The sequence below is a fragment of the Paraburkholderia sejongensis genome (assembly GCF_020880815.1).
Classification (GTDB): Bacteria; Pseudomonadota; Gammaproteobacteria; order Burkholderiales; family Burkholderiaceae; genus Paraburkholderia; species Paraburkholderia sejongensis.
Window position 1 is genome coordinate 54188 of record NZ_JAJITD010000004.1, and the last position, 57543, is coordinate 111730.

A 57543-nucleotide genomic window follows, 5' to 3' on the forward strand; every position below is an offset into this window, starting at 1 on the left:
CGTAGTCGCTTTCGTCGGAAGCGAGCCAGACGGCAGCCTTGCCGATATCGTCCACATCCCCTACGCGTCCATACGGAATCAACTGTAGAAGCTTGTCGAGCGCCGCTTGCGAATCCCACGCATCCTTGTTGATCGGCGTGCGGATCGCGCCCGGCGCAATCGAGTTGACGCGAATGCCCTCCGGCGCCACCTCCTGCGCGAGCGATTTCATCATCATCTGGATACCGCCTTTCGATGCGGCGTAATTGACGTGACCGGCCCACGGAATGACTTCGTGTACCGAACTCATGCAAATGATCTTGCCGAGCGCTTTGGACACGGTACTCGGCCCGCGCCGGCGGAATTCCCTGACGGCCGCCTGGCAGGTCAGAAACTGACCGGTCAGGTTGGTGGACAGCACGAACTGCCAATCGTCGAGCGTCATGTCGGCGATCGCCGCATCCTTTTGCAACCCCGCATTCGCGACGACGATATCGATGCCGCCGAAACGCGCGCGGCACGCGGCGAACAGCTTGTCGACCTGGGCGGGATCCGAGACATCGGCCTGAATCGCGAATGCGGAGCCGCCGGCCTGTTCGATTTCGGCGGCGAGTTGTTCATCCGGTTCCGCGTGCGAATGGTAGTTGAGCGCGACCGCGGCGCCGGCATTCGCGAGGGCCTTGGCGACGCCGTAGCCGATTCCCGAACTCGCGCCGGTAATCAGCGCGACCTGATTGGCGAGTAACTTTTCCATAGACGGCTCCGGCGTGATCGAGCGGAAATGAACGCGGCAACAAGGTGGAATAACAAAGCCGCCGCCAGCCCGCGCATCGCAACGCTCGGGTCCAGCAGCGGCCATCAGGCATTCAGTCGAGCCCGTTAGGCAGGCATCGGCTATATCACGCCGGCAATCAGCAGCACGATCACCACGATCAGCACAACGCCAAGTCCGCCGGTCGGGCCGTAGCCCCAGGCGCGGCTGTGAGGCCACGTCGGCAAGGCACCGATGAGCAGCAGAATCAGCACGATCAGAAGAATGGTTCCTAGCATGTTGTGACCTCCGTGTGGTTGATAGGACCTGCTTTTACAGATTGGCCGCGCAGAGCCGCGGGGTTACTCCTGAAAAGCAAACCATGTGCCTAGCAGAAGAAGATGCTAGCCGGAAGTCGAGCGGCACCCGTTTCGTCCGGAAGCCCCGGGCCGGGTGCCGCATTTCCAATTGCGGACACGTCGCGCGTCCTATAGATAAGTCCCGTGAATGCGCCCTTCGAAGATTGCGGTATTGATTTCGAAATCGTCGACGTGGGCCGTGCTGCCGCCGTCGACTGTGACGACGACAGAGCGGCCGCCGCGCAGCAGTTTCATCTGCTCGACGGTGAGCGTTTTTTCGTGGGGTGCGTCGCCGGCCCGATGCGGCAGATCCTTGATGATGACAGCGGCTTTCATGGCAATACTCCTTGAGATGAATGGGCGCGCACACGCTGGCGCCCGCTCCGATTTCTGCAAGGGCTATGCCAATCGATCCGAAGGTGGTGCGATTTTTAGCGCGCACGCTGACGCGCAAAGCCAGTCAAGGGGGTGGGAGAAGAGCGAAGGCAAGCACGCGCGCGGAGCGCGCGGGATGTCGGATCGAAGTGTCGGCACGCGTCCCACCAATCGGTGGCGAATGGTTGGATTGGCGCAGCGGCCAGCGCAACTATTAGCGCCTCTGCCGCTTGCGCGCCAGACCCACATCGGCAATCCGCTGATGCGCGGCCGCAAAGCCGGGCGGATATTCGACGACCCGCGTCGCGGGCGGCACCAGCGGCGCGCCGATGCTCGAACGCGCGCCGACGCGGGCGCCGCCGACGATCGCGGCCATTGCCTCGCGATCGAGTTCGACGCTGGCGGTCAGATCCTTGATGATGAGCTTGGCCATGACGGCTCCACGAAAACGCTCAGGCGGCCGATCCTGCGATGGAATCGGCCGCCGCGCTGGCACGTTGTTCGGTATGAAGTTCGGTGTGCTGAGGTCTCGACGCACTATAAGTATAGGAAATGCGGGCCCGGCCGGTGTGGCGGCGACGTTGCAGCGGCAGTGGGGCAACCCCGTTCCCATGCTGCTGCGCACGCTTACACCGCGGCGTAATTGCTGCCTTGCAGGTAAGGGGAGACGTCGAGCTTGAGCGGCAGCACGACATTGGCGCCGATCGAGCCGATGTTGTTGAGTGCCGCGACGTTCACGTATTGCTGCTGGACCAGATTCTGGTTCACCGTGACGTTGATGTTGGCGATGCCGGCGAGACTGCCGAGTCCGCCCGACGGCATCGGCACGTTGCTGCCGGTACCACCGGTGATCGCGGACATGCTTCGGCGGTCTAGTTCCCGGGCGGCGGCCAGATCGCGAATCATGAGGGATGACATGGCGTTGCTCCTGAAATGCATTGCGGGCGAACAGATGCGGAACGCGGCGAAGCGAGCTGCGCGAGCAGGTGCTTCGCCGCGCGACGCGTTACTGGTTGGCGCTGTTGCTCGAGACCAGGTACGGGCTCATATTCGTAATGGCGCCGCCGGCCAGCGCAACGTTGTTGCCGTTGGCGTTCTGGAAGTTCAACTCGTTGTTGATCACTTGCGTCGCGGTGAGGGTCTTGCTGTTGTTCGGCGCCGAGAACGGGCTGAAGTTGTAGTACAGGCTCGGGCCGAAGCCGCCGCGCACCGTGCGCATTGCCTTGCTGTCGAGTTGTTCGGTGACGGAAAGGTCTTTGATCATCAGCGTTTTCATGGTCAGTCTCCGGAAAGAAATATTCGCAGTGTTGCGAGTGGTTTTGAGCAACTTGTTTGCTCGGGTATCACTAATGCACAGGCTGTGCCAATGTTATTCAAGTATCCTGAAGAAAATGGCGAAAGCCCGTCGTATAAGGGCTCCGCGGCCGGTGCGGTAACCCGGCACGAGCAGACGATGCGCGCGCGAACGCTCGCAGCGGTGGCGGCGCTCCGACACCTGACCGATTGCTGTTGGCCGATCCACGACACCGCGCCCGCACTCCCGCGATTGCTCGCGCGCGTGATGCCTGGTTTGCCTGGTTTACGAAAGCGCAGACCGGGAGCTAGTATCGAAAGGGCACATGTAACTGGTTACGACAGGTTTTCTATCGACCCGCGTGGCTTCGGTCGCATGCGACACGGCCCAGCGGCAACGGCGGTGCTTCGCACAAATGGCTAGCCTTGCGCGTGTGATTCACGACTTCCAGAGCGGCGAGCTGTCGCGCGACGAATTCGTCGCGCAGCTCGACGGCGCGTTGACGTCCGGCGAGGCCGGCCCGACGCAACTGCTGGATACGCTCGGCGCCGCGCACCAACAAACGCCGTTACCCGAGGATCTCTATCTGGAAGTACGTAGGCGCATCGAGTTGCTGCGCATGTCGAACGTCGCGGCCGGCGGCGACGAAACCGGGTTGCAGACCACGGTCGAGCTGCCTTCGGTAGGCTCGTCGAGCGTCGGCAGCGCGGGCGCCGCGAGTACTTCGCCGCCGCCGTCGGGCGCCGGGCAGGACACGATCAAAGGCATCGGCGACACGCTGAATAACCGCTTCGTGCTCGAAGAGTGTCTCGGCGTCGGCGGAATGGGCACCGTCTATAAAGCACTCGATCTGCGCAAGCTCGAAGCTTCGGATCGCAAACCGTACGTCGCCATCAAGGTACTGAACGTCCAGTTCCGCGGCAATCCGAATTCGCTGGTCGCATTGCAGCGCGAGGCGCGCAAGGCGCAGGTGCTCGCGCATCGGAACATCATCACCGTGTACGACTTCGACCGCGACGGTCCGATCGTCTATCTGACGATGGAGTACCTGAGCGGCAAGCCGCTGAGCCAGCTGCTGCGCACGCCCGGCTATCAGGGTATGCCGGTACGCGCCGCGCTGCCGATCGTGCGCGGGATGTGCGCGGCGCTCGCGTATGCACACGAACGCGGTTTCGTGCATTGCGACTTCAAACCCGCCAACGTGTTTCTGACCACTAACGCCGAAGTGAAGGTGATCGACTTCGGCATTGCGCGGGTATTCCAGCGGCCGGAAGAAGAAAGCGACGCGACCGTGTTCGATCCGGGTAGCCTCGGCGCGTTGACGCCCGCGTATGCGAGCCCGGAGATGATCGAGCATCGCGAACCCGATCCGCGCGACGATATCTACGCGCTCGGCTGCATCACTTATGAGCTGTTGACCGGTCATCACCCGTTCGACCGGCTGTCCGCGACCCAGGCGCGCAACGCGGATTTCAAGCCGCAGCGGCCGGCCAATCTCGACGCGAGACAATGGCGTGCGCTGCGCTCCGCGTTGTCGTTCGATCGCGCGACGCGGATGCCGAGCGTCGCGCGCTTTATCGCTGAATTCGACAATGAGGCGCGCGCGGAAAAGTCCGGCACGCTCGCGAAGGCCGGGCTCGCGAGTTTCGCGCTCGTGTGCGCGGCGGCGGTCGGCGTGTTCGCATTTCGTGCGGGACCGGGGCGGCAAGCCGCGCCGGCGAACGTGGCGGCGACGCGATCCGACCAGGTGGATCGCGCGGGCGGCGCGTCGGCGCTGGCGGCGAATTCGAATGCCAATCCAACTGCCAATCCAAACGGCGGCGGTACGAGCGTAGCGAACGAGCCGGCCAGCTCGATCGCTGCGCCGCCGACCACCTCCGCCGCTGCATCGATTGCCGCGGCGTCCGCGGCGCCATCTGTGACGGCTTCGGCACCGGCTGCGCCGAAGCCCGCGCTGACGCTCGCCGCGGTCGCGCCGGCGCTCGCGCAGGTACCCTGTTCGGCGTTGTCGCCGGCGCTGCACGATCACGCGCTGACGTTGCGCGGTTTCGTCTCGCAGCGTTATGGCGTTACGCATCTGAAAGACACATTGGCCGCGGTGCCGGGTGTCGAGACCGTATCGCTCGACGTGCAGCCGCTAGCCGACGACAAATGCGACATCGTCAAAGTACTGGCGCCGTACTGGGTGCACAACTGGCAGGCGGGTCGAATTGCGTCGCTGCATGTGCGGCCGTCGAGCGGGCTGCTGAGCGAAGGCGATGCACTGGTGGTCGATCTGAGCACACCGGGCTTCGACTCGTACGTGACCGTCGACTATTTCCAGCTCGACGGCAGCGTCGTGCACGTGGTGCCGAGCCCGCGCATGAAAGACAATCAGGCGCCGCCGAACTACTCGGCGACGATCGGCAGTGGCGGCGACTGGACGGTCGCCAAACCGTTCGGCGCCGAAATGCTGGTGCTGTTAATTACGCCGGTGCAGTTATTCGACGCGATGCGCCCGGAAAGCGAGCCGCGCGCCGACTATCTGCACGCACTGGATGCGCGGCTCGCGCAGATCGGCGGCAAGTATGGAGCGGCGCATATCGTCGCGGATTTCGCGCCGATCACGACGAAACCGCGCGCGCGTTGATCCGCTCGCAAGTCGCCGGTGACCGGTTCGATGAAGAAGCGCGGCTCAGTGCAGATCTCTCGCCACGCGAAAACCATCCTGCGATTGCCGCACGCTCGCGCTGTACTTGAAGCGCGTTGCGCTGAGCATGTAGTCGCCGCCTTCGCGCCACGAGCCGCCGCGAATCACGCGCACTTCGCAGCCGGGGCTGTCCCATGCGTGTCCATCGACGGGCGCGCCCTGGTAGGAGTTGTGCCAGCAGTCGGCGGTCCATTCCCACACGCCGCCGTTCATGTCGTGCAGGCCGAGCGGATTCGCGCTGAACGTGCCAACGCTTTCCGGTCCTTCCTTGTGCCACGGATCGCCGCAATCCTTGCAATTGGCCGTGCCTTTACGCATCTGGTCGCCCCACCAGTACGCGGTCGTGGTGCCGCCGCGGTCCGCGTATTCCCACTCGGCCTCGGTGGGCAGGCGGTACGGTTTGCCGGTGGTTTTGGCAAGCCATTTGACGTACTGCTGCGCGTCGTCCCAGCTCAGATCGCGCGCGGGCGCGGCCTTGTTGGTGTTGCTTTCGGGCGTGAGCTTCGGGCACGCATTGGCGGCGACGCAGACATTCCATTGCTCGACCGTCACCGGAAATTTGCCGATCGCGAACGCGGTGCCGATGCTCACGCGATGCACGGGCCTCTCCGAAGGATCGTCAGTATTGCTGCCCATCGCGAACGAGCCGGCGGGCACCGCGATCAGGATCGGACAGGTCGGGCAGTCGCGAATATCGCCGGGCCCGGGTGGATGCGCGACGGTCTTCTGCGCGAGCGGTGCCGGAGCGCTGGCTGTCGCGGCGGCAGGCGGCGGTGCGGGCGCGGCGGCCGACGGACGGGCCGAAGCCGGGGCGGCGGGGGCGGCGGGGGCGTTGGCCGGCGCGGCCGGGCGAGCGGCCTGCGCCGGTGCCGGCGGCGGGGTCTGCGTCTGCGGAGCATGCGTGGCTGGTGCCGCGGGCGGTGCGTTTGCAGCCGGATTGGAAGCGGCGGCCGCCCGCAACCGATCGATCCGCGCATGCGCGAGCGGCGCGAAGCGGCCATTCGGATACGCTTTCAGATAGGCCTCGTAATCGCCCGGGTAGTTGCTGTCCTTGATCGACTCCCAGAACGTGATTTCGTATTGTTCGCTGCTGTCTTTCGGCAAAATGCCGCGACCGTGCAGTGTCAGCGGTTGATGCGCGCTCGTCGCGTCGCGCGGTGTGTCGGCGGTGCTCGCGACCGAAATGGCAGAACCCCGCGCGGCAAGCCACGGCTGCTGAGCGTCGCCGGTCGCGTCGCGAACGTCGCTGGCGACGCGCTCGAACAACGCGCTCAGCGGCTCGGCAGACGCGCGCGCATCGTTCAGCGCATGCAGCCATGCAGCGGTATAGACGCCGTGCCGCGCGCCGTCCGCCGCGAAACCGCCGGCCGTCGTCGCATACGCAATCACGGTATTGGCGCGCAAAGCCGCGCTATCGATCCGCGCGGCGGCCGGCGTAAATGGATTGTCCAGACACGTGTCGAGAATCACGAGATCGAAGCGCTTGTCGCGGCGCGATTCCATTGCCCGCAAAACCGCGTTCAGATCGACACCGCTTTCGAGCCGGGATCCGGGTGCCGAGTCGATGACGGCTCGCGTACTGGATTGCGCCGGCATCAGCAGCGTTCGCGGGCCGATCTGCATTCCGTGTCCGGCGAAATAGAACAGCCCGATATCGGCCGTTTGCAAACGACGCTGAAATTCACCGAGAGCCGCGCGCATTTGCGGCGGCGTCGCATTCATGCGGACGATCACGTCGAAACCGCGCGCGCGGAGCGCGTCGCGCATCGCCAGCGCATCGCGCGGCGCATTGGTGCGGACCGGTGCCGCAGCAGTGGTGGAGTCGCCGTACTCGCCATTGCCGATCACGAGCGCGACGTGGCGCGACTGCGTGTCGGCGTGTAATGAAGCAAATGGCGAGAAACGTTGCGTCGCGTCCGGTGCCAATGCGGAAGTACTCGTCAGCCTGTCCGCAGCGGCCCCGGCATTGCCCGACTGCATCGCGATTGCACCAGCCACGCATATCAGCAGGAATCGTCGCCACATCTTCGTATCCTTGTTCGTATGCTGTTCGCAGCGGACACAATTCAGGCATTCGAGGACCACGCTGCCCGCGCAATGCGCCGGCTGCCGCAAGCGAAATGTCGATGCCGTGACCGGCCATCCACCCGCAACCTTTCATTAACGATAGCACGCGCCCGGCGGCATAACTGTGCGGGAGTCCTTAACGCGTCATACGGTTAACGAGCATTGCATATCTTTTTGGCAAGTTACGTCCTAAGCTGATTCACAAAGTCCGCCATACGGTCGTTTATAACCAGGCGACGGTGCGCCGAGCGACACGCGCGAGCCGCTGCCCGAACACCCGGAAGGCCATCGACAGCCGGGCCCAGCCATGCCTCCTCAACGGGAGAATGCGCTATGCGAAGAACCCGAGTTCCTCTCCTTTTCGGCAACCTGAATACCACGCCGGCCCGCACTGTGCGCTGGCGCGCGGCGCTATGCGCAACCGTCCTGGCGCTATGCGCCGGCCTCGGCTTTGGCGCCACCGGAACCGCGCGCGCGGAACAGACCGCGTCGCCGCCGGGCGCCGAGGAGTACATCATCTGGCCGTCCGACGGCGCGGTGATTCACGGCGGCAAGCTGTGGGTACGGATGGGACTGCGCAACATGGGCGTGTGTCCGAAAGGCGTCGCCGTACCGAATACCGGCCACCATCATCTGCTGATCGACACCGATCTGCCGGCGCTCGATCAGGAGATTCCGTCGGACCGCCAGCATCTGCATTTCGGCGCCGGCGAAACCGACGCGCGTATCGAATTGCCGCCCGGCAAGCACACGCTGCAGTTGATTCTCGGCGATCACAATCACGTGCCGCACGTGCCGCCGGTGTATTCGAAGAAGATCACGATCACCGTGGTGAAAGACTAGCCGCAACGGAGAAAGCTCATGAACAGGATCATTGCGGCTGCGTTGGTCGTCGCGGCGGCCTGCGCGGCAGCGGCGTTGCCCGGGCCCGCATGGGCCGGCGCGCCATCGCCTGCCGGCGCTTATGCGTATATTGGCTATCCGAACGACGGCCAGGTGGTCGCCGCCAATAAACCGTTCCGGGTCTGGTTCGGGCTGCGCTTCATGGGCGTCGCGCCGAAAGGGGTGAAGTACCCGAACACAGGTCACCACCATCTGCTGATAGATACCGACTTGCCGCCGCTCGATCAGGAAATTCCATCGGACCGACATCATCTGCATTTCGGCGCGGGTGAAACCGAAACGATGATCCAGTTGCCGCCGGGCAAGCACACGCTGCAATTGCTGATGGGCGACGACATGCATGTGCCGCACACGCCGCCGGTGTACTCGAAAAAGATCACGGTGATTGCGCGTTGAACGGCTGTTGCCGCGAAGCCGACAATGCGGGATGCAGTGTTGGACGCAAGCCACCAATCAATCACTGTTATCCGCGTAAAGCCGGCCAGTAGAAAATCAACGTCATTGCTGGAAGTCCCTCCGCATAAGGTGCTCAGGACAGGATAGGAAAAACGGCGCACAACTGGCATAGCCCATGCATCGGTAGCGTCCGAGCAGACAAGTTGCTCGAACCCCAACGCAATCCGATGCGCTTTCCTTTTCCCGGAGATTTGCCATGAACACGCTGATGATCAAGGACCTGTCCAACGCCGAACAACTCGACAGCAAGGCGATGAGCGCCGTGCGCGGCGGTAACGCTTACTGCTATCCGATGCCGTCGTTCTCGTACACCTATGCGCCCGTATGCGCGCCCAACAACAGCAAGACCCTCACCGCGACGCAGATGATCAACACGGCAATGAACATCCAGAGCGCGAACGGCAACGACTCGGCACTGACCTACGGCACGACGACCAACATTAATCCGGCCATCTATTCGAGCAACAACATCGATCAGCACTAAGCGTCGCCGCGCCCGCGCGAGTCGACCGCTCGCGCGGGCCGGCCCCGCACCCGGCGGACCATAAAAAAGAGCTTCCGTTCAATCGTCCTGTCCACGCACCCCTCGCGCTTTCGCGCTTTCACGTTTCGGCCGACCCCCGCCCCGACTCCAGCGCCGCTTCAACACCGAAGTCGCGCGGCCGCGGCTCGGCCCGAAGCGGCGCTTTACCCGCGCAGCGGTTGAGTGCAATCGGAGAACATCGTGTCAGCGTTGCCTGATTCATCGCCCGCTTCATCGCCCGCATCGTCGCCCCTGCCGCGCGTGTTGCACGCGTTGCGCGCTGCCTGCGCGGTGACGGTCTGCGCGCTTTCGCTGGGTGCTTGCATCGACCTCAACATGCCCGCGTACCGGCGGCCGGACACGCCGGCCAAGACCGCCTGGACGGATCACAAGGGCGCCCCGGTCAACGCGGCGCAAACGATCGAGGCCGACTGGTGGAAAGGCTTTCAGGATCCCTATCTGAACACGTTGATCGACAAGGCGATTGCCGGCAACTTCGACATTCAGGTGCTGGCCGCGCGGATCGACGTCGCGCGCACACAGATCAGCGAGGCGCAGGCCGGCAAATTGCCGACCGTGAACCTCGGTGCGGGCATCGACTACACCGCGACGACCGGCCAGCCGTTTTCGAAGACGTACAACCTCGCCGCGCAGGTGAATTGGGACATCGATATCTGGGGCAAGGTCGAGAAAGGCGTGCAGGCGCAAAAGGCGGAATTCCACGCGAGCGAGGCCGACTGGCGCGCCGGTTATCTGGAACTGGTCGCGAACGTGTCGAGTACCTATTTCCAGATCCTGCAATTCGACGATCAGATCGCGCAGCAGCAAAAGACGCTCGCGACCAATCAGCAGATCCTGGCGATCTACCAGGGCCAGGCGCGCAACGGCGTGGCGCCGCAAACCCAGGTGCTGCGCCAGCAGGCCGAAATCAACCGGCTGACTCACGACCTGTTCGAACTGCGCCGCTCGCGCGCGGTCGCGAATAACGCGCTGTGCACGCTGCTCGGCGTGCCGGCCGGCGAATTCGAAGTCCCGCAAGGGCATTTGCAGGAGCGGGTGAAATTGCCCGACGTGCCGGACGGCCTGCCCGCGCAATTGCTGTCGCGGCGCCCCGATCTGGTGGCCGCCGAGTTCCGCGTGCTGGAGGCATACGACCTTGTCGGCCAGGCGAAGCTCGCGCAATTGCCGAGTATCGGCCTGACCGCGCAAGGCGGCACCGCGAGTGTCGCGCTTAATCAGTTGCTGAAATCGTTCACGTTCGGGCTGATGCCGAGCATCAACTTCCCATTGTTCGATCCGAATGTGCGCGCGCATATCAAGGTGACGCAGGCGCAGACCAAAGTCGCCGAACAGCAATACCGGGTGGCGGTGATGGGCGCGTTCGAGGAAGTCGAAAACGCACTCGTCAATCTGAGCGCGCATAAGGCGCAGCGGCTCGAATTGCAGCAGCAGGTGGCGCGGCTGCAGATCGTCGCCGCGCAGATCCAGTCGCAATTGCGGCTCGGCGTGGTGTCGCAGCTGGAGGTGTTCGAGGACGAGCGCACTTTGCTCGGCGCGCAGCAGCAGTTGCTCGAAAACCACCAGTTGATTCTGTCCGACACGGTACTGCTTTATAAGGCGCTCGGCGGCGGCTGGCCGAGTGTCGACGTGCAGGCGCAGGCGAACGAAAAGTAACGGAGCATTGAGCTAATCCGCGAGTTGGCGCGCGGCGCGGGTATTTCGGCTGTTGACGACTTATCCGCGTATTTTTCAACCGACGATATCCAAATTGACTCTCGCCATGCGTGACTTACAATCGTTTAGGGGTCAGCGTTCGCGCGGCTCTTTACAACCACGTCGTTGCGCCGTAGTTCTTCGTGCCGTTTCCGCCGCGCTCTCGCCGTGTCGGGTAAACGATTAGTGATCCAGAGAAAATGGCCGCCGGCGAAGCCCCGATTGCAGAGATGCGCGCGACAGAGGACGCTGCGTTCGACGTGGTGTTGACGCCGCGTGTGTCCGCGCAGCGCCCCGCGCTCGACGCGATCCGGATCGTCGACAGTCTGTTCGCGATCGGCCGCAGCGAAGCCCCGTTCAATGACTATCCGCCCCAATGGACCGCCGCTCTGTCGCGCCGGCATGCGCGCGTGTTCGTCGAGCATGGCGCGGTGTACGTCGCCGATCTCGGCAGCAAGAACGGCACGTCGGTCAATGGCGTCGCGGTACGTCAAACGCCGGCACGTGTCCGCTCGGGCGACGAACTGTGTTTCGGCGGCGACCTATGCTATCGGGTTGCGCTGGAGCCGCGCGCGCGGATCGTCGCGAATGCCGGTACGCCCGCCGCGCCGCATCTGCTGCTGGTGCCGCAGCGCGACGACCTCGGTTTGCAACCGCTCGACGTGCTCGCGTTGCCGTTTCTGGTCAGCAAAACCGACGACGTGTTCGCGCGCTATAAAGACCGTTATCCGCACCAGGTCAATTACATTTCGCGCCGGCACGCGCATCTGTTTCTGAAAGGCGGCGAACTGTACGTCGAAGATCTCGGCAGCACCAACGGCACGTTCGTGAACGGCAGGCGGCTCGACGAATCGGCGCAGGCACTCGCCGACGGCGACGTCGTTGCATTTGGCGGCGATCACTTCGTCTACAGGGTGTCGCTACAAAACTCGTCCGACGTCGAACCCACCGTGACCCAACTCGCCCTCAATGCCGCCGCCGAGCACGCCGCCGATGCGGACAAAACCACGTTCGTCGGCACCGCGCATTCGTTCCTCGAGATCTTTTGCGTCGATCCGGCGGTGCAGCGCGAGGACGAAGTGAACGAAGCCGCGCAACCGGCCTCAGCGCGCGCGAAGCGCGACGGAGCCGGCGGCGGGTCGGCGAATGGCACGGCGCGCGGCGCGGGCGCGGGCGCGAATCAAGCGAATCAGGCGAATCAGGCGAATCAGGCGAATTACGCGAACGGCAACGGTACTGGCGCGGCGCACGGCAAAAGCGGTGCGGGCGGCGCGCGCGGGGCAGCGGGTAAAAACGCCGCGACCCGCCAGCCGCGCCGCTGGCGTCTTTTAGCCGGCGAATTGCACAAGGCACTCGCGGACGGCGAACGTATCAACGTGCGCCGCGCGGCGGCCGGCGGCGTCGTCGCGGTCGCGATCGCGGTGGCGATCGGCGCCGGTTTATATCTGCACGGCGCGTCGGAGCGCGAATTGCGCAACCTGCTGGCAAGCGGCGATTACAGCAGCGCGGTCACGGCCGCGCGCGCTTATTTCGCCAGTCATCCGGCCGACACGAAAATCCGCGCGCTGGCGAGCGAAGCACTGTTGAAGGGGAAACTTCCCGGATGGCTCAATGCGCTGGAAAAAGCGCAGTTCGATCAGGCCGACGCACTGCTGCAAGACATGAAGTCGTTGAGCGCCGACAACGTGGATGCCGGCGCGCTGGTCGGCGAATTGCAATGGGTCGGCGATCTCGAACGCTTCGTTGCGGCGCGCGGCGGCGTCGACGCGCCGATCCGCATGTATCAGGACGAGTCGACGATCAGCAATCTGCTGCAACGCTGGGACGACGACCCGCGCACGCATCAGCGCGCGCTCGATCGCATCGCCGGCTATGTGCCGGTGTTCGCGGAGCCGTACGCGCAGGCGCTCAGTCATCTGCGCAAGCTCGAAAGCGACGATTCGGTGTACGTCGCCGCGATCGAGCGGCTCAATGGTGTGATCCGCAGCGAACTCGCGCACGACAAACCGGATGCTCTGCCGCAAATACTCGACGACTATGCGCAGCGTTATCCGCGGCTCGCGGGACTCGACCGGGTGCGTGAGGATTTGCGCCAGTACACCGCGCTGCTAAACGCGGCGCTCGCCCGCCAGCTCACGTCGCTACTGACGATGATGAAAACCGCGCGTTTCAGCACACCGCCGTTTCAGGCGCAGTACCGGCAACTGGCGGCCACGCGCCTGCCGTCGGCGGCGCTCGTCGAACGGGAGAATGCGGTGGACGCCGAATGGCAGCGCGGCGACATGCAGCACGCGCTGGGCGATTTGCAGTCGATGCCGGCGAGTCCGTGGTCGGATGTCGTGGCTGCGCAGGCCGCGCACAAGAAGACGCTCGCGGATCAATACGCCGAATTGCAGAAAACCCGCGGCGGCAAAGATTACGACCAGCGGCTGCTGTCGTTCTACGCGAGTCTCGACCCGCAGGCCGACGCATGGTTCGTGCAGTCGATCCAGAAAGACGTCGCCGCGCTGCACGACAAGGCGCTCACCCGCGCGCAGGATCTGCTGGTGCGCGCGCAGAATCTGTGGAAAGCGTATCGCGCAGCCGGGCCGATCGGCGGCACGCAGCGGCTCGAAGCGGGCCTGTCGGCGGGCTTTCGCAATCAGGCGCGCCTGCTGTCGGACGCGCAAGCGGCGGCGCACCAGGGAATGCGCATCTACACGCAACTGAAGGCCGATCATCCGGCCGACTTCGACCGCCTGCTCGCGGATATCGACGCCGAAGCGGATCTACAGCGCCGCTCGCTGACCGAGTTGCGGATGGTATTGGACCCCGGGCTGCTGAAAGCGAAGCTCGCGCTGATTGGAGGCGATCAGAGTGAAACGCGACCCGCACCCTAGGCCGTTGTCGGAGGCGCTCGAAGATCACAGCGTCGAAGGCATCGCGATTCTGACCTCGGAGCCGGTGCGCATTGCGCGCGCGTTGATCTGGGCGATGGTCGCGCTGGTGGTCGCGGGCTTGCTGTGGTCGTTCGTCGGCCGCGCGGACGTGATCGTCAGCGCACCCGGTACGTTGGCGCCGGATTCGGAGGTACGGCGCATTTATGCGCCGATCGACGGCGAACTCGCGGACGTGTATATCGCCGAAGGACAGCCGGTGTCGAAAGGCGACGTGCTCGCGCGGCTCAATGCGCGCGGCGCGATCGAAGCGGCCAGCAATGCGTTGCAGGCGCAGTTGAAACTCGAAGACGCCGAGCGCGAATGGAAACAGTTTCCGCAGAAAAAGGCATTGCTGGAGCGTAAGGCCGCGGCGCTGAAGGCCCAGCTCGAAGTCGAGGAGAAGCTGCACCAGAACCGCGTGTCGGAAGGCACGACGAAGCTGGCCGAAGGGCAGAAAGCGGAACTGGACGAAGCGCGCAGCTCGCTCGACAACGCACGGCGCACGCGCGAAGCCGCGCATCAGGAACTCGAACGCTATTCGCAGCTATTCGCGCAGCCGGGCGGCGGCGGGATCGCCGAATTGCAGGTCGAACAGAAACGCACGGCCGCGCTCGAAGCGGATAACGCGTACCGGGTCGCGCAATCGAAACTCGCGGAACTGGATTTTCGCCTGAGCCACGAATATGCGCAGGCCAATGCGCAACTGGCGACCAGCGGTCAGCAAAGTACCGACCTCCAATTGCAGTACGACTCCGCGGTGCGCGACGCGAATGTCGCGGAAGACAAGCTGCGCGTGCAGCTGCAAAGCGCGCGTCTGGAAGCCGACGCGGCCGCGCGCGTGCGTTTCGAGAACATCGACAAGGACAATTTCCTGCTGATTCTCGCGCCGGTCTCGGGCGTGATTACCGATGTAACGTCGACCCAGCGCGGCGACAAGATTCAGGCGAATGCACCGCTCGGCGGGATTGCACCGAAAGACGCGAAGCCAATTCTGAAGATCGAGATCGCCGAACACGACCGCGCGTTCCTGCATGAAGGCCAGGCGGTCAAGATGAAGTTCAACGCGTTTCCATACCAGCGTTATGGGCTGATCAGCGGCACGCTCGCGTCGATCTCGCCGGCGACCAAGCCGTCGGTGCTCGACAAGCAACCGGTCTACGAAGGCCGCGTAATGCTGGACAAAGACTATTACCAGGTAGGCGGCACGCGTTATCCATTGCGTTACGGCATGACGGCCAGTGCGGAAATCGTGGTGCGCGAGCGGCGCCTGATCGATCTCGGTCTCGATCCGTTCAGGCAGGTGGCCGGTTAAGCGCGATAGATCGACAACACTCAAGCAAAGGAGCGAATCAAATGACCGCGATTGTGCGAATCGATGACGAAGTTGTGGACGTCGCCGAGTTCATTCGTCTTCTGAAACTGACCGGCCAGTTCGAAAGCCTGATTGAGCAGATCGTGCGCGACAAGCTGACCGTGCATGCGGCGAAAAAGCAGGGCGTGACGGTGAGCGCCGACGAAATCCAGAATCGCGCCGATCAGTTCCGGCGCGTGCGCGGACTGCATCGCGCGGCGGATATGAATCATTATCTGGACGCGCTGCACGTGAGTCTCGACGAGTTCGAGGTGTTCATTACCGATGGTCTGTATCAGGAGAAGATGCTCGATGAAATCGGCAACGATGCGGCGATCCGCGATTACTTCGCGCTCAATTCGCCGAAATTCGATGCGATCGAGGTGAGCCATATCGTGCTCGACAGCGACGGCAAGGCGAAGGAAATGATCTCGTATCTGCGCGACGATCCGGACGCGTTCGCCGAGATGGCGCGCGAGCATTCGATTGCCGATACGCGCGAATCCGGCGGCGTGATCGGCAAGGTATTGCGTGGCTCGCTGAAGCCCGATATCGAGGCGAAGATTTTCAATGCGGCGGTCGGCGATCTGCTGGGGCCGTTTCCGTCCGAGGATCGCTCGTGCTTTGAGATCTTCGCGGTGACCGCGAAATATCCGGCGACGCTCGACGCGGACGTCGCGACCGAGATTCGCCGTTTGCTGCGCGAAGGCTGGCTGATGGCCCGCGCGCAGGAACACGTGATCGAAGCGCGCTGACGCGCTCGCCCGAACCAGGCCTGCCCGACTCATGGACGCTCCCCAGACCGCGCCTTCCGCACCGTCCACCGCCGAGTTTCTCGCGACGGTGGAAATCCTGTCGCCGTTCTCTCGCGACGAGATCGAGCGGCTGGCCGAATCCGCGCAGCAGCGTTTCTATACGTTCGGCGAGACGGTGTGCTCGGCCGGTGACGTGGCCGACGGTCTGTACGTGATCCGCTCCGGCTCGGTGCGAATCTTCATCGAAGAGCACGGCAAGGAAACCAGCATGGGGGTGCGCAAGTCGGGCGAGATCTTTGCCGACATCGCGATGTTGCGCACGTATGTCCATGAAGCGTCGGTGCGTGCGTCGGCGAAAACTGAATTGCTGTTTATTCCGCGCGCCGCGCTCGAACCGGTGATGGCCGGCAATCCCGCCGCGCTGACGTTCGTCGCCAGTTATGTCGCGATCAATTCGGCGGGCGGCTTCGTCGCGCAGCTGTTCGATCTGCGCGGCAAGCTGAACAAGGCGGAACTCGAAGAGTACGTGCGCAGCGTCGGCGCAAAGCGCGTCGCCGCCGGCAAGGAGATTCTCAAGCAGGATGGCCGCGACGATCGCCGGCTCTACGTGGTGCGGCAAGGCCAGGTGCGGATCGTGCGGCACGAGGAAGGGCGCGACTACACGCTCGCGACGCTCGGCGAAGGCGAGATCTTCGGCGAAAAGGCTTGCCTGATGCGCCAGGAGCAGATGGCCTCGGCGGTGGCGACGACCGACACGCGCCTATTGGTGATTCCCGAGCGCACCGTTCATTTCGTTCTCGAACGCAATCCGAAACTGCGCGAAGTACTGGACGAGCGAATTCGCTACGGTGACCGCGAATTGCAGCGGCAAAAGCGCGTCGAACAGCGGCGCAAGCTGCCGTTGATGCTCGACTTGCACAGCAAGCCGGAACTCGGCGAAAAGATCATCAAGCGGTTCGCGCTGGTCGAGCAGGCCGAGGAAATGGACTGCGGCGCCGCGTGTCTGGCGATGATCTGCCGCCACTACGGGGTTCCGATGACGCTCGGCAAGCTGCGCGAACTGGCGAACGTGACCACGCAAGGCGCGACGCTCGACAGCCTCGCGCGCGCGGGCGAGTCGCTCGGCTTCACGACGCGCGGCGTGCAATGCACGTTCGATTCGCTGCGCGGCTTCGATCTGCCGCTCATCGTCCATTGGGAGGGCTACCACTATGTCGTGGTGTATGGGTTGTCGAAAGACTATGTGTGGCTCGCCGATCCGGCGCTCGGTTTCAGAAAGCTGAGCGTCGAGGATTTCGAGCGGGGCTGGAGCGGCACCTGTCTGCTGTTTACCGGCGGCGCCCAGCTATTGCAGATTTCGGCGTCGCGCTCGCCGTGGATTCGTTTTATCGGTTATCTGAAGCCGTATCGCAAGATACTCGGCTACCTGTTTCTCGCGACTTTCGTGATTCAGGTACTCGGCGTGATTCCGCCGCTGATTATCCAGAACATCCTCGACGGCGTGATCGTGCATCAGAACGTCAGTCTGCTGCATCTGCTGATAGGCGGTCTGATCATCTCGAACCTGTTCTCGCAACTGATGTCGACGATTCGCGCGTACCTCGCGAACTTCATGGTGCGCAACATGGACTTCGCGATGATGTCGCAGTTCTTCAAACATACGTTGTCGCTGCCGTTCTCGTTCTTCGCGAAGCGCAAGACCGGCGACATTTTCGCGCGCTTTCAGGAGAATCAGACGATCCGCGCGTTCCTGACCGAATCGACGGTGACCACCGCGCTGAATCTGCTGATGGTATTCATCTACTTCACGATCATGTTCGTCTACAACGTGAAGATGACGCTGGTGCTGATCGCATTCGTGGTGCCGATCATGGCGCTGACCGTGATCGCGACGCCGCGCATCAAGGGTTATGCGCGCGAGGTGTTCACCGCGTCGACCGACGCGAAGTCGTTTCTGATGGAAGCGTTGGCCGGCGTGGAAACCGTCAAGGGGATGGGGATCGAGCGGCCGGTGCGGTTGCGCTGGGAGAAGAAATACGCGAAAGCGCTCGAACTGCAGTATCGCGCGCACGCGTTCAATATTCTGGTCAGCTTCGGCAGCCAGTTGCTCAACGCCGCGACCACGATTGCGATTCTGTGGGTCGGCGCGAATCTGGTGCTCGCGCGCGAATTGACGATCGGCCAGTTGATCGCGTTCAATGCGTTCATGGGCAGCGTGTTGTCGCCGCTGATGGGGCTGGTCGGCTTGTGGAGCATGCTGAACGACGCGGGCGTCGCGATGGAACGGCTCGGCGACGTGCTCGATATCGAGCCGGAGCAGCGGCCGCAGGATTTGCCGTCGCGCGTGATGCTGCCGGAACTGCAAGGCGAGATCAGTTTGCAGGGCGTGTATTTCCGCTACGGCGAGGACGACTCCGCGTATGTGCTGGAGAACATCAGCTTCGAGATCAAGCCGGGAGAGCTGGTCGCGATCGTCGGGCGCAGCGGTTCGGGCAAGACCACGCTCGCGAAGCTGCTGGTGGGGTTTTATCAGCCGAGCGAAGGCAAGATGACGATCGACGGCTACGACGTCGGCGTGGTCGACAAGGCCTATTTCCGCGCGCAGATCGGCTATGTGATGCAGAGCAATCTGCTGTTCTCGGGCACGATTGCCGAGAACATCGCGAGCGGCGACGACGCGCCCGAACGAAGACGCATCGAGGAAGTCGCGAAGATGGCCGACGCGCACGGCTTTATCAGCAAGATGCCGCTCGGCTACGAGCAGATCGTCGGCGAGCGCGGGATCGGTCTGTCGGGCGGCCAGATCCAGCGGCTGTGCATTGCGCGCGCGCTGTACCACGATCCGCGCCTGCTGGTATTCGACGAAGCAACTTCGGCACTCGATTCGCAGTCGGAGAGCAATATTCTCGGCAATATGCACGACATCCTGAAGGGCCGCACCGCGGTGATCATCGCGCACCGGCTCAGTACGATCATGCGGGCGGACAAGATTCTGGTGCTGTACGAAGGCGCGATCGTCGAACAGGGTCGCCATGAAGAACTGATCCAGCGCGGCGGCATGTATTACCAGCTGGTGCAGAAACAGTTGAGCGCATCATGATGAAGATACTCGACCAGACGGAAGAGACAAGTCCCGCGATTTCCTACGCGGGGCTGATCGAGCGGATCGAGATTCTGCGTTCGACGCTGCGCTGGTCGTCGCGGCTCGAACGCGCCGATATCGACAAGCTGCTCAGGCAGGCCACGTCGTTGCGCGACGAGGTGATGCAGCTGTCGCACAAGGAGCGCTTCGTGCAGGCAGCGAGCGCGGCCGAGCCGCAGGACGCGGCCGGTCAATCGCGCGGCGCGCGCCGCAAGGCGCTGCTCGATCGCAGTTTTATTTTCGAGGGGACCTTCGGCGACAACCTGCGTCTGCTCGAATCGCTTGAAATCGCCGAGAAAGCAGCGCCCACCGATTTGCCGGTATTGATCGACGGCGAAAGCGGCACCGGCAAGGAATTGATGGCCAAGGTGATTCATGCGAACGGCGCGCGTTCGGACAAGCCGTTTATTTCGGTGAACTGCGGCGCGATTCCGGACAATCTGCTGGAATCCGAACTGTTCGGCCATCGCAAAGGCGCGTTCACCGGCGCGTCGAACGATCGCAAAGGCAAGTTCGAAAGCGCGCATACCGGCACGATCTTTCTCGACGAAATCGGCGAATTGCCGCTCGCGGGCCAGGTGAAACTGCTGCGGGTACTCGAATCGCACGAGATTCAGCGGGTCGGCTCGGATGAAATGATCGCGGTCGATACGCGGATCGTCGCGGCGACCAATCGCAATCTGCGTCAGCTGAGCGAAGAGGGGAAATTCCGCGAAGACCTGTTTTACCGGCTCAGTGTGATTCACGTTACGCTGCCGCCGCTGCGCGAGCGCCGCGACGAAATTCCGCTGCTGATCGCATGGTTCGGCGACGAGGCGGCCGGTACGCTGAAGCGCCGGCCGGTCAGACTGACGCCGCGCTTGCGCGATTTTCTGCTTGCCTACGCGTATCCGGGCAATATCCGCGAATTGCGTAACGTGATGTATCGGATCTCGTGTCTTGCCGGCGAGATGGCCGACGTCGAGCATTTGCCGCTCGATATCCGGCCGAATGCTGCGGGCGTGGCCGGGGTGGCAGGCGCCAATGTACCGGCGAGCGGAGAGCAGCCTATCAGTGTCGCGAATCTGATGTCGCTCAGCGACGCGAAGCGGGCCGCGAGCGACGACGCGGAGAAAGCATTCCTCGAGCGCGGCTTGCGCGAGGTGAGCGGGACGGTCGCCGAACTCGCGCGACGCATCGATATGAACCGTTCGCACTTGCAGATGCTGTTGAAAAAGCACGGGCTGCATTCGAAGGATTTCCGCAACCGCAACGGCCAGCCGGCGAAATACGGCGCGAACGAGCGGGACGAGGACGACGCCGAAGGCTGAACGCGGTCCAACGCGGATAAGCGGAGACGCGGGGAGCGCGGCGCGGAATATGGCAAGCGGCAAGCGGCAAGCGCGTCAACAATCTCTCATGGCGCGGGATTCAGCAAGGTTTTCTCCGACGCATTCGGGTCCTGAGCTTCGACCACCACCGCGGTGATGTTGTCGCGCCCGCCGCGCGCGAGCGCCAGTTCGACGAGTTCGCCGCACGCGTTCTCGCGCTGCGGGGAGGTCAGCACGCCGGCGATCTCGTCGTCGCTCAACTCGTTGCTCAGTCCGTCGCTGCACAGCAGGAACACGTCACCGTCGGCGACTTCGATCGCGTTGTCGTCGAGTTCGAGCACATCGGTCGCGCCGACCGCGCGCGTGATCATATGCTGCGCCGGATGATGGCGCGCTTCTTCTTCGGTGATCACGCCGAGCGAACGCAGTTCTTCGACCTGGCTATGGTCGCGCGTCAGTTGCCGCAATTGCCCCGCGCGATACAGATAGATGCGGCTGTCGCCGGCCCACAGATAGCCGCAGAAGCGATCGCACGCGAGCAGCACGACCACGGTGCTGCCGATCCGTTGCACCTGGCGGCGCGCGGCTTCGTCGCGCAACTGGCGGTTCGCGCGTTGCAGCCGCGTGCGCGCATCGGCGACCAGCGCCCGGATGCTGCGCGGCGTGCCGAGCTGGCTCAATGCGTCGATGACCGCGCGGCTCGCGACGTCGCCGACCGCGTGCCCGCCCATCCCGTCGGCGACCGCCCAGCGGCCGGCTTCGGGTTGATCGAGGCACGCGTCTTCGTTGATCTCGCGAACGTGTCCGGTGTCCGAACGCGCGCACGAAGTCCAGCGAAATTGGCTCGCGCAAGTCACAACGTCTACACCGAATCGTTGCGGGTGCGTGCGTCGGGCGACACCGTGAGGTTCGAATTCGCGCCGAAGTTGCGCACGTCGACCGACTGGAACTGGTTGATCATCTGGTTCGCGTAGAAGTTGTTGGACACTTCGTACAGGTTGACGACCGGACCGATGCTCGGCGTTTGCGGCACGTAGGGCTGGATCCAGCCATATACCCACGGCGCGCCGCCGCCGCCGCGAATCGCGGCCATCGCCTTGCGATCGAGCGCGAGGTTCAGCGAGAGGTCGTTGATAGAAATGCAGGACATGTCGTTCTCCGGTTGGCCGCGTAGACAACGCAACGCGCGCGGTTCAATGGACTCTGGCGGAGATGGTGCAAAGCGCGTGCCAATCGGGGGGCGGAACGGCGCGCGCGCCGCGGCGCGTTGTGCGGCGGGCCTCGCGTGGATCGGCCGCGAGCAGGGCCGGCGCGAGTGGTCGGTCCGCAACCAACATATCCGCGTTCGAACAGGTGTGCGGGCCAACAGATCGTCCGGGCCGCGCGGCGTCGCTGCGCGGGTCGCCCGGGCGGCCGCACAGCCGGATTGAACTATAGTTTCTGTCGCAAAGCCCGTTCAACGCGCGGGGATGGATTGCCGAACATCCGGCGCGTTGGTGTGAGATCCGTCGATCAGCACCGGAGCAAACTTGGCCAAGCCCGATTTTCCCGCCAGCGCGCGCCATGCCGCGCATGCGCTCGCCGCGCAAGCGAGCCCGTGCGACGAACTCGCGATCCGCGCGCAACCCGCCGCGACCGGCTTCCCGTGCCGGCGCCAACGTCTCGCGCTCGCCGCGACGATCCTCGGTTCGAGCATGGCGTTCATCGACGGCTCGGTCGTCAATGTCGCGTTGCCGTCGATCCAGAGCGAACTCGGCGCGAGCGTCGCGGCGCTGCAATGGGTCGTCAACGCGTATTTGCTGTTGCTCGGCTCGCTGGTGCTGGTCGGCGGTTCGCTCGGCGACGTGCTTGGCCGCCGCACGGTGTTCATCGCGGGCATCGCGCTCTTCACGCTGGCGTCGGCCGCCTGCGGCCTCGCGCCGAACGCGGCGGCGCTGATCGCCGCGCGCGCGGTGCAGGGGATCGGCGCCGCCCTGCTGGTGCCGAGCAGCCTCGCGATCATCGGCGCGGTGTTCGACGATGCCGCGCGCGGCCGCGCCATCGGGACCTGGGCGGGCGTCGGTGCGATCACGTCGGCGCTCGGGCCGGTGGCGGGCGGCTGGCTCGTCGATGTCTGGTCGTGGCGCGCGATCTTCTTCCTGAACCTGCCGCTCGCCGCGTTGACTATCGTGCTCGCACTCGCTGCGGTGCCCAACAGCCACAGCGCGGATGCGACCCGTGCGCTCGACTGGCCGGGCGCGCTGAGCGCGGCGGCGGGACTCGGCGCGCTCACGTTCGGCCTCACGCTGGCGTCGTCGCGCGGCTTCGCGCAGCCGCTCGTGCTCGGCACGCTCGGCGCCGGCGTGCTGATCCTCGTCGCGTTCGTGCTCATCGAAGCGCGCAGCGCCAACCCGATGATGCCGCTCGACGTGTTCCGCTCGCGCGATTTCAGCGGCGCGAATGTCGTTACGCTGCTGCTTTATTTCGGGCTCGGCGGCGCGTTCTTTTTCCTGCCATTCACTCTGATTCGCGCGCATGGCTTCAGCGCGACCGAAGCGGGCGCGGCGCTGCTGCCGGTGCCGGTCATGATCGGTTTGTTGTCGCGTTTTACCGGCGGCCTGACGAGCCGTTTTGGCTCGCGAGCACTTCTAACTATCGGGCCGGCGGTGGCCGGCGCCGGTTTCGCGTTGCTGGCGTTGCCGCTCGTGCATGGCGGCTACTGGAGCGGCTTTTTCCCCGCGCTCACGGTGTTGGGTCTCGGCGTGACGATCGCCGTCGCGCCGCTGACCACGACCGTGATGAGCTCGGTGCCGCGCGAGCGCGCCGGCGTCGCGTCCGGCATCAACAACGCGGTCGCGCGGGTGGCGAGTTTGCTGGCGATCGCGGTGCTCGGCATCGTGTTCGTGTGGTCGCATCACGCGGCGCTGGCGGCGCGTCTCGACGCGTTACCGGTGCCGCCCGGTGCGCGCGAGACAGCGCAGTTGCTGGAGCCGGCTGCGCAAGCGGGGGGCGCGGACGGCAACGCGCCCGCGGCGCGCGCGACGCCGCTGGCGAGCGCGCAAGCCGACGCGATCGTCGACGCGTTGCGCGCCGTTGCGCTCGTGTCGGCCGTGTGTGCGTTCGCCGGCGCGGGGATTGCGGCGGCAACGTTGCAGCCGCGCAAACTTCGTGAGTTGCCTGAGAACCGGGGCTGAGCGAGCGCGAAAGCGTTGCTTAGCTAATCGCTTCGGAGCGGCTCACGCGGCTTCTGTCGTCACCTGCCCACACTCGACACGATGCACCGTCACGCCAAGATGCGCGCTCGACAGTTCGGTCAACCAGGGTTTCGCGGCCAGCGCCGTGCTCAGGTCCGCATAGCCGGCCGCACGCCGCTCGGCGATCGATTCACGCGAGAATTCCGCATCGCTGCCGGGCACCTGATCGGGGCCCGGTCGATACACGACATGCACGACGTCGAGCCGCTGCAGCGCTGGGCCTTTCGGGAGCCCGGAATCCGCTGCCGGGTCACGCGTCGCGAGATGATGCCTGGCTTGCCGCAGACGGGTACACGCGACGGCGGTATTGAGGTGATAACGGCTGCGGCTGGCGTACTGAATCTGTTTCGCTCTCCATAGCACTTCGTTCATGTTGCGCGGCGCTTTCCCCGCGAGGCTCCACAGATCGATCATGAACACGACCAGATGCGCATGCCGCGAGCGCTCGACGATCTCGTCGAGCGGCGTATTCGACACGCACGCGCCATCCCAATAGAGCCGGTCGTCGATCGACGTCGCCGGAAAGCCCGGCGGCAGCGAACCGCTCGCGAGCACGTGCGCGGCCTCGATGTTCTCGCGGTCGCTGTCGAAGAAATGCGGCATGCCGGTTTCGACATTGGTGACACCGACGCTCAGCCGCACCGGCGCACCGCGCTCGACCGGCAAGTTCGCGAAGCGCTGCAACGTGGCCAGCATCGGCGAGGTGTCGTAGAAGCTCACGTTTTGCGACGGCGCATCGGGCAGGAACAGCGCGAACGGATTGCGCGGCGAGAAGAACGCCGGTTGCCCGAACAGCACAGCATCGGCATAGCTGAGCGCGTTGTGCAGGTAGCGCAGCACCGTTGCATCGTCCGGCAACGAAAAATCGGGCCGCGAAATGGCGTCCCAGAACCCTGTCAGTTTTTGCAGCCGCTCTTGCGGCGGGTTTGCCGCAATCAAGGCCGCGTTGAATGCGCCGATCGACGTGCCGCAGATCCAGTCGGGCAGCAGACCGGCTTCATGCAGTGCCTGGTACGCGCCGATGTGATACGCGCCGAGTCCGCCGCCGCCTTGCAGCGCGAGCGCGATCGCGGGTGTCGTGCGGGGCGAAGCCGAGTCGCTAGGGGTGGCCATGCGGGAGCTCCTTGCATCTACGGTCGATCGGCGGCGACTGCCTGGGATTCCAATCTATTTCAGTGCGTTCGTGAGCGCCTGTCCGGACAACTTTGCTGCGTCTTCGGCGAACATCTATTTCGCATAGCTATTTTTATTGTCGTGAGTAGAATCGCCGACTGGCTTCGAGAAAAAAATCTTTCGGACAGGAAGCCGAACCGATCCCTTGAGCAGGAGGTCGCGATGAAGCTCTATTTCAGCCGTAATTACAATCCGCGTCTCGCCGTTGCGGTGGCGCGCTATTTGAACTCGCCGGTCGAGTTCGAATTCGCGTCGCCGTTTTCGCCGGGCGAGCGCGACAAGTTCATCAAGCTCAATCCGAATCTCAGCCTGCCCATTCTGGTCGACGGCGACGCCACGCTTTGGGAGGCGGACGCGATCGCGTGCCGGCTCGCGCGTCTGGCCGGCTCGCCATTATGGCCGACCGATGACGCGCAGCCGGACCTGATCCGTTGGCTCAGTTGGGGCCATTGCCACTTCGTACGCGGCTGCGATCACGTGCATTTCGAACGGGTAACCAAACAGCGTTATGGGCTGGGGCCGATCAGGCCAGAGATCGTCGAGGCTGGGCTGAACGAGTTCGCTTCGTCCGCCGCGATTTTGCAGCAGCATCTGGCGCAGCGGGACTGGCTGGTCGGCGATGCAGTCACGTACGCCGATTTCCGCGTCGCCTGCGTGTTGCCTTTTGCGGATCTGGCTGGCCTGCCGCTCGGCGATTTCCCGCGGGTTCAGGCGTGGCACGCGCGACTGATGGAGATACCCGCATGGCGCGACCCGTTCGCCGGGCTCGACGCGCCGGAACTGCCGCCGATCGGCGCGGCGGCGCAATGATCGCGGGCACGCTCGCAGCCTTCAACTGACTGCCGTACGCCAACAGATCGCCTCGAATTCTGTTGGCCGTTCGCTGACAGACACCGCTTCAGGAAACCGCTCGGTAAGCCGTAAACCCCGTAAACAAGGGCTTTTCGGCGCATGGCCCGGATGATGCAAAAGCTGTCGCAACAGTGTTGGAACTTGCGAACGAGGCCAGTCATGAACACCGCAACGCGCGATCCCCGCCACGAAGCTTTCGAAGCTGGCACCGCCGGCGCCGCCAAAGCGTCGACGATCGATCTGCCGATCGGCGCCCATCTGGTCACCCAACGCAACGGCTACGAGCATCACGGCATCTACGTCGGCAATGGCCGCGTGGTGCATTACTCGGGCTTCGCCAGTTCCGCGCATCGCGGGCCGGTCGAGGAAGTCGAACTCGCGCGCTTCGCGGCCGGTCATCCGCTGTCGATCCGCGCGACGCCGTCCGCGCTCTACGTCGGCGCCGAAGCGGTGAGCCGCGCGCGCTCGCGCCTGGGCGAAAACCGCTACCGCCTGCTGACCAACAACTGCGAACACTTTTGCGCATGGTGCCTGCTCGGCGAAAGCCGCAGCGAACAGGTGGATGGGTGCCTGCGCCATCCGCGCGCCGGCATGCGCGCGCTGCTGTGCCTCGTGAAGGCGTTCGTCGAAAGCGGCGCACGGCACGGGGCGGCGCGCGGCGAATCCGCATTCCACGGCGCGCAGTTCGAACAAGCCGCCCAGATCGCGTGAACGCAGCGCCGGCGACGCACACCGCAACACAGCACAAAGCAGTACAGCGCTTCGCGCGCGAGACGATTCGAGGAGAGCATCATGGTTGCCGGAGAAAAAAGCTTGCACTGGGCCGTCGATAAATGGCTCGCGCCCACTCCGTCGATGCCCGCGCGCGTCGTCCAGTTCTGCCACCGCGCATCGCAACATCGCTATGTGTGCGTGCAGACGCTGAAACCGGAAGGATTGCTGTCGATTTTCTTCTTCCGCCATCGCGACGGCTCGTGGAACGTGTTCCCGCCGCAAGCCGAGCGTCCGGCGATGAACGGCCACTGCCGCAGCGCCGCATAGTCGCCCAGGCTCACGCTCCAATTCAGGCTCGAGCTCAGGCGCGAGCGGCCGCCGCCTCCTTGACGATCCACTGACTGAACAGCACCATCGCCGGCGTCATCGGCTTGCCCTTCAGACTGGTCAGCCAGTAACTGCCCGCATGAACCTCCACGTCGAACGGGCGCACCAGCCGCCCGCTGTTGACCTCGTGCTCGAACATCGACACCGGCGCGAGCGCGATCCCGGCGCCCTGCATCGCCGCTTCCACCATCAGCCGCGACGAATCGAACACCGGCCCACGCACCGGCCGCGGCGCGATCCCGGCGGCCGCGAACCAGTTCATCCAGTCATCCGCGCGATACGAGCGCAGCAAGGTTTCGTTCGCGAGATCGTCGGGGCGTGACAGGCGCGCAGCGATTTCCGGCGTGCACAGCAGCGCGAGCGGTGCGTCGAGCAGGCGGGTCGCGAGCGAGCCGGGCCAGGTTCCGTCGCCGAAACGGATCGCGAAGTCGAGGCCCTCGGTCGCGAGATCGACGAGATTGTTGTTGGTCAGCAGCCGGAGTTCGACGAACGGATGCGCGTCGCGAAACGATCTCAGGCGCGGCATCAACCAGCCGACCGCGAAAGTGCCGACCACGCTGATCGTCAGTACTTCGTGGAAGTGGCCGCCCTCGAACTGCTTGAGCACCGCCTCGATGCGATCGAACGCATCGGACAGCACCGGGCGCAGCGCGAGTCCTTCGTCGGTCATCGCGAGGCCGCGCGGCAGGCGCTTGAACAGCGCGGTGCCGAGCCGCTCTTCGAGCGAGCGGACCTGCTGGCTCACGGCCGCCTGGGTCACGTTCAATTCCTGCGCGGCGCGCGTGAAGCTCAGATGCCGCGCGGACGATTCGAACGCGCGCAGCGCGTTCAGCGGGAGATACGGTCTCATGTTCCAGGTATTAGATTTTTTTGTGAGTCGGCTAACTTATCACCGTTTGCCGGCGGCGCGCGGAAAATCGGTGGCCGTGTCCCGCGCCCGTCGACGCTCGTCTGTGCCCGCCGACTGTGCGACACTAGGGGCCGCATCGACGGACGCAGCCGTCCATCGCGCACTGTTTCGCGCGCAGGGTGGACGAGGCGGCGGCAACGAAGTGGCGCTCGTGAGCAACAGCAACGCGCGAACGTGGCCTGCCCCGATGCAGTGGTGAGAAGTTGACTGTGCAGATGGAATGCTCGACAGGTCCTGCCGACGTTCGTCCACGTAAAACGTCGGCCTGTTCAACAGTGCATCATTGCCCTCGTTCAGGAGTCCACTATGTCCGTGTACGTTCTGGCCTTGCTCATCGGTATCGTCGCCGGCCTGCGCGCGATGACCGCTCCCGCCGCTGTCAGCTGGGCCGCGCGGCTCGGATGGTTGCCGCTGCAAGGCACGTCGCTCGCCTTCTTCGGCTTCGCCGCCACGCCGTACATCTTCACCCTGCTGGCGCTCCTCGAACTGATCACCGATCAACTCCCCGAAACCCCTAGTCGCAAGGTGCCGTTGCAGTTCGGCGCGCGCATCGTCCTGGGCGCGTTGAGCGGCGCGGCGATCAGCGGCGTGCATGGCGGGCTGGCGGGCGGCTCGCTGGTCGGTGTGCTGGGCGCGGTGGTCGGGGCGGTCGGCGCGGTGCTCGGCACGCTCGGCGGCGCGAAGGCGCGCGCGGCGCTGGCCAATATGTTCGGGCGCGATGCGCCGGCGGCGCTGATCGAGGACGTGGTCGCGATCGTCGGCGCGGCGCTGATCGTAGTATCGCTGCACGGGTTCTGACAGATGCGCGAAAGCGGCGGGATGCGTAGTGCGTCGCCGCCGCGTTGCTTTGTTTAGCGTGCCGAAACGATCCGGCTGGCCGCTTCGCCGCCTTGCGCGTCGTTATTGAACGCGGGCCACCCGCGGGCTTGTCGCGATGCGCTTCGCCGGACCGGTAGCGGAAGCCGCGGCGGTAGTCGAGGCCGGCGCGCTCGCCGCGGGCGGAATCAGCTTGCCTTGCACCAGCAGTCCCAGCGTCTTTACCACCAGGATCGCGATGATCGCGTTCGCGGCGACGAACAGTACCGGCGCGGCCCATTCGAGCGGACCGGTCGCGCCGCGTTCGAGCAGGCGCAGCACCATCGTCGGCAGCGCGGCGACGCCGAAGCTGAACGCCCAGTAGCCGGCCACGAACGCCTGGCGGCGAATCCACGGCAGCAGACGCAGCAGCAACAAGCCTTGATACAGGCCGTAGCCGAGCAGCGCGTAAGCGAACAGATCGGGTGCGCCGCTGGTCAGGCTCAGGTACGCGACTCCACCGACGACCGGCGGCGCGAGCTGGATGCCGAGCGTCGGACGCAGTGCTTCGGGCAGCGGTTCATGCACGGCGGCGCGCTGCAGGATCATCGATTCGAGCGCGAGCCAGGCCAGCGCGCCGGCGCCGAAAAACAGTTCGCCGAGCTGATGAAAACCGAACGCCGCCGAACTCGTCGCCGCGACGAAGCCGGCGCCGACCGTCGGCAGATAGATCGCCGGGGTGGTCAGTTCGGGTTGGCGGCCGCCTTGCCACAGCTTGCCTTGCAGGTAGACGCCGAGCGCGAGTTGCGCGAGCGTCGCGACGCCGTACAGGCTCAGCGCGAGCGTATGCGCATACGGTTGCAGCAGTTGCGCCGCGAGCAGCGTCGCCACCGGCGCGAGCGCGACGAACGACGATTGCACCGGATGTTCGAGTTCCGCGCGGGCCTCGGCGGTGTGAGCGAACCACTTGTGCGCGTAAGCGGCCAGCAGGACGAGCCAGAGCGCGAGCGCGGCGACCGTCAGCGCGGTTCCCGCGATGGCGGGCAGATCCCACACGCGGATCGCGACGCGCCACAGATTGGCGAACGCGAGCGCGCCCACCGCGATCCCGAAGAAGCCAGCGGGGATTGCACCCCCGTTGGAACCACCTTTAGCACTACGAGTAGCACCACGATTGCCGTTCATGACCGGGCTCCTGAAGTTGCGTCGCGCTGCGCGGTTCAGGCTTCGCGCGAACGATGGCTCACTTTAAGAGGCGGCGGTCAAACGTAGAACGCTGGCGACGCTCGACCAATAGCGCGAGCGTCTCAAGCTGATTGCGGGTTAGCGGGCTGCCGGTGACGCGCAATGACGCGCCGCTCTTACGGGCCCATCCGCACGAGCATGGACAGCAACTGGTCGAACGACAGCGGTTTGCGCGCGTACGCAATGTGGGGATTCGGTTGCGCGGGCAGGTCGGCGGCCGCGCTGCACAGGATGATCGGGATTTCGCGCAAGTCGGCATCCGCGTTTAGCGCCGCGCACAGCTCGGTGCCGGACATCACCGGCATCATGCAGTCGGACACGATGATGTCGGGGCGGCTCGTGCGCACCAGTTCGAGCGCGACCGCTCCGTTGGACGCGGTCAGCACGGTGTAGCCGTGCCGCTCCAGCAGCAGCCGCCAGACCGTCAGGATGTCGAACTCGTCGTCCACCACCAGAATGGTTTTCATGGGCGCCTAGGTTGGGCGCCGCGTTTGCAGCGTGGCCGGCAGTCCGGCCGGCGACGGCGAACCGGCGGTCGTGGGTGGACCGTCGATCACGTCGAGACCTTGCGACGAAATCTCCAGCTCGCGCAGCGATGTGTCGTGCGCGCTTTCGCGTTGCTTGACCACCGAGATCATCCGTCGCAAGCCGTGCTCCGTCGTCTCCGCGTAGCGCAGCAGGATCAGGTTCTCGGTCAGCGCCGAGACCCGCACCGCGCGGCCGTGACCGGGGTCCGCGTAGAGCGGCAGCTCCTCGGTGACGAGCGTCGTGACGGCCGCCTCGCGCAGCTGATGCAGCAGCGCGTTGAGAAACAGCCCGAAACGCTCGGTGCGCAGCGCCGAATCGCGGAAGCCTTCGACCCCGTCGATCACGATGCGCGTCGCGCCGGTCTCGCGGACGGTGGCGAGCGCGTTGGCCGCGACCTCGTCGACCGCGAGTTCGATCGCCGGTTGCCAGTTCACCACGAGGCGGCCGTCCCGCCACGCGTCGGCGAGCGGGATCGATACCGCTTCGGCCTTGCCGATCAGCCGCTGCGGTCCTTCGTAGAAGCCCAGATACACGCAGCGCTCGCCGCGTGCGAGGCCGGCGGCCAGAAACTGCAGACACAGCAGCGTTTTGCCGACCCCGGACGGGCCGATCAGCGTGGTGGTCGAGCCTTGCGCGAAGCCGCCGCCGAGCAGATTGTCCAGGTGCGGCAAGCCGAAGCCGAGGCGCGCTTTCAGATCGACCGGGCCGGGCGGCGCGGCGCACTGCGCCTCGAGCCGCGGGAACATCAGCAGCCCGCTTTCGGCGATGCGGAAGAAGTGCTTGCCCATCAGATGGTTGCGCGCGCGCATCTTGTGCACTTCGATTTCGCGCGCGCGGCGCATCCCGTCGCTGTAGCGGTTCAGCTCGATCAGCCCGTCGACCAGCGTGTGTTCGGGGTGCGGCTCGTTGCCGGACAGCGGCGCGAGCAGCAGCGTCGTGCAGTCGAGCGCGGCGACCAGCGCGTTCAGTTCGTGGATGAACTTCGACAGCGACAGCTCGGTTTCGCTGAATTCGCGCGCGCTGCGAAAGCCGTCGATGATCATCAGGCTCGGCCGGTAGTCGTAGATGCTCGACGCGATCAGCTTCAGAAAGCCGTCGAGGCCGTCCTTCATCAGCTCGTGATAGCCGGACACGAACAGCATTTGCTGCGCGACCGCGGTTTCGTCGAAGAAGCTCAAGCCTTTCAGATGAGCGAGCAGTTTGTCGTGCGACTCGGCGATCAGCGTCATGTACAGCACCTTCTCGCCCTGGCGGACCCGGTGAAAGCCGATCTGGCTCGACAGGATCGTCTTGCCGGCGCCCGCCATCCCTTCCAGCAGATAGACGCCGCCGCTCACCAGTCCGCCGCCGAGAATTTCGTCGAAGCCGGGCACGCCGGTTTCGACATTGCGTCGCGCCGCGTCGCGCCGGGTCTCGCCCGGCCGGTCACGGTCGGGTCGGGCCGCGTCGGACCGCGCCGCTGCGGACGAGGAAGACGGGTTGGATGCGTCGGTAGTCATTGTCGATGTGTAGTTCAAGGTGCACTGAAAACGACGGTTGGTCGTGACCGTCTGATGCTCAACCTAGCGGCGGCAGCAATCCGCGTTCCCGGACGGGCGGCGGCGCGAGGCAACGCGCAATGCGGGGGATTCTATCTGGGGCCGGGACGCTTGGCGAACCGGTGTGCAGGGCGGGGGAAAGGCGGGGGGGAAGGCGGAGGGAAAGGTGCGGGCGGGCAGGGGGCAAAGCAGAGTGAGCGGGCGGCGGTTCTTCGCTACCCGGTCGATCCTGCAAACGCTGTAACGCGGGTGGAACACACTGCCGCGCATGCCGGGTTCGGCATGCGCGAGCGCACTGCTAGTTAACTACAGGTGAAGCTGCTGGCCGAATCGACGTTGCCGCCCGTATAGCGCGCGACCTTCGGATACGGACACAGCGGCCGCGTGCGTCCGGCGCCCCAACTCGACGGCACGTCGCTGTTCGGCACCGCGCTGCTCGCATCGCGCGCGGTCGCGATCACGCTGTCGGGCGCCTTGCCCTGTTCGACCCACGCGATCATCGGCGTCAGCATGTCGAACTGGTCGGTGCTCGGGCCGCCGCTGCAATGGTTCATCCCGGCGATCGTGTAGAGCCGCGCGAAGTTCGTCGCGTCGCCGGCGTTCGCGGTGCTCAGACGCTGATACCAGTCGGTCGTGTCGTTCGACGAAAACACCGGGTCGCTGGTGCCGTGATAGACGATCAGCTTGGCGCCGCGCTGCTTCAGCGCGCTCAGATTGGTCTCGTCCGGCGGCGTCATGAACGACCACGACGACTCGGTGTACACGCCGCCCGTCGCGAAGATTTTCGGCGCGTCGGTGTCCATGCTGAAGTTCAGCGCATAGGACGGCAACTGGCTCAGAATCGACGCGCTTTGCGGCAGCGTCGTGAACGTGAACGCCGCGGCGGCCGGGTCGAGCGTGATCGAGTTCGACTGCTTCCATGCCGACCAGCCGCCGCCGAGCCCGGCGTCGTACGGGAAGCTCGCATACAGCGCGTGGCCGGCGCTGTCGCGCGCGCCCGCGAACAGGTTGCCGATCGCGTCCTTCTGCGCGGTGGTCAGGCAGGTGCCGTCGCGCGTGTTGTTGGTGCAGGTCGGCACGTCGTTGGCGAGGCTGAAGTTCGCCTGGCAGGCCTTGATGTCCTGGATCAGACCGTCGGTCGCGCCGTCGAGCGCATCGCATTTGGCGAGGATTTTTGCCGCGACCATCGCCCGTTCGGCCGCCGTGAAGCCGGTCGTGATGTCGGGCAGCCCGGCCGGGGTCGTGGCGGTCGCGACTTTCGCGAGCTGCTGCGCGCCCCACATTTCGCCGATCGCCGCCTTCGGCAGATGAAAGCCCGGATCGCCGGCGATGATGCCGTCGTATTCGGCCGACGAACGCGCGGCCGCGACCAGCGCGTGCCGGCCGCCGTTCGAGCAACCTTCGAAGTAGCTGCGGTCCGGAGCCTTGCCGTAAGCGAGCTTGATCACCTGCTTGGCCATCGGCGTGAGCGTCGCGACCGCGTTGTAGCCGTAATCGAGACGCGCCTGCGGGTCCAGACCGAACAGCGGATTTTGCGACGAGCTGTGGCCGGCATCCGAGCTGATCACCGCGAAGCCCATGTTCAGCGCGTCGTTGGTCGCGCCGCCGCCGCCGATCTCGCCGGTCGCGGTGACCACGTTGCCGTCCAGACCGCCGTTGGCCTGATAGAAGAAACGGCCGTTCCACGCGAGCGGCAGGCGCATCTCGAAGCCGATCGCGTAGGTCTTGCCGTCGACGCTGCTCACGCGCTGATTCATGTTGCCCTGAATCAGGCAGTGCTCGGCGATCGGTTTGCCGCTTACCGTCAACGTGCCGGCGGCGACGTCGGTGACCGTCGTGAAGGTGGTGTTCGCGAACGACAGCTTCGCGGCGAGCGCCGCGCAGGTGCCGGCGAGCGTGCCGGGCGTGGCCGCGCTCAGTTGCGGCAGCGCGGTCGCGCTGGCGCTGGTGCCGGTGCTGCCGGTGCCGGTGCCGCTAGTGCCGTTGTTGCTCGTGTTCGTCGAGCCGTCGTGATTGCTGCCGCCGCACGCGGCGAGCGCGAGCGCCGCGGCCGCCGCGATTGCGATAGAAGTGCATTTCATCCGATGTCTCCTGTCGTTGTCAGCTGCTTGTCGTTAGAAAGAGTGACGCAGGCCCAGCATCACGCCGGTCTGGTTCGCGCCGGCCGCCGGCGTGGTGCCGCCGCCGCCGCCGCTGACCGAGTAGCGCGCCTTCGCGCTGTTGCCGAGATACGAGGCCTGCGCATAGACCGCGGTGCGCTTGGACAGCAGATAGGTCGAGCGCAGCGTGCCCATCGTCGCGCGGGTGTCGTGCTGCTCGTTGTCGATGTGATAGACCTCGCCGTCGACGATGAACGCCGGCGTCACGTAGTACGACGCGCCGACGAAGAACAGATTCGAGCGCACGTCGGGCAACGCGGCCGCGGCCGTGTCGACGCGGCGGTTCAGCCAGCCGGCGCCGAGCTTGAGCTTGTCGATATTCACGTACGCGCTCACGTGCGCGCGGCTGTCCTTGTCGGCTGCGCTGGTCAGCGGGATCGGCGCGACGCCGTCGAAGAAGTTCGCCGCCGCGGTCGCGCCGCCGCGCAGCTCTTCATACGAGGCCGCGACGCCGAACACCGGCGCGTCGTACTTCAGCATCACCGACCACTCGCGGCACTCGGTCGGACGGCCCGCCACCGAGCCGGTACAGGTGCCTTGGCCCGGCGAGTTGCCGGTGCCCGCCGCGTCGCGGCCGAACGAGTAATTCGCGCCGAACGTGACGCCCGACCACGTGCCCGTATAGGCGACCGAATTGTCGACGCGCGCATTCGGGATGTACGCGTCGAGCGAGCCGAGACCGTAGATGTCCGGACCGATGATGTCCGCGCCGAGCAGCGCGTAGTAGGTCATCGTGTATTGACGGCCGAAGCTGAGCGTGCCGTACGGGCTCTTCACGCCGACCAGCGCCTGGCGCCCGAACAGCCGGCCGCCCTGGCCGGAGTCGCCGCCGCGCAGATTGAAGCCGCTTTCCAGCGTGAAGATCGCGCTGTAACCGCCGCCGAGGTCCTCGTTGCCCCGCAAACCCCAGCGCGACGGAAATTCGCCGGTGACGCCCGGCATGCGGACCACGCTGTTGCCCGCGGCATTCGCGTGCGAAACATATTCGATGCCGGTATCGACGATGCCGTACAGCGTGACGCTCGATTGCGCTGCTGCCGCGCCGCTGACGGCGCACAACGCGCCGCAAAGCAGAAGGCGTGCGGATGCTTGCATGGGTGTAGTCTCCAGACCGTTGATAAAAATGTTGTTGTGTTTGGGTAGTTGTTATGTGTCCACACGCCGTGGGCTGCGCGGCGGGCTTGGTTCAGTCCTCGGCGCGCGGGCGGCGCAGCAACATCAGCGCGGCCCCGGCGGCGATCACGGTGACCGGAATGCTCGCGCCGATCACCGTCGACGAACTGCGGCCCATCGCCAGCAACGCGCCCGCGGCGAGCGGCCCGACCACCGAACCGATGCGGCCGACGGCCACTGCCGCGCCGACTCCGGTGCCGCGCATCGCGGTCGGATAGAACGCGGCGGACAGCGCGTACAGCACCGATTGACCGCCGACCACGAAGGTGCCGGCGAAGAACGCCGCGGCCACCAGCGCGCCGAACCCGGGCGATACAGCAAGCCCCGCGAGCGACGCGATGATCCCGACATACATGCCGGCGACCACGACGCTCTGGCGAATCCGGTCCATCAGCATGCCGATGAAGAGCGTGCCGAGACCGCCGCCGATGTTGAAGAAGATCTGCACGGTGCCGACTTCGGGGCGCGACAGCCCGCGCGAGGCCATTAGCGACGGCAGCCAGTTGAGCAGGAAATACAGCACGATCAGCGTGCAGAAGTAGCTGACCCAGATCTGCACGGTGGACGGGCCGCGGCTGTCGCCGAACAGCACGTTGCCGATCGGCGCGGGCTTCAGGCGGCCGTCGTGCGAGGCCTTCGCGAACGCGCTCGAATCGCGCAGGAACAGCATCAGCAGCGGCACCAGCAACAGCGGTCCGACGCCGCCGACGTAGAAGATGTGGCGCCAGTCGCCGTCGCCCGCGCTCATTACGCCGATCACCGACGCGATCGCGCCGCCGAACGGAATGCCGCAATACATCACGCTGACCGCGGTGCCGCGCCGGTGCGGCTCGACCGCTTCCGACGACAACGCGATCAGGTTCGGCAACGCGCCGCCCAGACCGATGCCGGTCAACACGCGCACCAGCACCAGCGTGTGAAAGTCGCTGACCAGCGCGGTCATGATCGACAGCAGTCCGAACAGAGAGGCCGAGATCAACAGCACCCGCTTGCGGCCGATCCGGTCGGCGAGCCGGCCGCCGAACATCGCGCCGGGCAGCAGCCCGAAGGTGCCGGCGCTGAACGCGAGCCCCATCTGCCCGACCGACAGGCCGAACTCGCGGGCCATGCGCGGCGCGGCGACGCCGACCGATTGCAGATCGAGCCCTTCGAGCAGCGCGATCGCGAAACACAGGCCGAGCGTCAGCGCGACGCCGCCTGGCGCGGAAGCGGACGATGCGGCTGGGTCGGTGGAAGAAAACGTTCCGGCTCTTTTCACGTTAGTGATCCTTATTAAATGGCGTGGCTTTCCGGTGCAGCGTGTGGCGTGGTGCTGCGAACAGCGGCCGGGCGCGTGTGCGCATGGCCGCGCCGCGCCGTCCGGATAAGCGGAGGGCGGCGGTGGTGCGGGATTCAGACTGGCATCAAGGTCGGGGCGCGACGCTTGCGAACCGCGCGGCTCGCCGCGCACCGGTTCGATGCTGGCGGGCTGGCGCGCTTGCTCCGGGACGACGCGGCGAGTAGCCGGCCGTGCCGTCGTGGGATGGATTTAATATCAGGTAGGCTGATAAAACAAGCGTTAGCTGTTCGGTGAAAACACCTAGTAAGCCGGAAGTAGAAGGGGTTGCAGCGGTTAGCCGCGCAGATTGCGCACGAACGCTTCGAGGTGCTGTTGCACGCCGGCGGCGGTGTCGACGCCGATGTCGTCGAGCATCTGTTTTTCGATCGCCTTGACCGCCTGCTCGCATTCGCGCAGCACCGCGCGGCCGTCGTCGGTCAGTTGCAGCAGCACGATGCGGCCGTGGCTCGGGTCCGGTTCGCGGCTCACCCAGTTGCGCGCCGACATCGCGTTCATCACTTCGTTGGCCGATTGCGGCGTGATGAACGAGCGCTCGGCGACCTGCGCGTTCGACGCCCGGCCGTTCGCGTCGAGCACCGACAGCGCGGTGAACTGCGCGAGCGTGAGGCCGAGCGGCGCGAGCGCTTCGCTCATGCGGCGCCGCAAGATGCGGTCGAGACTGCCGATCACGTAGGTCAGGCGCAGGCTCGGGCGGCGGTGGCGGGCGGTGCCCGCATCGGCGGACGGCTTCGGATTCTTGTTCATGGCGTACCGGGGGGAAGGTCTAGCCCGCATCTTAGCGTGTCGCGCGGCGCAAACCGGTGCTAGGGGTTTGCACCGAGGCCCCGAAATTCCACTTTACATATCAGGCAGCCTGATATTAAATGCACTCAACCGGCCGCCGTCGCGGTCACCGTTCACGGAGAAAGCAGATGAATTACGAAGGTCGTTGGAAAGCCGTCAAGGTCGAAGTCGCGGAAGGTATCGCCTGGATCAAGTTCAACCGTCCGGAGAAGCGCAATGCGATGAATCCGACGCTGAACCGCGAGATGATCGAAGTACTCGAAGCGGTCGAGCTCGACGCCGAAGCGCAGGTGGTCGTGCTGACCGGTGAAGGCGATGCGTGGACCGCCGGGATGGATCTGAAGGAGTACTTCCGCGAAGTCGACGCGGGCCCGGAAATCCTGCAGGAAAAGATTCGCCGCGACGCATCGCGCTGGCAGTGGCAATTGCTGCGCATGTACTCGAAGCCGACCATCGCGATGGTCAACGGCTGGTGCTTCGGTGGCGGCTTCTCGCCGCTGGTCGCCTGCGATCTGGCGATCGCCGCGGACGAAGCGGTGTTCGGTCTGTCGGAAATCAACTGGGGCATCCCGCCGGGCAACCTGGTCAGCAAGGCGATGGCCGACACGGTCGGGCATCGTCGGGCGCTCCACTACATCATGACCGGCGACACGTTCACCGGCCCGCAGGCCGCCGAGATGGGCCTCGTCAACAAGAGCGTGCCGCGTGCGCAACTGCGCGAGGAAACGGTCGCGCTGGCCGCCAAGCTGCTCAACAAGAACCCGGTGGTGCTGCGCAACGCGAAGATCGGTTTCAAGCGCAGCCGCGAATTGACGTGGGAGCAGAACGAAGACTATCTGTACGCGAAGCTCGATCAGGCGCAACTGCGCGATCCGGAGCACGGCCGCGAGCAGGGTCTGAAGCAGTTCCTCGACGACAAGTCGATCAAGCCGGGCCTGCAGGCGTACAAGCGCTAAGCCGCCTGTCTGTTTAAATCTGAATAACACCCACCGAGACAGGCGAGGAGACGAGGCGATGCAGGACGTAACTCTATTGATCGACGGCAAGAGCCGCGGCGCGTCGGACGGCAGGACCTTCGAGCGGATCAACCCGGCGAACGGCCGCGTCGCGTCTCGCGCGGCGGCGGCGACGCTGGCCGATGTGGACGCGGCGGTCGAAGCGGCGGCGCGCGCATTCCCCGCATGGTCGGCGCTCGCGCCGGGCGAGCGGCGCAAGCGCCTGCTGGCCGCCGCCGATCTGATGGATGCGCGAGCCGGGCAGTTCATCGAAACCGGCCTCGCCGAAACCGGCGCGATGCCGAACTGGTACGGCTTTAACGTGATGCTCGCGGCCAACATGCTGCGCGAAGCCGCCGCGATGACCACGCAGATCGACGGCGACGTGATTCCGTCGAACGTGCCGGGCAGTCTCGCGATGGCGGTACGCCAGCCGTGCGGCGTGGTGCTCGGGATGGCGCCGTGGAACGCGCCGGTGATTCTCGGCACCCGTGCGCTGGCCATGCCGCTCGCATGCGGCAACACGGTCGTGTTCAAGGCGTCCGAGGGTTGTCCGGGCGTGCATCGGTTGATCGGCGCCGTGCTGCATGATGCCGGTCTCGGCGACGGCGTCGTCAACGTGATCACGCATTCGGCCGAAGACGCGCCCGCGGTGGTCGAGCGGCTGATCGCGCATCCGGCGGTGCGGCGCGTAAACTTCACCGGCTCGACGCGGGTCGGGCGGATCGTCGCGCAACACGCGGCGCAGCATCTGAAGCCGGCGCTGCTCGAACTCGGCGGCAAGGCACCGGTGCTGGTGCTCGACGACGCGGATCTGGACGCGGCGGTCGAAGGGATCGCGTTCGGCGCGTTCTTCAATCAAGGGCAAATCTGCATGTCGACCGAGCGCGTGATCGTCGATCGCAAGGTGGCCGATGCGTTCGTCGAGAAGCTTGCCGCGAAGGCGCGTACGCTGAAGGCGGGCGACCCGGCCGCCGCGGATTCGGTGCTCGGCCTGCTCGAAAGCGAGGCGGCCGCGCGGCGCGTGCAGGCGCTGGTCGAAGACGCGCGCGAGAAGGGCGCGCGCCTGCCGGTCGGTTGCACGGTGGAAGGCGCGGCGATGCAGCCGGTGATCGTCGACGGCATTACGCCGGAAATGAAGCTGTATGCGGACGAATCGTTCGGGCCGGTGGTGACGGTGCAGCGCGTCGATAGCGACGACGAAGCGATTCGCGTCGCCAACGACAGCGAATACGGCTTGTCCGCGGCGATTTTCAGCCGCGACGTCGCGCGCGCGTTCAATCTGGCCAAGCGGATCGAATCGGGCATCTGCCACATCAACGGGCCGACCGTGCACGACGAAGCGCAGATGCCGTTCGGCGGCGTGAAGAAGAGCGGTTATGGGCGCTTCGGCAGCAAGGCATCGATTGCCGAATTCACCGATCTGCGCTGGATCACCGTGCAGACCGGACCGCGCCACTATCCGATCTGAAATCGGCGCGGTACCTGTAGGAACCCGAAGTAATCAAGAGACGGCTCCGCGCGACGACGCGGAGCGCCTGCGCGGCGCCGTTAAACGGCGCGCGTGGAACGGACACAGGAGACAGGCTTTGCATTCCGAGCCGACACAAGTAAACAACGCGTCGAACGCCGCCGGCCGGCCGACGCATTACCGCGACGCGCGCATCGGCACGTCGTCGTTGCGTCTGCGGCGCGAAAACGATACGTGGTATCTGCAGGCGGCCGAAACGCTCGGCGAGCATCCGCAACGGATGACCGAGCGGCTCGAAAGCGGCGCGCGCGCGCATCCCGAACGCTGGCTCGCGGCGCGCCGCGGCAGCGATGGACAGTGGGTCGGCCTGAGCTACGCGGCTGCGTTGCAAGGCGCGCGCGCGATCGGCGAAGCGCTGCTCGCGCGCAAGCTGTCGACCGAGCGGCCCATCGCGATTCTGTCGGGCAACGATCTCGACCATCTGCAACTGATGCTCGGCGCGATGTGGGCGGGCGTGCCGTTCGCCTCGATTTCGCCGGCCTATGCGCTCGCTTCCGGCGATTTCGGCAAGCTGCGCCATACGATCGAGCTGCTGACGCCGGGCCTCGTGTTCGTCAGCGACTACGATACGTTCTCCAAAGCGATCGAAGCGGTGGTGCCGGCCGACGTCGAAATCGTCAGCAAGGTGGCGCCGCGCGAGCCGGGCAGCGCGCGCCCGGTGACCGCGTTCGGCGAGCTGCTGAACACCACGCCGGATAAGGTCGACGCGGTGCACGCGGCGATCAGCCCGGATTCGATTGCGAAATTCCTCTTCACGTCGGGCTCGACCAAACTGCCGAAGGCGGTGCCGACCACCCACCGGATGCTGTGCAGCAATCAGCAGATGCTGCTCGAAACCTTCCCCGAGTTCGCGCAGGAGCCGCCGGTGCTGGTCGACTGGCTGCCATGGAATCACACGTTCGGCGGCAGTCACAACATCGGCATCGCGCTGTACAACGGCGGCACGCTGTATATCGACGACGGCAAACCGGTCCCCGGCAAGTTCGACGAAACGCTGCGCAATCTGCGCGAAATCGCGCCGACGATCTATTTCAACGTACCGAAGGGCTGGGAAGAACTGGCGATTGCGCTGGAGCGCGACGCGGCGCTGCGCGAGACGTTTTTCTCGCGCGTGAAGCTGTATTTCTTCTCCGGCGCGGGGTTGTCGCAAGCGGCGTGGGACCGGCTCGAACGCGTGACCGAAACGTATTGCGGCGAGCGCATCCGCATCATGGCGGGGCTCGGCATGACCGAGACGTCGCCGTCGTGTCTGTTCACGACCGGCCCGGTGATGCGCGCCGGCTATATCGGCCTGCCCGCGCACGGCTGCGAGGTCAAGCTCGCGCCGGTCGGCGACAAGCTCGAGGCACGCTATCGCGGCCCGCACGTGATGGCCGGCTACTGGCGCGCGAGCGCGGAGGAATGCCAGGATTCGTTCGACGAGGAAGGGTTCTTCCGCAGCGGCGACGCGGTGCGTTTCGTCGATGTCGAGCAGCCGGAATTGGGGCTGCTGTTCGATGGCCGCATTGCCGAGGACTTCAAGCTCAGTTCGGGCACTTTCGTCAGCGTCGGGCCGATGCGCGCACGGGTGATTTCGGAGGGCGCGCCGTACGTGCAGGACGTGGTCGTGACCGGCATGAATCGCGACGATATCGGGCTGCTGGTGTTTCCGCGGCTCGACGATTGCCGGCGCCTGGCGGGCCTCGGCGGCTCGGCGAGCGCGCGCGAGGTGATGCAGGCGCCGGCGGTACGCGCGCATTTCGCGGCGCTGCTCGAGCGGCTGAACCGCAACGCGACCGGCAGCGCGACCACGATCGCGCGGCTGCGGCTGATGGATGTGCCGCCTTCGCTCGATCTCGGCGAAGTGACCGACAAGGGCTCGATCAACCAGCGCGCCGTGCTGAAGCACCGGGCCGAACTGGTCGACGCGATGTACGACGCGCCGGGGCAGGACGCGGACGTGATCGTTGTGAAAGCGTGCGGTATCGCTTGATATCCGGGTGACAGGAACCGACCCATGAACCTCGACCAACTCGTCGCGATCGACACGCACGTCCACGCGGAAGTCTCGTGCTGCCAGCCGCCGGATCTGTTCGGCAAGGAATTCGATGAGGCTGCCGACAAGTACTTCGGCACCGTACTGAAGCTCGGCCGCCGCCCGACCATTCCGGAGACGATCGAGCACTACCGGCAACGCAAGATCGGCTTCGTGATGTTCACCGTCGATTGCGAAGCGAACCTCGGCCGCCGGCGGATTCCGAACGAAGAGATCGCCGAATTTGCGCAGAAAAACAGCGACATCATGATCGCGTTCGCCAGCATCGACCCCCATAAAGGCAAGATGGGAGTGCGCGAGGCGCGCAAGCTGATCGAGGAGTACGGCGTGCGCGGCTTCAAGTTTCACCCGACGATGCAGGCGTTTTTCGCGAACGACCGCCTCGCCTATCCGCTCTACGAACTGATCGCCGAGCACCGCTTGACGGCGGTGTTTCATAGCGGCCATTCGGGGATGGGCTCGGGGATGCGCGCTGGCGGCGGGCTGCGGCTGAAGTACTCGGAGCCGATCCATCTGGACGACGTGGCCGCCGATTTCCCCGACATGAATATCATCATCGCGCATCCGTCGTGGCCGTGGCAGGAGCAGGCTTTGTCGATCGCGCTGCATAAGCCGAACGTGTATATCGATCTGTCGGGCTGGTCGCCGAAGTACTTCTCGCCCGAACTGGTTCGCCACGCGAATACGCTGCTCAAGCGAAAGATGCTGTTCGGCTCCGACTTTCCGTTGATCCAGCCGGATCGTTGGCTCGCGGATTTCAAGGAGGTGGGCTTCCGCGAGGAAGTGCATCCGCTGATCCTCAAACAGAATGCGATCGGTGTGCTGGGCCTCGGCGCGGGCTAAGTTCTGGTCGACGCCGCGCTAACAGCACGGTGTTCGAGCAGTTCGGCTAACGGCGGCGCGGGATCGGCGCCGTGCCGTATACAATTCGGCAGCGCCGAAGTCCCAGCGGCGCGCGACCGTCTCCTTGCCAACCGATCCAATCCATGCCGAATCCGACCCGGGCCTTCCTTCTCGGCCCGCTCCTGAAAGGCGTTTCACGCTCCTTTTATCTGACGCTGCGCGTGCTGCCGGCCGGCATGCGCGACCCGATCGGCCTCGCGTATCTGCTCGCGCGCGCGGCCGATACGATCGCCGACACCTCGCTGATCGCGCCGAGCCAGCGGCTCGCGTACCTGCTCGCATTGCGCGACCGCGTCAATGGCGTGGCCGTCGACAGCGCGCTGTTCCAGCGGATCGCTGCCGAGGTCGCGGGTCAGCAGGAGCAGTCCGATGAGAAAGTGCTGCTCGAATCGCTGGAACCCGCGCTCGATGTGCTCGCGCAACTGGACGAATCCGATCGCCACGCGGTGCGCGGCATCGTCACGACGCTGACCGAGGGGATGGAATTCGATCTGCGCACGTTCCCCGACGAGCGTTCCGGGCATATCGCGGCGCTGCGCGAATACGCCGAGCTGGATCGATACACGTATCTGGTCGCGGGCTGCGTCGGCGAATTCTGGACCACGATGACTTACGCGCACATGCCGGGCACGCTGAAAGAGGCGCCCGCCACGATGACGGAGCGCGGCGTGCGTTTCGGCAAGGCGCTTCAGCTGACCAACGTGCTGCGCGATTGCGGCAAGGATCTGCGGATCGGCCGCTGCTATCTGCCGCAAAGCATGCTCGATCGCCACGGTCTGAGCGCCCAGGATTTGCTGCAACCGGCCAACTCGACACGCGCGCGGCCGCTGCTGGTCGAACTGCTGCGCATTACCCTTGAACATTTCCGCGCGGCGCTCGACTACACGCTGGCGATTCCGGCGAGCGCGGTGCGTTTGCGGCTCGCATGCCTGTGGCCGATTCTGATCGGCCTCGACACGCTGGTGCTGCTCGCGGACAACGACGCGTGGCTCGACCCGGCGCGCGTATCGAAGGTGAGCCGCAATAGCGTGTACCGGATTATCGCGGGCTCGCTGTTGCAGGTGCCGTCCAATGCGCTGGTTCGCAGTGCGATCGGGAAAAGAATCGAACAGGTCGAAGCGCGCTTGTAGGCGTAAACGCGCACTCGCGCTTGCCGCGTGACTTCGAGTTGCGAATAAAACCGAATCGCTTCAATGCATTAGGAATGGCGCGGAGTACTACCTGATTTGATCTGGATCATTGAATAGCGAGTAATCGGGAAACCCCTAAGCCCCTCTAATCACGCTTCGCGTTAGTCTTTTCCCAAAGGAGGCGACCTATGCGACAAGCGTTCAATATTGCGTTGGTGCTTTTGCTGGGGTATCTGATGGCGGATCGGGCGTTGATGCGGGCACAGGCCGGCGAGGTCGGCACGATCACGTGTCACCAGGGCGCGGCGCTCGTTAAATCCGGCGCGCTAAAGAAGGGCTTTGGAGACGCGGGCGCGAGCGCGCAGAGCGAAAGTTTCCTGTCGAACTGTCTGGTGACCGGACGCGGTCAGGTCGGTAATCTGATCGCGCGCGACTGACAGTCGAGCTTCTTGAGGTTTCGTCGCGGCGCGCGGGTGGCGCCGCGAAAAAGCGCCCAGACCATGAAGGTCCGGGCGAAGTCATCGGGAGTCCGATGACGGAGGTAACCAGATACGAACTGGCCCGCGTTCGGGGATTCCCGGCCGCGGGCCAGTTTCATTTGAAGCGGGGGGCGCGTCGCGCGGACGCGCTAGTACGGCTTATTGACCGATTACTGACCGAAGTAGATCGACTTCGGACCGGTGGTCGGCGCTGCGTGGCTCGCTTGCGACGAACCGGCGGTCACGCCGCCGAAGCCGCTGTTTGCAGCCTGGCCGACGCCGTTTTGTGCATCGACACGGGCTTGCGCAGCCTGGATGTCAGCCGGGTAGTGCGGGTCGGCGTGGCCCGGCTGATAGCCGGCCTTTTCCAGTTGAACCAGTTCGGCGCGCACTTGCGCGCGGGTCATCGGCTGGTTGGCTTGTGCGAACGAAGCGACCGGAGCGGCGATAGCGGCAGCGATAACAACGGCTTGAATGAGCGATTTCATGATACTTACCTCCAGTTTTGGGTTTGTGTTGCTACGAACTTGCTTGTTCGTAGTCAGTGATTGCATTGTAGATTTGCTAACTGGACGGAGTAAGACGCGATTCAGGTAATGTTTGTTGCTAATTTTGAGATAAAGTGCCGGAACTTATCCGGGTTAACGCGAGGTCTTCCTGCCGACGGGGCCGCGCGGTGAGCGGGCGCTCAGTCGGGCTTCGATTTAACCACCTGTTTGAGGCGGATGACCGCGTCGCTCGTGCGCGCTTCGCGCTGGTCCTTCGCTGCGTAGAAGTCCTTGCTGAGCCACTGGCCGAACCCCATCATCAGTGACCCCAATCCGCTCTTGAAGCGTACCCACGCATTCGCGGTGCGCGCGAGCTGCGCGGACGCGCCGACCGCGTCGGCGGCGAGCCGATCAAGTTCGGCGTGCAGATAATCGGCGAACGTGTGGAGGCCGTGCTGATTGCCGTTCGACGATTTGCGCTCCAGCTCCGCATGTTCGGCAATCAGCGATTGATTCGTTACGCGGATAAAGGCCGGCGTATCGGTTCGCGCCGCGCCGCTATTGCGAATCGCGCCGCCGATACTCGCCGCTTGCGCGGTGCGCCGCCCGAGTGCCGGTGCGAGTTGCCACTTGTCGCTCAGATACTTCAGCAGGCTGCAATGATCGAAGGTGTCGTGACACACGCCGGGTTCGCACCACGGCGACACCAGAAGCGCGGGCACGCGCACGCCGAGGCGTTTGAAATCGAAGCGCCCGGTGTGGTCGTCGGGCGCGATCGCGTCGGCCGGCGGCGACACGTGATCATAGAAGCCGCCGTGCTCGTCGTAGAGGATCACTAACAACGTGCGTTCCCACAGGGCCTGGTTCGAGCGCAGTGCGTTGTAGGTGTCCGCGATCAGCTTTTCCGCCTTCATGATGTTGTGCGGCGGATGATCGTCGTTCTGTGCCTCGCCGAAGTACTTCGGCTCGATCAGCGTGAAGTGCGGAAACGCGTCGGCGGGACCGGCCGCGTCCTGAAAGAACGAATCGAACCGATGGTAGTTCGCGAGATTTTCCGCGCGGCGCTGGTTTTTCAACAGCAGCGACGCGGGGAAGTCGTAGAAATAGACTTTCCAGGTTTTTTGCGCCGCATTCAGCCGGTCGAAGATCGTGTCCTGATCCTGCTCGGTGTACCAGTGCGGATTGAGGCCGTCGAGTCCGGACGGCATTCCGGTCTGGCCTTGCGAAGTCCCGGTCAGCGCGAAAAAACGGTTCGGCCACGTCGGCCCCGGCAACGATGCGAACCAGCGGTCGCATACGGTGAATTGCGCGCCGAGCGTATGCAGCGCCGGCAGAAAGCCGTATGGGTAGTAGCCCATCACGTCCTGCCGGGCGGCGACGCTGCTTTTAGGAAAGTCGTTGACGAACGAGCGCACGAAGCCGCTATTGTTATCGGCGATCTGTTTCATCACCGCCTCGTGCTCGTGATTCGGATCGTGCTTCATTTGCCGCTCGCGCGTCTCGCGCAGGTAATACGTGTGGCCTTTGCCGTCGCTATTGGATTTGCCGGCCGCGTTGCGCACGCCGTCCAGTTCCGGATGCACCGCATCGAGGCAGCCGAGCATCTGGTCGAACGAGTGGTTTTCCATCAGCAGCAGCACCACGTGTTCGATCGGATCGGCGTGGGCGTGCGGTTCGGCGTCACTCATCTGGGTCGCTCCAACGGGGACTGGATGGACTGCGCGGTGCCGTCGCGGCTGTACACGGTTGGCTACGGCGTTGCCAGGTTAGCGCAAAACGCGCTGCCGCGAAAGAGCGCGGCTACACGGCGACATCGCACGCGACGGCGAGGTTTCCGTCGCGTGCCTGGTTCGCCTGACGAAGAATCGACTCAGCTGCCGCCGGAGAAGATCGGACCCTGCCCACCCGGCGCGAACGCGGGAAAGGTATCGGCGGAAGCGGGCGCCGCGGCGGCCGCGCGCGTGCCCGACTGCGACGCCGGTTCGCGCAGCGTCACCGCGCTCGCCGGGGTGATCGGCACGCTCGGCTTCGCCAGCAGTTCGGTCTTGCGCATCGAGCCGACCGAGGTGCCGAAGTAATAGCCGATGATGCTGATCCACGCGGTCCCCAACGCGCCAACCACCACGTTGACGAGATCCTTGTTGTCCCCCGGCAGCGGCTGCAACGCCATCAGCAGCAAAATGCCGAAGAAGCCGGCGGTCACCGCCATCGCGAGTACTTTCGGCACCCAGTCGCGATTGGCGATACCCATCGCGCGCGCGTTCTCGCGATCGCCGGCGGCGATGCGCGCCATGTCGGCGTCGTGCGCGAGGCTGGTTTGCGCGGCGGTGACCATCAACTGCTGCAGTTGCAACGAGTTCGCGCTTTCCGCCTGACGCAGCTTTTCGCGCGCGGCCGGATCGTTCAATGCGGTATCCACCTGACCCGGATCGTTCGATGTGCCAAGCGTATGCGAGATGATCGCGGCGGCGGCCGTGACGCCGAGGCCGACCGGCCCGCCGACGAGGCCGGCGAGAAGCGGGGCGGTGCTGCCGATGTTGTCGGCGACTTTATTCCAGTCCATCATGCTGCTCCCAGAAGAAGATTGTGGGCCATCCGTTCGGTCCAGCCGCGGCTGAAACTTGGCCATGAATGCAGGTTGCGCAGATAGCGCAGGCGATACGCGGCGAAGCGCATCACGAACTTCATCGGGTCCGCGCCTTTGACCGCGTCGAGCGTGTCGGGGCCGAACTTGCCGTCCTCCTTCGCGCCGGACGCTTTCTGCATCCACAGCACGACGAGGCCGCCGTTGTAGTTCGCATCGAAAATCTGGAAGGCCACCCGCGGATCGAGTTCGTCGAGATGCAGCGGATCCCAGTACCTGCGTTTGGCGATCTGATGGGCGGTGTCGAGCGGCAGGTCCTTCATCGCACCGGTATAGCCCTCGCTGCGCGCGACGCGCGCGGTCACGCCCCACATCGTTTCGCCGCCGGGATCGGCCGGATTGAAGCTGTAACCGCCTTCATTTCCGATCAGGGCTTTGAATGCGTCTTCGAAACTGTCCATCGAACTGTCTCCTCTTCGGCTGGGTACCACTCAAACCGCGATTGCATTCGGCTCAGGCCGGGTGCATCGCACTTCCTCCGGTCTCGCGTATTGCATCGAGCGATGCGCGCAACGGATACGCGGCCGGCGGATTCGAAACGGGCCGGACGCGCGCGCCGGGCTCTTTTGTCGGGGTGTCGTCCGGCTCCTGAACCGTAGCGGCGAAGCGCGCCAGCTCGGTTTCACGCGCCGACAACGTGTGGGGGTCCAGATGCAGGGCCATCGCGTATTTGTGCGCGGCGCCGCGCAGATCGCCTTGCCGGTCGAGCGCGCGGCCCCATTCGGCGTACGACGGCGCGAGGTCGGGACGCCGATTGACCGCAAGCTTCAGTTTTTCGATCGCCTGGTTGTAGCGGCCGACGGCGATCAGCGCTTCGCCCCAGTCGTGCAGCGTTTCGACGGAGTCGGGCTTCAGGTCGTACGCCTGTTGAAACGCATCGAGCGCTTCCGGGTAGCGATGCGCGTGCAGCAATACGTCGCCGAGCAGACGCAGGTTTTCGGCGCTGTGTTTTTTGGCTTGCGCGCCGGCCCGCAACGCGTCGATCGCGTCGTCGATGCGTTGCTGCTGTTCGAGCGCAACGCCGAGGCTCGCGCGCAATACCGCCGAATCCGCGTACGTGTTCAGCGCCTCGCGAGTCTCCCGCTCCGCCTGTTCCGATAGTCTTTGACTGGTCAGCAGCCATGCTTTGCCGGCGGTCGCCCATTCGCCCTGTTCGGAAGCCGGCAGCTTCAGCACGTCGTCATAGATGCTGAAAATCTCGCGATAGTCGCATTGTGCGTACGAGCATCTGCTTTTTTGCACCTGGGTGAACAGGTGACTTGCGAGGATGTTCGGTTCGGCGAGCCGCATTGCCTCGACCGCGATCTTGCGGACGAACGTGTCGAGGTCGCGCCCTTCGAACGTCACGGTGCCGTGCTGACCGCTGAACGGACCATGTTCGATCTGCAGGTGAGCGACGTACGCGTTCGCACCGTCGTCGGACCGGGTGATGCCGACGCGCACGGCCACGTCGTCGCGACCAATCACGCCTTTGATGAAACGCACCGTCGAGCCATACGAAATGTCCTGCCCCGGGATCTGGATGTCCGGCCGCGCGTCGCTGTCGGCCATCGTGTCGTGCGGAATCGATTCCGCATCCTGTCCGATCTCGCGCATCGCCGCCATGATCCGCTCGGCCACAAAGCTCGACGTATAGCCGCGCTCGCTCAGCGATTGCGGCGTTTCGACCGGCGGCACCAGCAACTGACGCGTCTGCACGTCGCGCACGATCAGGTAGGCGAGGCCGATCGTCGCCAGCACGACCAGCCAAGGCAACAGGTACGGCCACAATTGTTTCGGACCCCGACCGATCGATACAGCGGTACGCCAGCCGGTTACCACGAAGCCGCTCGAATCATGACGCGGGGCGCGCCGCGCGGCGCTGCTGCGAATGAACGGCGCGCTGCCGCGACCTGACCCGCCGCTGCGCGCGGCCATCGGCCGGCGTTGACTCTGTGCACTCGACATGGCCCACCTCGTTTAGATCCGTAACCGTTGTCGGCAATCGTCCGACTTGCGCGGGGTAACGCACCAAGCGTGCCATCGCGGACAAAACGAGGCGGCAGCGCGCTTTCGGCGCGCGTCGAAGCGGTGGGAAAGAAAGAAGTGTTGCGCCGGGTCCGACGGATCGACGACAAGCGTTTGGCGAGGGGAAACAGTCCGGATGGCGGTGGCTTGAAAAGCCGGCGGGAAAAGACGGGTCAGGCGACAGCGCAAAAAAAGCCGCCCGGTTCGCGTGAACCGGGCGGCAATCATGAAGAGAAGAGGAGGGAAGCGAAGCGAACGAGCGTTGCCTGGCCCGACGCTAGCCGGACGAAGCGAAAAACACTCTGCAACCAGCCGTAGTTAAACCGAACTCGGCCGCCATTTCAGCAAGCGGTTTTCGACCGCGGTCAGCAGATAGTCGGCGGCCAGTGCGACGACGGCCAGAACGATCATCGCCGCGAACACGCCGGCCGCATTGAAGGCGCCCTGCGCGGTCGAAATCAGCAGACCGATACCCTGCTTCGAGCCGAGGAATTCGCCGACCACCGCGCCGACCAGCGCGAAGCCGAAGCTCACGTGCAGGCTGGCGAGAATCCAGCTGAGCGCCGACGGAATCACGACCGAGGTCGTTACCTGGCGGCGCGACGCGCCGAGAATCTGCGCATTCGCGATCATGTAGCGGTCCGCTTCGCGCACACCCTGGAACGCATTCGCGAACACGACGAAGAACACCATCACGACCGCCAGCGCGACTTTCGACGACATCCCGAGACCTAGCGCGATCACGAACACGGAGCCCAGCACGACGCGCGGAATCGAATTGGCGACCTTGATATAGACGCTGAACACATCCGACAGCAGCTTGTTGCGGCCGAGCACGATGCCGCAAAAAATGCCGGCGACCGAACCGATGATAAAGCCGAGCCCGGTTTCTTCCAGCGTGACCCACACCTGGGTCAAAAGCGGGCCTTGCGAGGTGCCGTTCACGAACCAGTCGACGATCTGATCGAAGATCGCGGTCGGCATCGAGAAGAAGAACGGGTCGATCCATTTGAGCCGCGCGGACAGTTCCCAGCCGCCGAGCACGACGACGAGAACCAGAATGCGCAGCGAAATCACCAGCGCCTGACGTTGGCGAATCTTCTGTTGCGCGATGCGTTCGACGTGAGCGAGCGACGCGGCGTCGATGCCGGTGGGCATCATCTGTTGAGATGGGGTGGACATGTTTGCCGTTCCTTGATTAACCGATCTGCACTTCTTCGCGCAGGTCATGCCAGATATCGCGCGAGATTTCGATGAAGCGCGGGTCGTAGCGAATCTCCGAGGTGACGCGCGGACGCGGCAGATCGATCTCGTAGACCTTCTTCAGCGTTGCCGGACGCGCGGTCAGCACGAACACGCGGTCCGCCAGTGCGATTGCTTCTTCCAGATCGTGCGTGACGAACACCACCGAGCCGGCCCCGCCCCACAGTTGCAGCAGTTCGTCCTGCATCAGCGTGCGGGTCTGCATGTCGAGCGCCGAAAACGGCTCGTCCATCAGCAGGATTTCCGGTTTGTTGATGAAGGTCTGCGCGAGCGCGACGCGCTTGCGCATACCGCCGGAGAGCTGATGCGGATAATGCTTGCCGAACTTTTCGAGGCCGACGCGGCGCAGCCATTCGTTCGCTTCTTCGTACGCGGCCGCTTTCGAGCGGCCGCGATACAGCGGACCGGCCGCGACGTTATCGAGCACCGAGCGCCACGGAAACACCGCGTCGGCCTGAAACACGAAACCGATGCGCGGATCGATTCCGTCGACCGGTGCGCCCATTACGCGCACCTCGCCGGTGGTCGGTTTCAGCAGACCGGTGATCATGCTGAGCGTGGTGGACTTGCCGCAGCCGGTCGGGCCGACCACCGCGACGAACTCGCCGCGCGCGACCGACATCGTGAAGTCGCGCAAAGCGATCGTCGCCTTGCCGTCCGGGGAAATGAAACGGCACGATACGTTGCGCAATTCGATCGCTGGCGTCTCGCGTGACAGAGGTTGATTCATCGGCGGGTGCCTCGCAGTTCTATGGGTACTCGGAATCTCGAAAGGGTCTCACTTCGACGCGGTCTTGACCGGCGCCGACACGTAGTCGTTCGTATAGGTCTTGGCCAGATCGATGTGCTTGCCCTTGACCGACGGATTGAACGCCGACAGTACCTTCAACACCGTCTCCGGGCCGTCGGCGGGCATCTTGCCGTCCTTCGTGAACATCGGCAGCGAGGCCTTCAGCGCGCCGACGTATAGGTCCTTGTTGTTGCCGTAGTAGTCCTTGGGCATCTTCGCGGCGATCTCGTCGGCGCTGTGCGTCGCGATGAAGTTCAGCGTCTTCACGAACGCGTGCGAGAGTTTGGCCGCGTCGTCCTTGTGCGATTCGGCCCACGCACGCTGCACGTAGAAGCTCGACGCCGGATAGGTGCCGCCGAGCGCGGCGCGCGTGCCTTCCACGTTGCGCATGTCGACCAGTACCTTCGCGTCGCCGGTCTTCAGCAGTTGCGAGACGGTCGGCTCGGTGGTCATGCCCGCGTCGATGCGGCTCTGTTTGACCGCCGCGATAAAGCTGTTGTCCGCGCCGACCGGCAGCATCGTGTATTGGGTCGACGGCACGCCCGCGCGCTGCGCGAGGTACTGCGTGAGGAAGCTGGTCGACGAACCGAGGCCGGTCACGCCGAGGGTTTTACCCTTCACGTCGGCCATGCTCTTGAGCGTATCGGCGGCCTTGGTCGAGACCATTTCGACTTCGCCCGGCACCTGGCCGAACACCACCAGCGCCTGTACTTCCTTGCCCTTGCTCTGCAGATCGATCGTGTGATCGTAGAAGCCGACCACGCCTTGCACCGCGCCCGCCAGCAGTTCGTTCTCCGCATCGACGCCGGCCGGTTGCGACAGGATTTCGACGTCGAGGCCTTCGTCCTTGAAGTAGCCGAGCTGCTCGGTCAGTTTTGCCGGCAGGTAGATGATCTTGGTGGCGCCGCCGACCATGATCGTGATTTTTTCCGCATGGGCGGCGGCCGACGCGGCGGCCAGCGCGAACGCAACACCCGACACAACGGCAATCTGGCGCAAGGTACGCATGAAGCAGTCTCCTGAGTTTGGTCGCCGCGGGCTTGATGTGCGGCGCTTTTTGGGTAGGTGCTGGCGATTATAGAAATGCGAAACCTTCTGGCAGCTTTCTGCGACCGGCGCAAAATGTCGGTGTTAACCCGGCACCGCCGCGAGACTTCCCGGCAAGCCGGCGGCGGCGCTGCCGAGCGGCGTCGCCGTGGGCGGGAAACCACAGCGCCTGCGCGCAAACCCCTTGTTTTAAGGCACAATCGTCGACCTGACTTTTGCCGTTGCCGCCATGAAGCTGCTGCTGATCGAAGACAATCCCACGCTTGCGCACTGGCTCGCGAAGATGCTGGAGCAGGAGGCGTTCGCCCTCGACGCCGTGCAGGACGGCGACGAAGCCGACCGCCTGCTGCGCACCAATCACTACGACGTGATCCTGCTCGACCTGAATCTGCCGAAGCTCTCCGGCAAGAACGTGCTGCGCCGCTTGCGCCAGCGCGGCGACGCAACGCCGGTGCTGATCCTGACCGCGAGCGGTTCGATCGACGAGAAAGTCGAACTGCTCGGCGCCGGCGCGGACGATTACCTCGTGAAGCCGTTCGAGGTGCGCGAATTGATTGCGCGCATCAAGGTGGCGATTCGCCGGCAGTCGCCGTCGAAGGCGAGCGAAGTGGTGTGCGGTGACCTGTCGTTCGATATCGATACGCGGCAATTCACGCTGAAGGGCGCGCCGCTGAACGTGACGCCGCGCGAGCGCTCGGTACTCGAAGCTTTGATTCTGCGGCTCGGCAAGACGGTGACGAAGCCGGCGCTGGTCGATGCGATCTTTACGCTGGCCGACGAGCCGAGCGAGGACGCGGTCGAAATCTATATCTCTCGCTTGCGCAAGAAACTTGACGGCAGCTCGGCGGCGATCGTCACGTTGCGCGGGCTCGGCTATCTGCTGCGCAAGAAAGAAGACGACCAGTAACGATGGCCAATAGTCTGCGCGTCCGCTTGCTGTGGTGGTTGCTGGTGCCGCTCGCGCTCTATGTGTTCGTGACCGGCAAGACCGAGTACGACAATGCGCGGCACACCGCCAATCTCGTGCAGGACAACCAACTGATAGCGTCCGCGCGGATGATCGCCGGTGAAGTGGAATGGCGTGACGGCTATTTGCGAGTCGATATTCCGCCCGCCGCGCTCGAGATTTTCGCGTCGCCGTATCGCGACCAGGTGTTCTATAGCGTGCGCGTCGACGACGGCCGCCTGCTCGCAGGCACCCCCGATTTTCAGCCGCGTCCGTGGCTATCGCCCGACGTGCCGGACGCCTATTACACCGACCTCCACGAGCAGCAGGTGCGCGCGGTCGATATCGTGCGGCTGATGTACGACAACGGCGTGACGCGCCGGGTGCGGGTGACGGTCGGCAAGACCGTGCGCTCGCGCGATGCGATGACCCAACAGCTATGGCGGCCGCAGCTGGTGCGTCAGCTCGAAATGATCGCGCTCGCGGTCGCGCTGGTGTGCATCGGACTGACGTTCGAATTGCGGCCGCTGATGAAAGTGAAGGACGAGGTCGAGGATCGCGATCCGATGCAGCTCGAACCGATTCGCGTCGAGCGTCTGCATTCGGAGCTGCGGCCGATCGTCGATGCGATCAATCAGTGCATCGCGCGGCTCGGCCTGCAGGTGGCCGCGCAACGGCGCTTTATCGCCGATGCCGCGCATCAGTTGCGCACGCCGCTCACGCTGCTCGGCACGCAATTGCAATTCGCGCGGCAACAGGACGGGATTCCTCCCGCGCTCGACGAAGCATTGGCCGCCATGCATCGCAGCAATCGTTCGATGGTGGGACTCACCAACAAGCTGCTGTTGCTCGCGCAGGCCGAGGCTGCCGACAACTCGCAACTGGCGATGGAGAGCGTCGATCTGGTGCCGCTCACGCTAGAAGTCGTCGAGGATCTCGCGCTGCTCGCGCAGGCGCGGGAGATCGATCTCGGCGCGGAACTGCACGGCGTGGCACCCGTGCACGGACATCGCGGTTTGTTGCAGGCGCTGATCGCGAATCTGGCGGAGAACGCGATTCGCTATACCGGCAGGGGCGGCCACGTGACGGTTGCGGTGAGCGCCGACGCGAACACCGTGACGGTCAGCGTGATCGACAACGGTCCCGGTATTCCCGCCGAATCGCGCAGCCGTGTGTTCGAACCGTTTTTCCGCGCGTCGACGGATACCGAAGGGACCGGGCTCGGGCTCGCGATCGTGCGTGAAATTGCCGACGCGCATCACAGCGAGATCACGTTGAAAGCCGGCGACGGCGGCAGGGGCGTCGATATCAGCGTGAGGTTTCCGCGTGCGCCGGACAAGTAAGTCGATGCGACTCGGGATAAACCCGTGGTTCACACGAAATTAGCGCGCGTGAAAGCATTGGGAAGGCTTGGCCTCTTCAGAATCACGCGCAGGCGAGCCGTGCGGCGCTTGGCGCGCCTGCTCAATTAACGGAGACACCCGCAATGTTGATGTTCCCGACGCGTTTGCCGCGCCCGGTTCGTGCCGCGCTTGCCGCGACGCTCGCGTTCTGTGCGTTTGCGGCGACCGTTGCGATGCCCGCGCGAGCCGCCGAGCCGGAGCAGCTCGCGATCATGGTCGGCGGAATCAACAAGCTCATTTATCTGCCGGCGCGGCTCGCCGAGCGGCTCGGTTATTTCAGGGACGAAGGGCTCGACGTCGAACTGCAATCGCAACCCACCGGGATCGACGGCGAGAATGAAATGCTGGCGGGCGCGGTGCAGGGCGTAGTGGGCTTTTACGATCACACGATCGATTTGCAGGCGCGCGGTGTAGAAGTCCGAACCATCGTCGTGTTCAGTCAGGTTCCCGGCGAAGTGCAACTGGTCGCGGCGAAGCGGGTCGACACGATCCGCAGCATGGCCGACGTGCGCGGTAAAACCCTCGGCGTGACCGGACTCGGCTCGTCGACGAGTTTTCTGACCAAATATCTCGCGCAGCGCGCCGGCGTGCCGTCGACCGAATACACGCTGCTGCCGGTCGGCGCGGACAGCAGTTTTATCGCGGCGCTGCGGCAGGGACGTATCGATGCGGGCATGACCACCGAGCCGACCGTCACGCAATTGCTGAAAGCGGGCGATGCGAAAGTACTGGTCGACATGCGTAATGTCGACGGCACGCGCGCCGCGTTAGGGGGCACCTATCCGGCGTCGAGCCTCTATGTGCAGACCACGTGGCTCGACGCGCATCCTCGGGAAGCGTCGAAACTCGCGCGCGCGTTCGTCAGAACCTTGCGCTATATGCATACGCATAGCGCCGCGGAGATCGCCGCGCAAATGCCGGCGGAGGATGTCGGCAATGACCGCGAGCTGTATCTGAGTGCGCTGCGCGCATCGCTGCCGATGTACACGGCGGACGGCCGGATGCCCGCCGATGGGCCGCCGACCGTGCTCAAAGTACTGGCGGGTTTCAATCCCGATGTGAAAGGCAGACATATCGATCTGTCGCGCACTTTCACTAACCGGTTCGTCGACGGTGTAAAGCCGTAGACGTAGCGGCCGGCACGTTTTCTTTCACGGCCTCGCGCCTCAACGACACCAGGATTTTCGCATCGTGTTTTCAGGCAGTTTGCGGGGACGCTTGTTGTGGTGGCTGCTATTGCCGCTCGCCGCGTTCGTCTCCATTTCAGGGGCGATTTCGTTTCACTTCGCGCAGGCCACCGCCGATCTCGTGCAGGACAATGCGTTGCAGTCGTCGATGCGCATCATCGGCGAGGATATCGACTGGGACAATGGATCGGTATCGATTCAGGTCCCGCCGGCGGCGCTGGAACTGTTCGAATCGCCTGAACAGGACAGCGTGTTCTACCGGGTCGAGGCCAGCGGCCATCGTCTGCTGGCGGGTACACCGGATCTGCCGTTGCCGGCGCATCTGAGCGACAGCCCGACGCTTTACGCGACTCACCTCGACGACGGCCGTTCCGCGCGTGCGGTCGCGTACGTTCGCCAGTTATACGATTCCGGCCGCAACGAAGAAGTGATCGTCGCCGTGGCGAAGACCGAAGGTTCACGCGATGCGATGCTGTGGCGCCTGTTGCGTCCGCAGTTGTCGAGCGAAGTACTGACGCTGGTGCTGGCGGTGGTGTTCGTCTATCTCGGCCTGACCTTCGAACTGCTGCCGTTAATGAAAGTGAAAGACGACGTTGCCGATCGCAACGCGTTGCAGCTCGAACCGATTCGCGTCGCGCGGCTGCATGTCGAATTGCGGCCGATCGTCGATGCGATCAATCAGTGTATTGCGCGCATGGGTCAGCAGGCCGCGACCCAACGGCAATTCATTTCCGACGCCGCGCACCAGTTGCGTACGCCGCTGGCGTTATTGCTCGCACAGATCCAGTTCGCGCGGCAGCGCGATAACCGCGACTTGCCGCTGGCCGAAGCGCTCGCGGGGATGCATAAGAGCAGTCGCAAACTGACCACGCTGACCAACAAATTACTGCTGCTCGCGCAGGCCGAGTCGGCCGCGCCGTCCGATGCGGGCGAGCGTATCGATCTGTCGGCGCTGATCGCCGGAGTACTCGAAGAACTGATCGCGTTCGCGCAGGCGCGCGACATCGATCTGGGCGCAGAGCTCGAAGACGGCCTGTATGTGCGCGGCGACGAAGCGCTGAGCGCGGCGCTGGTCACCAATCTCGTCGATAACGCGTTGCGCTACACGCAGGCGGGCGGCCGCGTCACCGTACAAACGCAGCGCCGTGACGAGATGGCGATCGTTCGCGTGATCGACAATGGACCGGGACTCAGCGCCGAAGCGCGGGAACGCGTGTTCGAGCGCTTCTATCGTGGCTCGAATCATGCGGACGGAACAGGACTCGGTTTACCGATCGTGCG

51 protein-coding genes (2 of these 51 only partly in view) are annotated in these 57543 nt (G+C 64.7%); 25 read left to right on the forward strand and 26 right to left on the reverse strand.

Annotated elements, in window-relative coordinates; all coding sequences use genetic code 11:
• The 6 genes from LJ656_RS08975 to LJ656_RS09000 all read right to left on the reverse strand — a co-directional run.
• Positions 1–733, reverse strand: partial view of an SDR family oxidoreductase gene (locus tag LJ656_RS08975; RefSeq protein ID WP_230508935.1) — the 5' portion only. 68 nt of this gene lie to the left of the window's left edge; only the first 733 of its 801 coding nucleotides appear in the window; it begins with the start codon at positions 731–733; its stop codon lies off the left edge, out of view.
• Positions 734–873: 140 nt separating this feature from the next.
• Positions 874–1029: a DUF3309 family protein gene (locus LJ656_RS08980; protein ID WP_230508936.1), complete on the reverse strand. Its 156-nt coding sequence runs from the start codon at positions 1027–1029 to the stop codon at positions 874–876.
• Between the two features lie 189 nt (positions 1030–1218).
• Entirely contained in the window at positions 1219–1425 is a 207-nt protein-coding gene (locus LJ656_RS08985; protein ID WP_230508937.1) for a hypothetical protein, read from the reverse strand.
• Positions 1426–1678: 253 nt separating this feature from the next.
• Positions 1679–1897 (reverse strand): hypothetical protein, encoded by a 219-nt coding sequence (locus LJ656_RS08990; RefSeq protein WP_230508938.1) that lies wholly within the window; start codon positions 1895–1897, stop codon positions 1679–1681.
• A 194-nt stretch (positions 1898–2091) separates the two neighbouring features.
• On the reverse strand, positions 2092–2382 hold the full coding sequence (locus tag LJ656_RS08995) for a hypothetical protein (protein ID WP_230508939.1): 291 nt from the start codon (positions 2380–2382) through the stop codon (positions 2092–2094).
• Between the two features lie 88 nt (positions 2383–2470).
• Entirely contained in the window at positions 2471–2740 is a 270-nt protein-coding gene (locus tag LJ656_RS09000; RefSeq protein WP_230508940.1) for a hypothetical protein, read from the reverse strand.
• A 433-nt stretch (positions 2741–3173) separates the two neighbouring features.
• Here LJ656_RS09000 and LJ656_RS09005 point away from each other — a divergent pair, with 433 nt between their 5' ends.
• A complete protein-coding gene (locus tag LJ656_RS09005; protein ID WP_230508941.1) occupies positions 3174–5387 on the forward strand; it encodes a serine/threonine protein kinase in 2214 nt (737 codons plus the stop codon).
• Positions 5388–5432: 45 nt separating this feature from the next.
• Here the strand turns inward: LJ656_RS09005 and LJ656_RS09010 are convergent, their stop codons facing one another.
• Positions 5433–7472 (reverse strand): SUMF1/EgtB/PvdO family nonheme iron enzyme, encoded by a 2040-nt coding sequence (locus LJ656_RS09010; protein ID WP_230508942.1) that lies wholly within the window; start codon positions 7470–7472, stop codon positions 5433–5435.
• A 375-nt stretch (positions 7473–7847) separates the two neighbouring features.
• Between LJ656_RS09010 and LJ656_RS09015 the strand changes: the two genes are divergently transcribed.
• The 9 genes from LJ656_RS09015 (at position 7848) to LJ656_RS09055 (ending at position 20585) form a co-directional block, all read left to right on the forward strand.
• Complete coding sequence (locus LJ656_RS09015; RefSeq protein WP_230508943.1) at positions 7848–8357, forward strand: DUF4399 domain-containing protein; 510 nt, start codon at positions 7848–7850, stop codon at positions 8355–8357.
• 18 nt (positions 8358–8375) lie between these two features.
• Positions 8376–8813, forward strand: coding sequence for a DUF4399 domain-containing protein (locus LJ656_RS09020; protein ID WP_230508944.1), 438 nt, complete (start codon positions 8376–8378; stop codon positions 8811–8813).
• A gap of 256 nt (positions 8814–9069) precedes the next feature.
• Positions 9070–9357: a hypothetical protein gene (locus LJ656_RS09025; RefSeq protein WP_230508945.1), complete on the forward strand. Its 288-nt coding sequence runs from the start codon at positions 9070–9072 to the stop codon at positions 9355–9357.
• 240 nt (positions 9358–9597) lie between these two features.
• On the forward strand, positions 9598–11070 hold the full coding sequence (locus LJ656_RS09030) for an efflux transporter outer membrane subunit (RefSeq protein WP_425605914.1): 1473 nt from the start codon (positions 9598–9600) through the stop codon (positions 11068–11070).
• Between the two features lie 239 nt (positions 11071–11309).
• Entirely contained in the window at positions 11310–13988 is a 2679-nt protein-coding gene (locus tag LJ656_RS09035; protein ID WP_230508946.1) for an FHA domain-containing protein, read from the forward strand.
• Positions 13966–15339 (forward strand): beta-barrel domain-containing protein, encoded by a 1374-nt coding sequence (locus LJ656_RS09040; RefSeq protein ID WP_230508947.1) that lies wholly within the window; start codon positions 13966–13968, stop codon positions 15337–15339. Before LJ656_RS09035 ends, LJ656_RS09040 begins: the two co-directional genes overlap by 23 nt.
• Before the next feature lie 41 nt (positions 15340–15380).
• A complete protein-coding gene (locus tag LJ656_RS09045) occupies positions 15381–16133 on the forward strand; it encodes a peptidylprolyl isomerase (RefSeq protein WP_230508948.1) in 753 nt (250 codons plus the stop codon).
• 31 nt (positions 16134–16164) lie between these two features.
• On the forward strand, positions 16165–19233 hold the full coding sequence (locus LJ656_RS09050) for a peptidase domain-containing ABC transporter (protein ID WP_230508949.1): 3069 nt from the start codon (positions 16165–16167) through the stop codon (positions 19231–19233).
• The gene (locus LJ656_RS09055; RefSeq protein ID WP_230508950.1) at positions 19230–20585 is read left to right on the forward strand and encodes a sigma-54 interaction domain-containing protein; all 1356 of its coding nucleotides are present in this window, start codon (positions 19230–19232) and stop codon (positions 20583–20585) included. The genes LJ656_RS09050 and LJ656_RS09055 overlap by 4 nt, the downstream gene beginning before the upstream one ends.
• Before the next feature lie 86 nt (positions 20586–20671).
• Here LJ656_RS09055 and LJ656_RS09060 read toward each other — a convergent pair whose 3' ends face one another.
• Both LJ656_RS09060 and LJ656_RS09065 read right to left on the reverse strand, forming a co-directional pair.
• Positions 20672–21442, reverse strand: a complete 771-nt coding sequence (locus LJ656_RS09060) for a PP2C family protein-serine/threonine phosphatase (RefSeq protein ID WP_230508951.1) — start codon at positions 21440–21442, stop codon at positions 20672–20674.
• A 5-nt stretch (positions 21443–21447) separates the two neighbouring features.
• Positions 21448–21735 carry a hypothetical protein gene (locus LJ656_RS09065; RefSeq protein WP_075304616.1) on the reverse strand — a complete coding sequence of 96 codons (288 nt, stop codon included), beginning with the start codon at positions 21733–21735 and terminating at the stop codon, positions 21448–21450.
• A 379-nt stretch (positions 21736–22114) separates the two neighbouring features.
• Between LJ656_RS09065 and LJ656_RS09070 the strand changes: the two genes are divergently transcribed.
• Complete coding sequence (locus LJ656_RS09070; RefSeq protein ID WP_230508952.1) at positions 22115–23758, forward strand: MFS transporter; 1644 nt, start codon at positions 22115–22117, stop codon at positions 23756–23758.
• A gap of 42 nt (positions 23759–23800) precedes the next feature.
• Here LJ656_RS09070 and LJ656_RS09075 read toward each other — a convergent pair whose 3' ends face one another.
• Positions 23801–24931: a patatin-like phospholipase family protein gene (locus LJ656_RS09075; protein WP_230508953.1), complete on the reverse strand. Its 1131-nt coding sequence runs from the start codon at positions 24929–24931 to the stop codon at positions 23801–23803.
• A 222-nt stretch (positions 24932–25153) separates the two neighbouring features.
• Here LJ656_RS09075 and LJ656_RS09080 point away from each other — a divergent pair, with 222 nt between their 5' ends.
• The 3 genes from LJ656_RS09080 to LJ656_RS09090 all read left to right on the forward strand — a co-directional run bounded on the left by LJ656_RS09080 (position 25154) and on the right by LJ656_RS09090 (position 26884).
• Positions 25154–25801: a glutathione S-transferase family protein gene (locus LJ656_RS09080; protein ID WP_230508954.1), complete on the forward strand. Its 648-nt coding sequence runs from the start codon at positions 25154–25156 to the stop codon at positions 25799–25801.
• A 201-nt stretch (positions 25802–26002) separates the two neighbouring features.
• A complete protein-coding gene (locus tag LJ656_RS09085) occupies positions 26003–26554 on the forward strand; it encodes a lecithin retinol acyltransferase family protein (RefSeq protein ID WP_230508955.1) in 552 nt (183 codons plus the stop codon).
• Positions 26555–26635: 81 nt separating this feature from the next.
• Positions 26636–26884 (forward strand): hypothetical protein, encoded by a 249-nt coding sequence (locus tag LJ656_RS09090; RefSeq protein WP_230508956.1) that lies wholly within the window; start codon positions 26636–26638, stop codon positions 26882–26884.
• Between the two features lie 34 nt (positions 26885–26918).
• Here LJ656_RS09090 and LJ656_RS09095 read toward each other — a convergent pair whose 3' ends face one another.
• Entirely contained in the window at positions 26919–27794 is an 876-nt protein-coding gene (locus LJ656_RS09095) for a LysR family transcriptional regulator (RefSeq protein ID WP_230508957.1), read from the reverse strand.
• 366 nt (positions 27795–28160) lie between these two features.
• On the opposite strand from LJ656_RS09095, the gene LJ656_RS09100 reads away from it, so the two are divergent.
• Positions 28161–28652: a DUF4126 domain-containing protein gene (locus tag LJ656_RS09100; RefSeq protein WP_230508958.1), complete on the forward strand. Its 492-nt coding sequence runs from the start codon at positions 28161–28163 to the stop codon at positions 28650–28652.
• A 102-nt stretch (positions 28653–28754) separates the two neighbouring features.
• Here LJ656_RS09100 and tehA read toward each other — a convergent pair whose 3' ends face one another.
• From tehA to LJ656_RS09135, 7 genes are all read right to left on the reverse strand, one after another.
• Positions 28755–29834 (reverse strand): dicarboxylate transporter/tellurite-resistance protein TehA, encoded by a 1080-nt coding sequence (gene tehA / locus LJ656_RS09105; protein ID WP_230508959.1) that lies wholly within the window; start codon positions 29832–29834, stop codon positions 28755–28757.
• A 176-nt stretch (positions 29835–30010) separates the two neighbouring features.
• Positions 30011–30361, reverse strand: a complete 351-nt coding sequence (locus tag LJ656_RS09110) for a response regulator (protein ID WP_230508960.1) — start codon at positions 30359–30361, stop codon at positions 30011–30013.
• Positions 30362–30367: 6 nt separating this feature from the next.
• Positions 30368–31921 (reverse strand): ATPase domain-containing protein, encoded by a 1554-nt coding sequence (locus LJ656_RS09115; RefSeq protein ID WP_230508961.1) that lies wholly within the window; start codon positions 31919–31921, stop codon positions 30368–30370.
• A 341-nt stretch (positions 31922–32262) separates the two neighbouring features.
• Positions 32263–34041, reverse strand: a complete 1779-nt coding sequence (locus tag LJ656_RS09120) for a tannase/feruloyl esterase family alpha/beta hydrolase (RefSeq protein ID WP_230508962.1) — start codon at positions 34039–34041, stop codon at positions 32263–32265.
• A 33-nt stretch (positions 34042–34074) separates the two neighbouring features.
• Positions 34075–35214, reverse strand: coding sequence for a porin (locus tag LJ656_RS09125; protein WP_230508963.1), 1140 nt, complete (start codon positions 35212–35214; stop codon positions 34075–34077).
• Positions 35215–35305: 91 nt separating this feature from the next.
• Positions 35306–36478, reverse strand: coding sequence for a 3-(3-hydroxy-phenyl)propionate transporter MhpT (gene mhpT / locus LJ656_RS09130; RefSeq protein WP_230509407.1), 1173 nt, complete (start codon positions 36476–36478; stop codon positions 35306–35308).
• Between the two features lie 426 nt (positions 36479–36904).
• A complete protein-coding gene (locus tag LJ656_RS09135; protein WP_230508964.1) occupies positions 36905–37375 on the reverse strand; it encodes a MarR family winged helix-turn-helix transcriptional regulator in 471 nt (156 codons plus the stop codon).
• A 167-nt stretch (positions 37376–37542) separates the two neighbouring features.
• Here LJ656_RS09135 and LJ656_RS09140 point away from each other — a divergent pair, with 167 nt between their 5' ends.
• The 6 genes from LJ656_RS09140 (at position 37543) to LJ656_RS09165 (ending at position 44445) form a co-directional block, all read left to right on the forward strand.
• Positions 37543–38370, forward strand: a complete 828-nt coding sequence (locus LJ656_RS09140; RefSeq protein WP_075304605.1) for a p-hydroxycinnamoyl CoA hydratase/lyase — start codon at positions 37543–37545, stop codon at positions 38368–38370.
• A gap of 58 nt (positions 38371–38428) precedes the next feature.
• On the forward strand, positions 38429–39880 hold the full coding sequence (locus LJ656_RS09145) for an aldehyde dehydrogenase (protein WP_230508965.1): 1452 nt from the start codon (positions 38429–38431) through the stop codon (positions 39878–39880).
• 118 nt (positions 39881–39998) lie between these two features.
• Complete coding sequence (locus tag LJ656_RS09150; protein ID WP_230508966.1) at positions 39999–41912, forward strand: feruloyl-CoA synthase; 1914 nt, start codon at positions 39999–40001, stop codon at positions 41910–41912.
• Between the two features lie 24 nt (positions 41913–41936).
• The gene (locus tag LJ656_RS09155) at positions 41937–42818 is read left to right on the forward strand and encodes an amidohydrolase family protein (RefSeq protein ID WP_230508967.1); all 882 of its coding nucleotides are present in this window, start codon (positions 41937–41939) and stop codon (positions 42816–42818) included.
• A gap of 143 nt (positions 42819–42961) precedes the next feature.
• Positions 42962–44008: a phytoene/squalene synthase family protein gene (locus tag LJ656_RS09160; RefSeq protein ID WP_230508968.1), complete on the forward strand. Its 1047-nt coding sequence runs from the start codon at positions 42962–42964 to the stop codon at positions 44006–44008.
• Positions 44009–44196: 188 nt separating this feature from the next.
• Positions 44197–44445, forward strand: coding sequence for a hypothetical protein (locus LJ656_RS09165; protein WP_230508969.1), 249 nt, complete (start codon positions 44197–44199; stop codon positions 44443–44445).
• Between the two features lie 212 nt (positions 44446–44657).
• Here LJ656_RS09165 and LJ656_RS09170 read toward each other — a convergent pair whose 3' ends face one another.
• The 8 genes from LJ656_RS09170 to LJ656_RS09205 form a co-directional block, all read right to left on the reverse strand.
• Positions 44658–44975 (reverse strand): DUF4148 domain-containing protein, encoded by a 318-nt coding sequence (locus tag LJ656_RS09170; RefSeq protein WP_230508970.1) that lies wholly within the window; start codon positions 44973–44975, stop codon positions 44658–44660.
• A gap of 200 nt (positions 44976–45175) precedes the next feature.
• The gene (locus LJ656_RS09175) at positions 45176–46663 is read right to left on the reverse strand and encodes an alkaline phosphatase family protein (protein ID WP_230508971.1); all 1488 of its coding nucleotides are present in this window, start codon (positions 46661–46663) and stop codon (positions 45176–45178) included.
• A 182-nt stretch (positions 46664–46845) separates the two neighbouring features.
• Positions 46846–47538, reverse strand: a complete 693-nt coding sequence (locus LJ656_RS09180) for a hypothetical protein (protein WP_230509408.1) — start codon at positions 47536–47538, stop codon at positions 46846–46848.
• Positions 47538–48020 (reverse strand): glycoside hydrolase family 108 protein, encoded by a 483-nt coding sequence (locus tag LJ656_RS09185; protein ID WP_075304592.1) that lies wholly within the window; start codon positions 48018–48020, stop codon positions 47538–47540. The genes LJ656_RS09180 and LJ656_RS09185 overlap by 1 nt, the downstream gene beginning before the upstream one ends.
• A 52-nt stretch (positions 48021–48072) precedes the next feature.
• Positions 48073–49566 (reverse strand): tetratricopeptide repeat protein, encoded by a 1494-nt coding sequence (locus LJ656_RS09190; protein ID WP_230508972.1) that lies wholly within the window; start codon positions 49564–49566, stop codon positions 48073–48075.
• A gap of 378 nt (positions 49567–49944) precedes the next feature.
• Positions 49945–50808 (reverse strand): ABC transporter permease, encoded by an 864-nt coding sequence (locus LJ656_RS09195; RefSeq protein WP_230508973.1) that lies wholly within the window; start codon positions 50806–50808, stop codon positions 49945–49947.
• 16 nt (positions 50809–50824) lie between these two features.
• A complete protein-coding gene (locus tag LJ656_RS09200) occupies positions 50825–51619 on the reverse strand; it encodes an ABC transporter ATP-binding protein (protein ID WP_230508974.1) in 795 nt (264 codons plus the stop codon).
• 48 nt (positions 51620–51667) lie between these two features.
• A complete protein-coding gene (locus tag LJ656_RS09205) occupies positions 51668–52687 on the reverse strand; it encodes an ABC transporter substrate-binding protein (RefSeq protein ID WP_230508975.1) in 1020 nt (339 codons plus the stop codon).
• Between the two features lie 268 nt (positions 52688–52955).
• Between LJ656_RS09205 and LJ656_RS09210 the strand changes: the two genes are divergently transcribed.
• The 4 genes from LJ656_RS09210 to LJ656_RS09225 form a co-directional block, all read left to right on the forward strand.
• The gene (locus LJ656_RS09210) at positions 52956–53633 is read left to right on the forward strand and encodes a response regulator (protein ID WP_187634421.1); all 678 of its coding nucleotides are present in this window, start codon (positions 52956–52958) and stop codon (positions 53631–53633) included.
• Between the two features lie 2 nt (positions 53634–53635).
• Positions 53636–55015: a sensor histidine kinase gene (locus LJ656_RS09215; RefSeq protein ID WP_230508976.1), complete on the forward strand. Its 1380-nt coding sequence runs from the start codon at positions 53636–53638 to the stop codon at positions 55013–55015.
• A gap of 149 nt (positions 55016–55164) precedes the next feature.
• Positions 55165–56202, forward strand: a complete 1038-nt coding sequence (locus tag LJ656_RS09220; protein ID WP_425605919.1) for an ABC transporter substrate-binding protein — start codon at positions 55165–55167, stop codon at positions 56200–56202.
• Between the two features lie 64 nt (positions 56203–56266).
• A protein-coding gene (locus LJ656_RS09225) for a sensor histidine kinase (protein ID WP_230508977.1) crosses the window boundary here: on the forward strand, positions 56267–57543 show its 5' portion. Its footprint extends 145 nt past the window's final position; the window shows 1277 of its 1422 coding nt (coding positions 1–1277); it begins with the start codon at positions 56267–56269; the stop codon falls past the right edge of the window.

Bases quoted from the DNA above. Each gene is read 5' to 3' on its own strand.
- LJ656_RS08980 (WP_230508936.1), bottom strand. From the start codon at position 1,029: ATGCTAGGAACCATTCTTCTGATCGTGCTGATTCTGCTGCTCATCGGT.
- LJ656_RS08985 (WP_230508937.1), bottom strand. From the start codon at position 1,425: ATGAAAGCCGCTGTCATCATCAAGGATCTGCCGCATCGGGCCGGCGAC.
- LJ656_RS08990 (WP_230508938.1), bottom strand. From the start codon at position 1,897: ATGGCCAAGCTCATCATCAAGGATCTGACCGCCAGCGTCGAACTCGAT.
- LJ656_RS08995 (WP_230508939.1), bottom strand. From the start codon at position 2,382: ATGTCATCCCTCATGATTCGCGATCTGGCCGCCGCCCGGGAACTAGAC.
- LJ656_RS09000 (WP_230508940.1), bottom strand. From the start codon at position 2,740: ATGAAAACGCTGATGATCAAAGACCTTTCCGTCACCGAACAACTCGAC.
- LJ656_RS09005 (WP_230508941.1), top strand. From the start codon at position 3,174: ATGGCTAGCCTTGCGCGTGTGATTCACGACTTCCAGAGCGGCGAGCTG.
- LJ656_RS09010 (WP_230508942.1), bottom strand. From the start codon at position 7,472: ATGTGGCGACGATTCCTGCTGATATGCGTGGCTGGTGCAATCGCGATG.
- LJ656_RS09015 (WP_230508943.1), top strand. From the start codon at position 7,848: ATGCGAAGAACCCGAGTTCCTCTCCTTTTCGGCAACCTGAATACCACG.
- LJ656_RS09020 (WP_230508944.1), top strand. From the start codon at position 8,376: ATGAACAGGATCATTGCGGCTGCGTTGGTCGTCGCGGCGGCCTGCGCG.
- LJ656_RS09025 (WP_230508945.1), top strand. From the start codon at position 9,070: ATGAACACGCTGATGATCAAGGACCTGTCCAACGCCGAACAACTCGAC.
- LJ656_RS09035 (WP_230508946.1), top strand. From the start codon at position 11,310: ATGGCCGCCGGCGAAGCCCCGATTGCAGAGATGCGCGCGACAGAGGAC.
- LJ656_RS09045 (WP_230508948.1), top strand. From the start codon at position 15,381: ATGACCGCGATTGTGCGAATCGATGACGAAGTTGTGGACGTCGCCGAG.
- LJ656_RS09050 (WP_230508949.1), top strand. From the start codon at position 16,165: ATGGACGCTCCCCAGACCGCGCCTTCCGCACCGTCCACCGCCGAGTTT.
- LJ656_RS09055 (WP_230508950.1), top strand. From the start codon at position 19,230: ATGATGAAGATACTCGACCAGACGGAAGAGACAAGTCCCGCGATTTCC.
- LJ656_RS09065 (WP_075304616.1), bottom strand. From the start codon at position 21,735: ATGTCCTGCATTTCTATCAACGACCTCTCGCTGAACCTCGCGCTCGAT.
- LJ656_RS09075 (WP_230508953.1), bottom strand. From the start codon at position 24,931: ATGGCCACCCCTAGCGACTCGGCTTCGCCCCGCACGACACCCGCGATC.
- LJ656_RS09080 (WP_230508954.1), top strand. From the start codon at position 25,154: ATGAAGCTCTATTTCAGCCGTAATTACAATCCGCGTCTCGCCGTTGCG.
- LJ656_RS09085 (WP_230508955.1), top strand. From the start codon at position 26,003: ATGAACACCGCAACGCGCGATCCCCGCCACGAAGCTTTCGAAGCTGGC.
- LJ656_RS09090 (WP_230508956.1), top strand. From the start codon at position 26,636: ATGGTTGCCGGAGAAAAAAGCTTGCACTGGGCCGTCGATAAATGGCTC.
- LJ656_RS09095 (WP_230508957.1), bottom strand. From the start codon at position 27,794: ATGAGACCGTATCTCCCGCTGAACGCGCTGCGCGCGTTCGAATCGTCC.
- LJ656_RS09100 (WP_230508958.1), top strand. From the start codon at position 28,161: ATGTCCGTGTACGTTCTGGCCTTGCTCATCGGTATCGTCGCCGGCCTG.
- tehA (WP_230508959.1), bottom strand. From the start codon at position 29,834: ATGAACGGCAATCGTGGTGCTACTCGTAGTGCTAAAGGTGGTTCCAAC.
- LJ656_RS09110 (WP_230508960.1), bottom strand. From the start codon at position 30,361: ATGAAAACCATTCTGGTGGTGGACGACGAGTTCGACATCCTGACGGTC.
- LJ656_RS09115 (WP_230508961.1), bottom strand. From the start codon at position 31,921: ATGACTACCGACGCATCCAACCCGTCTTCCTCGTCCGCAGCGGCGCGG.
- LJ656_RS09120 (WP_230508962.1), bottom strand. From the start codon at position 34,041: ATGAAATGCACTTCTATCGCAATCGCGGCGGCCGCGGCGCTCGCGCTC.
- LJ656_RS09125 (WP_230508963.1), bottom strand. From the start codon at position 35,214: ATGCAAGCATCCGCACGCCTTCTGCTTTGCGGCGCGTTGTGCGCCGTC.
- LJ656_RS09135 (WP_230508964.1), bottom strand. From the start codon at position 37,375: ATGAACAAGAATCCGAAGCCGTCCGCCGATGCGGGCACCGCCCGCCAC.
- LJ656_RS09140 (WP_075304605.1), top strand. From the start codon at position 37,543: ATGAATTACGAAGGTCGTTGGAAAGCCGTCAAGGTCGAAGTCGCGGAA.
- LJ656_RS09145 (WP_230508965.1), top strand. From the start codon at position 38,429: ATGCAGGACGTAACTCTATTGATCGACGGCAAGAGCCGCGGCGCGTCG.
- LJ656_RS09155 (WP_230508967.1), top strand. From the start codon at position 41,937: ATGAACCTCGACCAACTCGTCGCGATCGACACGCACGTCCACGCGGAA.
- LJ656_RS09160 (WP_230508968.1), top strand. From the start codon at position 42,962: ATGCCGAATCCGACCCGGGCCTTCCTTCTCGGCCCGCTCCTGAAAGGC.
- LJ656_RS09165 (WP_230508969.1), top strand. From the start codon at position 44,197: ATGCGACAAGCGTTCAATATTGCGTTGGTGCTTTTGCTGGGGTATCTG.
- LJ656_RS09170 (WP_230508970.1), bottom strand. From the start codon at position 44,975: ATGAAATCGCTCATTCAAGCCGTTGTTATCGCTGCCGCTATCGCCGCT.
- LJ656_RS09175 (WP_230508971.1), bottom strand. From the start codon at position 46,663: ATGAGTGACGCCGAACCGCACGCCCACGCCGATCCGATCGAACACGTG.
- LJ656_RS09180 (WP_230509408.1), bottom strand. From the start codon at position 47,538: ATGGACTGGAATAAAGTCGCCGACAACATCGGCAGCACCGCCCCGCTT.
- LJ656_RS09185 (WP_075304592.1), bottom strand. From the start codon at position 48,020: ATGGACAGTTTCGAAGACGCATTCAAAGCCCTGATCGGAAATGAAGGC.
- LJ656_RS09190 (WP_230508972.1), bottom strand. From the start codon at position 49,566: ATGTCGAGTGCACAGAGTCAACGCCGGCCGATGGCCGCGCGCAGCGGC.
- LJ656_RS09195 (WP_230508973.1), bottom strand. From the start codon at position 50,808: ATGTCCACCCCATCTCAACAGATGATGCCCACCGGCATCGACGCCGCG.
- LJ656_RS09200 (WP_230508974.1), bottom strand. From the start codon at position 51,619: ATGAATCAACCTCTGTCACGCGAGACGCCAGCGATCGAATTGCGCAAC.
- LJ656_RS09205 (WP_230508975.1), bottom strand. From the start codon at position 52,687: ATGCGTACCTTGCGCCAGATTGCCGTTGTGTCGGGTGTTGCGTTCGCG.
- LJ656_RS09210 (WP_187634421.1), top strand. From the start codon at position 52,956: ATGAAGCTGCTGCTGATCGAAGACAATCCCACGCTTGCGCACTGGCTC.
- LJ656_RS09215 (WP_230508976.1), top strand. From the start codon at position 53,636: ATGGCCAATAGTCTGCGCGTCCGCTTGCTGTGGTGGTTGCTGGTGCCG.
- LJ656_RS09220 (WP_425605919.1), top strand. From the start codon at position 55,165: ATGTTCCCGACGCGTTTGCCGCGCCCGGTTCGTGCCGCGCTTGCCGCG.